A 57,671-nucleotide genomic window follows, 5' to 3' on the forward strand; every position below is an offset into this window, starting at 1 on the left:
ATAAGCAAAGCAGCGCAAGTATATGAAAATTTTGGTTTTGAGGTACAAATATTTAGAATAGATACGATTCCAAAAGAAATACAAATTCAGTTTATTAAAAGAATAATAGATCAAAACTCTTACGATGCACTCGTTATTTCGCCTCATGATGCAGATCCTTATACTGATGTGATAAACGAAGGTGTAATAAAAGGGCTTCCTATATTCACTTTGAATAATGATGTGCCTCTGAGTAAAAGAATTTCATTTGTTGGTGGAGATTATTATCGGGCAGGATTTTTAGCAGCTGAATTAGTTCATTTGTTTTCAAAAGAATTAAAAGACGTAGTAATTATTAGGGAAGATGAAGATACCTTTCAAATGACCAATAAAGAAAAAGGATTTAGAGATTATTATAATTCTAATAAAATCGATATTATGATTCATACATTACCTGTTAAGAGTGATAACATCCAGTTAGATGAGGAGTGGAAAAAAGAGGAATTAAAAAAGAGCACTGCAATATATGTTGCCAATGGTATTCTGGGGGACATAGCAGAATATGTAAATGAAGAAGAGTATGACGATGATAAAATATTAATTGGTCATGATATGAGTGAAAAGATTAATAATTTTCTACAAAAGAAAGTAATCAAGGCTGTTATTTGTCAAGATCCATCGAGTCAAGCAATGATTACTGTAAAAAACGTTTTTAACTACTTATTATTAGAAGAAAGAAGTGAAACGACAGAAACCATTATAAAACTTGAAATTGTTACACCATCGAATGCTAGGTACTATATTTTTCAATAATTATAAAAAAACAAATAAATGATTGACGTACATCGAAAAATCTATTAAGCTATAAATGTAAAACGCTTACTTTTGTTTAAGATGAAATTATCAGTATTTCTTCTTTTTTTTAAGAATAAAATGACATACGTACATCATTATTTAGAAGAGTCAGAAAGGGGACTTGTTATGATTAAATTAAAAGTAATTCAAGTAGGTACAGGAGGTTTTGGTACGTCTTGGCTAGAAATATTGGATAATTTTGAAGACGTGGAATTAGTGGGAGTTGTTGATCTGAACCCTGATAATCTCAAAAATGCGAAAGGATTGATAAAAAATAGCAAGGTAGAGTACTTTACTGATTATTTAGAAGCGTTTTCAAAAGTAAAGGCAGATATTGCTGTCATCATCACCCCTCCACAAACACATAAAAAATTAGCATTAGACGCATTAGAAAGTAATTTAAATGTATTCATGGAAAAACCGATTGCACACACCTTGGATGATGCAACAGAGTTACTAGAAAAATCAAAGCAGTATCAAAAGTTTGTGATGATAAGTCAAAATTATCGTTGGAGACCTGAAATAGAAGCAGTTAAAAAAGCTGTCCAAGAAGAAGTTGTTGGAAAAATTGAATATGTTGAATGGAATTTCAGGCGTGCTACAAAATTTGGAGGATGGCGAGATCAATACAAAGAAATTCTTATTGAGGATATGAGTATTCACCATTTTGACTTAATGCGTCACATACTAGGAGTTGAAGCATCCACAGTTTATGCGAAAAGTATGAAACCTACTTGGAGTTGGTTTAATGGGAATAGTACTGCCACTGTCATTATGAAGTTTGAGGACATACTCATTAATTACTTTGGAAGCTGGGTAACGAGAGGTAAAGAAACGCCATGGAATGGAGAGTTTAAGCTAGTAGGGGAAAAAGGTGTTATAGAATTAAATGATGATATTCCTACAATAACATTTGAAGATGGATCATCCAAAGAACTAAAGTTAGTTTCAATGGAGTATGAAGACCGTGAGTATTCATTTTATGAAATGACAAAAGCGATTAAAGAAAATAGAAAACCTATAACGGACTTAGCAGACAATATTAATAGTTTTGCTATAGTGGGTGCTGCTCTAGAGTCAATAAAACAGGAAAAAGAAATTGAACTAAAGTCTCTATTAAAGTAAAGGGGTTAGTAAAATATGAAAAAAAGACTATTATTTTTATTTAGTGTGTTTTGTTTATTTCTTTTAGCGGCGTGCAATAATTCTGATTCAAAAAAGTCAACGGACAATAAAAATGCAGATGGACAAGTTGTTATTACTGTTTGGGACTATTTAGCACCAGACTCATCTTCAGATGAAGAGCAAAGAGCGCTTATTGAGCAATATGAAAGTGAAAACCCTAACATTAAATTTGAAAGAACCTATATTCCATTTGCAGACTTAAAGACTAAACTTCTACAAGGAATTGCAGGGAACTCTTTACCAGATATTGTGGTGATTGATAACCCTGATCACCAATCCTTTATTGAGGCAGGAGTATTTGCTGATATTACTAAAGAAGTGGAAGATTGGGGGCAAGCTGATAAATACTATCAAGGTGCGATGGATTCGGCTAAGCTTGATGGGAAATACTACGGAATTCCAAATAACAGTAACGCGTTGGCGATATATTACAACAAAGAATTATTTGAACAAGCAGGCGTTACCGAAATACCTAAGACATGGGATGAATTTACCGAAACTTCTAAGAAATTAACGAATGGTGATGTGAAAGGCTTTGCAATGGCAGGGAAAAAAAGTGAAGAAGGTACGTTCCAATTTCTTCCGTATCTATGGCAGTCTGGAGCTGATTTAGATTCATTCGATAGCCCTGATGCCAAAAACGCTATGAGCCTAATTCAAAATCTCGTGAACGAAGGATCTTTGTCGAAAAACATGATTAACTGGGATCAATCAGATGTATTAGTTCAGTTTCAAACTCAAAAAGCTGCCATGATGGAAAATGGACCTTGGCAAATTCCAATTTTAGAAAAAGATTCAAAAGATATGAATTGGGGCGTGTTCCTAATGCCACAAAATAAAAACTCTGCTTCCGTTCTTGGTGGAGAAAACTGGGCAATTACAGCCGATACAAAAAATAAAAAAGAAGCTTGGGATTTTATAAAATGGACTCAGCAACCTGAAATTCTAGGACCTATGCATGAACTTGGTGGTAGATTACCGAGTAGAGAAGATGTTGGATCTGATGCACAATATATTTGGGCAAAAGATGAAAGTGTAAAAGTTTTCATGGAACAATTAAAATCGGCAAAGCCAAGAGCTTATGGTACAAAGTATCCGGAAATTTCTAGCAATGTGCAAGAAGCTATACAGCGCGCGATTACTGGTGAAGATGTTGAAAAAGTAATGGACGATGCGGCTAAAAAGATTGAACCATTATTACCGCAATAAATGAATAGGAGAGAACTTCTCTCCTATTTAGAGTAAAGGAGGTTTTATGATGTATGATTCACCAAAGAAAAGCTTACCACTCTATCTTTTTGTACTACCCGCAGTCCTTTTTGTCCTATGTTTTATGATTTATCCGATTATTTATAATATAGTTGTCAGTTTTCAAGACTTAACGATTAGTAATTTAAATAGTGGTGGGCTGTTTATTGGATTGCAGAACTATGTTGAGATTTTTCAATCTGAGAAATTTCTTGTTGCATTTAAAAATACTTTTATCTACACAATTACATGTATCTTCTTTCAAGTTGTAATTGGTTATTTATTGGCATTATTTTTTAATCAAGATTTCCCATTTAGAAACTTTTTTCGATCTATACTTTTGTTAGCGTGGATGACACCTCTTGTGATTACAGGAACATTATTTAAATGGCTATTCGACGTTGACTATGGTGTAATCAATTATTTTCTAATGAATATTCATATTATTGATAATCCAATTAATTGGCTAGGTCAGGAAAGTACAGCATTAACAGCGGTTATTATTACAAATATATGGGTGGGAATCCCATTCAATATGATTTTGATCTTATCTGCTCTTCAAGCATTGCCAGGGGAAGTATACGAAGCTGCAAAAATTGATGGGGCAAATAAGTTGCAAACCTTTACAAAGATTACAATGCCACTCATGAAACCAACACTATTGATCATCTTAGTGCTTGGGATTATTTATACATTTAAAGTATTCGATATTATTTTAATCATGACTGGTGGCGGTCCAGTTAATGCAACGCAAGTGCTTCCATTTTTCGGGTATGAACAGGCGTTTGTTAATTTTAACTTTGGAACGAGCGGTGCGGTAGCAACAATAATCCTATTAATCTTAATGTGCATCTCACTTGTATATCTATATATGATTAAGAAGGAGGAGTCAGCATGAAGAAATATACAGCAAAACAGTACATGTTGCTCCTTGTTGCAATCCTGTTTACAATTGTATTTTTGTTTCCAATATATTGGATGATTACGACATCGATCAAACCAATTCAAGATGTTTTTGCAACGCCACCAATGATCATTCCAGAGAGTATTCAATTTGATGCTTATGTAAAAAATTTAATTGAAGATCAAAGCTTACTTCCATATTTGAAAAACTCGTTTATTATTGCTGCTGGAACAGCTCTATTCACTTTAATGATTGCATTACCTTGTGCGTATGCATTAGCGAGATTTCGACTTAAAGGTGCGTCCATATTAATATTAATTTTATTGATCACACAGATGATTCCCGGAATTATGATGGCTATGCCACTGTTTATTTTGTTCAGTAAATTAGGGCTTCTTAATAGCTATTTGGCATTGATTATAGGAAATACAACAACAGCGCTCCCATTTGCGATTGTAGTCATGAGGCCATTTTTCTTATCCATTCCTAAAGGGTTGGAGGATGCTGCCGTAGTAGATGGGTGTAACGCGTTTACAGCATTCATTAGGATTATCTTGCCATTGACAAAGCCAACTGTTCTAACTGTTGGTACATTTAGTTTCTTATTTGCTTGGGGAGATTTGATCTTCGCGCTAACTTTAGCGACAGATGAGAAAATAAGGCCATTAACGATGGGATTGACGAAGTTTATTGGGCAATATGGCACGCAATGGGATAACTTAATGTCAGTTTCCACCATTGCAGCTGCGCCAATTATTATTATGTTTTTATTATTACAAAAGTATATTGTTAGCGGTATTACTGCAGGTTCAGAAAAATAATAGAATGGGAGAGATGAGGAATGCAACTAGGTGTATTCGCTGTACTTTTTTCAAAAATGTCCTTAGATGAAATGTTGGATTATGTGAAAGAAAGTGGTGTAGATACAGTTGAGATTGGTACTGGTGGCTATGTTGGGAATGCACATTGTAATCCGAAAGAGTTACTTGCAGATGAAAGCAAACTAGATACATTCAAGCAAGCGTTCGAATCTAGGGGTATGCAAATTAGTGCGTTAAGTTGCCATGGTAATGCATTGCATCCCAATGAAGAAATTGCAATTGAGCATCATGAAGCATTTGTAAATACGGTTAAACTTGCTGCAAAGTTAGGCGTCGAAAATATAGTCACCTTTTCTGGATGTCCTGGTGAATCTGAGCATTCTAAACACCCAGTTTGGATTACGTGCCCATGGCCAGATGATTTTTCGACTGTAGTAGAATGGCAATGGGAAAACAAAGTTATTCCATATTGGAAAGAGCAAGTTGCATTACTAGAAGAATATAATGTCAGAGCAGCGATTGAACCACATCCTGGATTTGTAGTTTATAACACAGAAACGATTCTCCGATTAAGAAATGAATGTGGTGAAAAAATTGGCGCCAACTTTGATCCAAGTCACTATTTTTGGCAAGGAATGGATCCGGTAAACAGCATTAAAGCTCTAGGAGATGCACTATATCATTTCCATGCTAAAGATACGCGGATTGATCCATTGAATAATTCATATAATGGGGTTCTTGACACTAAATCTTATCGTGATATTGCAAACCGCTCATGGGTTTTCAGAACTGTGGGGTATGGTCACGGGGAAGATGTATGGAGAGAAATAATTAGTGCGCTTGAAACAATTGGATATAATGGATCTGTTAGTATCGAGCATGAAGATGGTTTAATGAGTGTGGATGAAGGTTATACAAAAGCTGTTACCTTCTTAAAAGATATGATTATTAAAGAAGGAGCGAAAGATTTATGGTGGGCGTAATGCAAGAAATTAGAATAGGTATGGTGGGATATAAGTTTATGGGTAAGGCCCATTCACATGCATACCGGGATGCCCCTTTCTTTTTTGATTTAGGAGTAAAGCCGATAAGACAAGCAATATGTGGAAGGAATGAAGATGGGGTTAAAGCAGCTGTAGAAAAATTCGGTTGGAATAGTTATGAAACTGATTGGAAGGTGCTTATTGCAAGGGATGATATTGATTTAATAGATATTGTTACTCCAAATAATAATCACGCGGAAATTGCGATAGCTGCTGCTGAGGCAGGAAAGCATGTGTATTGTGAAAAGCCATTAGCCTTGACACTTGAGGAATCGAGGAGAATGTTGGAGGCGGTAAAGAAAAACAATGTCATTCATATGGTGAATTACAATTATCGTTTTGCTCCTGCGATACAATATGCTAAGAAACTAATTGATGAGGGTAAGTTAGGAAAGATTTATCATATTAGAGCAAATTACCTCCAAGATTGGATTATGGATCCAAACTTCCCACTTGTCTGGAGATTGGAAAAATCGGTGAGTGGTTCTGGGTCACATGGTGATTTAGCAGCGCATTTGATCGATTTGGCAAGATTCCTAGTTGGAGAGTTTGATGAAGTATCCGGCTTGCTTGAAACCTTTATTAAGGAGAGGCCAGCTGTTGCAGAAAGTTCAGGATTAACTGGTGTTGCTTCAACTACTGAATTTAAGAAAGTAGAAGTGGATGATGCCAGTATTTTTATTGCAAGGTTTAAAAATGGAGCAATTGGTACATTTGAAGCAACACGATTTGCTAAAGGAAATAGAAATGCTAATAAATTTGAGATTAATGGAGAAAAAGGTTCAATAAAATGGAATGCTGAAAACTTAAATGAACTTGAACTATATTTGGGGTCTGATGAAGAAGGAACACAAGGATTCAGAAAAATCAATTGTACAGAAGAGGTTCATCCATATGCGGGAGCGTATTGGCCTGCAGCCCATATTATCGGATACGAACATACATTTATTAATTTAGTTGTTGAATTAATGAAGGGGCTTGAAAAAGGAGAATCGCCATCTCCAAATTTTGAAGATGGCCATATCAATCAAGCAATTATGGAAGCAGTTGAAAAATCCTCAGAAAACAAAACATGGGAAAAAATCGAGAAATATATTTAATATCCATCGTTTCATTGTATAGATTATTTTATAAATGCAAATATTCGTATTGGAGGAATATTCACAAACCGAATTAGACCTATTAGGTTAAAAAAACGAAGAAATCTAAATGCTATTCGTAGTTGTTCTTGATTAAAGGAGAGTATTGAAACCTGTTTAGATTTGAATCTATGCAGGTTTCTTTATGGTTGGAAGAGGTTTAGAAAACTTGAAATATTTATTGCGGTCAAAATAAAATGGATAAAACTAGAAACTATTATCTAAGATAAAAGATTAAATGTAAATCCCATGTTCATACATTTTGATTGACAAAAAATACAAAATGTATATGAAAAAGCTGGCTTCCTACTGGAAGGCCAGTTTAATTGGTTTAAGGGTAAATTCCAATTGTTCATTTACAATAAAAATATTATGTGTGGAAGATACGGCAGTAATTAGGCAATTTAGTTTGCTACTAATTTATTCATAAACTCTAAAACCAACTGATTTATGCTAGGAGAATGTAAAACCCATATGCTACAATAATATAATGAAAGCACTTACAAATTTAGAATTATGATATGTGGAGGGAAAGCTATTATGAAGATTACTAGTTTTGAACTTTTTCAAGTACCACCACGTTGGCTTTTTTTAAAAGTAGAAACAGATGAGGGCATTATTGGCTGGGGAGAGCCGATAGTTGAAGGAAGAGCAGCAACAGTTAAGGCTTGTGTAGAAGAATTAATGAGTTATCTTATTGGAAAAGATCCAATGAGAATAGAAGATCATTGGAATGTCATGTACCGATCGGGCTTTTACCGTGGTGGCCCGATATTAATGAGCGCAATTGCTGGAATTGACCAAGCACTTTGGGATATAAAAGGTAAGTTTCTTCAAACACCAATCTATCAATTATTAGGTGGGGCTTGTCGGGAATCCATTCGTGTTTATTCATGGATCGGAGGAGATCGCCCGGTTGATGTTGGACTTGCTGCAAGGGAAGCCGTTAAAAGTGGATTTACAGCAATCAAGATGAACGGAATAGAGGAATTACAATATATTGACTCTTACGAAAAAATCGATAAAGCAATTGAGAGGATTGCGGCGGTCCGTGAAGCGGCAGGTAATTATATCGGTATCGGTATTGATTTTCATGGGCGAGTTCATAAGCCAATGGCGAAGATTCTTGCAAAAGAATTAGAACCCTTTCGTCCGATGTTTATTGAGGAACCAGTACTCCCAGAAAATAATGAGGCTTTACGAGAGATTGCCAACGCAACTAATATCCCTATCGCAACAGGGGAAAGAATGTTTTCCAGATGGGATTTTAAAAAATTACTACATGATGGGTATGTTGATATTATTCAACCGGATCTTTCTCATGCAGGAGGAATTACTGAGTGTAAAAAAATATTTTCCATGGCAGAAGCATATGATGTGGCGGTCGCCCCGCATTGTCCACTTGGTCCGATCGCGTTAGCAGCATGTTTGCAGGTTGATGCGACAGCACATAATGCAATTATTCAAGAACAAAGTTTGGGTATACATTACAATCAGGGAAATGATCTGCTAGATTATTTAAAAGATAAATCTGTCTTTTCTTATAAAGATGGTCAAGTTGCCATCCCACAGGGTCCAGGACTCGGGCTTGAAATGAATGAAGATTACATAAGGAAGATGGCGGAGATAGGTCATAATTGGAAAAACCCCGTGTGGCGTCATCAGGATGGAAGTGTTGCGGAATGGTAATTATAAATCAGTTGAAAGTCGGAAAAGAATAGGGAACCTGTTGATAAATATGTAATGGTGCAATAGGTCTTGAAAATATTAAGTTTTTGAATTTTGCGGGAAACTGTCAAAAGTAGTTTTGAAGAATTATATGTGTGATTGTAGAACTAATAGCCAACCTTAAAGCTTGGAGTATGTATCTTGATTTATTAATGGATGCAATAAAGGTACGCGTGAGAGATAATTCAGACCCACTAATTAAACTAAGGTTCTCACTCGACTTATCTAAGGAGGGGTGTTACTTGAGTTACAAAGACACTTTTATTACTATTTCTGAGGATTCAAATCTTGCTTCCTCGATTGTACCTGTCCCAAGAAACAAAAAACCTACTGTTGCTTCTATTGAATATGATTTAATTAAGAATAATCCTTATAAATACACACAGGAAGATGTTCAATTTGAAACTTATTTGATCAAGAATCAAAGTGAATTAAATAATATAAATGATTTACGAGAATTGTTTTTCACAAAAACGAAAGCATGTTTTAGGGCTTCTCCGTTAGTAAAAAAATATGGATGGGGCATTCACTATGATGACCAAGGAAAAATTGCCATATATGATGTTAAGAGTGAAACCTATAATCAATTTCTGAAAACGGATAACATTTCCATAATAAAAGGCATGCGTTCGAAAAGAAATAAATAATAATTCATATATTAAATTCCTTTCTCTTACTGATTGAACAAGCGTAAGAGAAAAACAATTTGACATTCTAAGACCCCTGTATTTTGTTGTCAGTGATGAAAAAAAGTTATTAATTAATATAATAGCCAAAAATGTCGAAGCAGTAAAGGATGTATGGAAAATGGTTGATGTTGTAACGATAGGTGAAAGTATGATTCTTTTTCAGCCAATGATGGATCGTTCGATACAATATGCTCCACTATTCACAAAAACAATTGCTGGTGCGGAATCTAATGTAGCGATTGGTTTAACTCGTATGGAGAAAAAAGTGAGATGGATCAGTCATGTGGGGGATGATCCCTTTGGAAGGTTTTTACTTTCTACGCTAACTGGCGAAGGGATAGACGTATCTTTATGTAAGGTTCAGTCGAAGGAAAATACTGCAGTCTACTTTAAAGATATTAAAGGGGCTTATGATCCAACTGTTTATTATTATCGAAAAAATTCAGCGGCAAGTAAAATGAAATCTACAGATATTCAATCAGAATGGCTTGAGAGTGCACGGCATTTGCATATAACTGGCATTACACCAGCATTGGGAGAAGCGACAGCAGATATGATCATGGAAGTAATGGAAAGAGCGAAGGCAAAAGGCATGACCATTTCTTTAGATCCCAATATACGCAGAAAACTATGGAGTGAAGAAAAAGCTAGAAAAACGATTATAAAAATGATTCCTTTATGTGACATTTTTATGCCGGGGTTAGACGAGTGTCAATTTTTATTTGGTGAGAAATCATTGGATGAATATGGCGAAATACTATTAAATAAGGGACCAAGCCTAATTCTTCTGAAATTGGGGGAAAAAGGTTCCATTGCAATTACGGAAGAATACACAACCAAAAAAGAAAGTATTAAAGTGAAACAGATTGTAGATACAATCGGTGCCGGAGATGCTTTTGCGAGTGGCTGTTTATCTGTTTTACTAGATGTGAACGATTTAAAGAGTGCGCTAGAAAGCCCATCTAAAATAAAAAATATAGTGAAACAAGCGATTGAACGCGGCAATCATCTTGGTGCTCTAACTGTTCAATTCAAAGGGGATTGGGAAGAGCTTCCAACATTAAAAGAGTTACAGAGTATGGAACAGGGGGAAAAAGCAATTTCTCGATAGAGTCATTCCTTTCAAGAACGGTTAGGGAGGAACATCCAACTGCGAAGATACTAATCGTTCTTTTCTATTCGGAAATTGTCTATGGCTATGAATACTAATGAGGAAAATTGTAAAAATGGGAGTTTCTTTTTTGATTATAATAGAAAAGAGGCTTCTGGTGTTCCAAATGGAATGAGGGAGATGTCACATGAAATTTTCGCTTTGTATTGGAGCGTATCCAGGAAAAGATATCATATATCATCTTGAAAAAGTGAAAGCCCATGGCTTTGACGGGATAGAGTATTATCATTGGTGGGATTTAGAATTAAATCAGATTGCCAGAGAACAAGAAAGAATTGGGGCCGGAATCATCTCAACATGCACCCGCTATTTTAATTTGGTGGACCCTAGTAAAAGAGAGGAGTACTTGTCAGGGTTAAAAGAAACGATAACAGCTTGTAAGGTGCTTGGTACAAAAGCGATCATTACCCAAACTGGAAATTTTATTGAAGGTGTTGAACGTAAAACACAATATCAAGCGATGATTAAGACATTAAAGCAATGCGCAGATCTCTGCGAGGAGGCAAATATAGTTTTGGAGGTTGAACCGCTAAATGGTCTGGTGGATCATCCTGGACATTTTTTGCAAAAATCGGATGAAGCAATTATGATGATTGACGAAGTAGGAAGTCCGAATGTGAAACTTGTTTTTGATGTATACCATCAACAAATTACTGAAGGCAATGTTATTAGAAATGCGACGAATTATATTCAAAGAATCAATCATTATCATATCGCCGATAATCCTGGCAGGAATCAACCTGGAACTGGTGAATTGAATTATGTCCATATTTTAAAGGCGATAAAGAATACAGGTTTTGATGGTTTTATTGGTCTAGAATGTGGATATACGATTGATACAGATCAAGCATTAAAAAATTTTAAAGAAAATATTATAAAAAACGTCAATGCATAAATAGATTTAGACTTTACAATAACTAACAATAAAAATGAACGAACATAATCTAATAGCTCGAAACGTGAATAGTGTAAAGGCTTGATGGATTGGAAAGCCATGATAAAAGATATTTGGATGCACTGGAAAAAAGCTTATTACGAAAAGTTCAGTAATGAAAAGTTTTTTATATTTGAAATACCAATAACTGAGAATGTGTGCTCAGTATCGTCCAAATTGAATAAATAGCTGTCGAGACTTTCCAGACAGCCCGTGAAGAGATGCTGGTCAGCATCTCTTCTATTTATGCCTAAAGAGAAATAAAGCCGTTACGGAATCAATAAGTGATGAACTTAGTTCTGTTAGCTAATTACGCAATTTATCAAATAGTCGCTTGCGGAAATCTCTAGGATTCATCCCATAAAAAGCGGTAAATTGTTTTGTAAAATAAAAAGGGCTAGAAAAGCCTACATCACCCGCAACTTCTGAAATAGACCTATTCGTAAACTCAAGTAGCCGAGCTGCCTGTCTGAGCCTTATTGATAAAAGAGTGGCCATGATGGAAACACCAATTTGTTCGCGAAATAAATGGGATAGGCGTGAGGGAGATAGGGATACTTTTCTTGAAATGGATTCTAGAGTATGGGATTCTTTTAAATTTTCGCTAAAAATCTGTAATACTTCCTGAACCCGTAAATCAACTTTTACTTTATCATTCGTTTGTGCCCATTGGTTCACTGCTAATAATATCTCTTCAAGTGCATTCATGGATAACTCTTTGGATAACGAGTGAATGCTATGATTATCTCGAATCATGCGTTGGAAACTACCTAATACACGTTCCTGCAGTTGTGGTCGTTCGATGTTTAAATGAATAAGGCCTTTGGATCGCTCCGGTAGCATCAGTAATTCAATCCATGTTTCCTTTGGTAGAAAGTGTGCCCATATAAATTCCCACTGTGTGCCATGTGTTGCGTATTGATGGATTGTCCTAGGTTTAAGAATAGCTAAATCCCCTATTTTTACAATTTGCACATGATTATCTACTGTAAATTGACCTTTCCCTGATATTGTATAAGTAATTAACCAGTCTTTCGTTCCATCTGGCCTAGAAACCTTGTATTCCTCCATTTGGTTAAAATGATCGCAAATAAGTACACCAGAAGATGGAGCAGTTGTAATAATAGCAGGATTGTTAAGGTTTTTAGTCATATCATACATTCCTTTTTTATCATTTTCCTTTATCATTTAATTATAAGCAATTTTCTAATAAAAGGGAGTGTGTTATTTGTGAAAAACAAAGCTAACGTTCATGAACAAAAAGAAATGTTTGATAAAGAAGGTTATTTGATTGTAAAGGGATTGTTTTCTAAAGAAGAAACGGAACGATTAAAGGAACATTTCATGCGAATGCATGCAGCGGGTCCTATACCGGGTCACTTTTCCCCTTTAACGGAAGAAAAAGCGAATGGGAATGTATTGAAAATGTATCCAAGAATTATGCATCCTCACAAAATCGATACGGTATCTATGAAATATATGTTAGATTTAAGGGTATTTACAGTACTAACAAATTTACTTGGAGAGGAGCCGCTTGCAGCGCAAAGTATGTTCTATTTCAAACCACCGGGTGCCAAGGGGCAAGCGCTTCACCAAGACAACTTTTATTTAAAAGTTGAGCCAGGAACATGTATTGCGGCTTGGACCGCAGTGGACCAATCAAATGAAGAGAACGGTGGTTTACACATCGTTCCAAAATCTCAATACTCTGAGGTACAATGTCCTCATGAAGCTGATCCAGAGAAATCGTTTACTCGTGAGGAAGTAAATGTACCTGAGGGACTTAAGCCTGTTCCAGCTATTCTTGAACCAGGAGACGTGTTGTTCTTTAACGGAAATGTTATTCATGGATCATACCCTAATGTATCTAAAGATAATTTCCGCCGATCATTTATATGCCATTATGCTGGCATATCTACTACAAAGGCGGGAGACTTTTACAAGCCTCTGTTACATCAAGATGGATCAGAGATAACTGTTGAAGTAAGTAAGTCAACTCCATGTGGCAATGAATTTGACCAGGTTGCGATGAACTAAAAGACCCTTTATAATTGTTGAGAAAAAGATGCACCCTAGGAGGACTGCATCTTTTTCTCGATATATCCATTCAATTTGTCACTAAATGATAATCCGGTTTATATTCCTTGAATTGTGGATTTTCTCCACAGATCATTAGTCCTTGTCCCCAGTTGACATGAACATCTTTAGTCGGCAAGTCTGCAGGGTCACGATATTGGAATAAGACATTTCGTCTTGTTCGTTCGCTTCGGTTTGGTTTAGATCCATGAACAGTTAAATAATTGAAAAACAGTACATCACCTGCTTCAGCAGGACAAGCGATTCCTGATTCAATAGGATATTCTTTATTATTTAAAAAGTAACTGCCAATATGTGGAATGGGACCGTTTTTATGAGACTCAGGTATCACATGGAGACAGCCATTTTCCTCATTTGCATTATCGAGATGAACGCTTGCTGCCATCACCGTATGCAATTGATGAGGAAAATAGGGGTGATCCTGGTGCATTGGGAATGCCGCTCCATTTTCTGGAGGTTTGACTAGCATTTTAGAATGATGTAATTGAACATTATCACCAATAAGCTGTGAAAGAATGGAAATCATATTTGGATGAGCAACTGCTTTTGTGAAAGAAGCGTCATGATAATGTACATCATGAAATCCCTTTAAAACAAGTTTCTTTCGTTCCTCTTCTGGCATATGATCTCCTTGCCAAGTGTGATTAGCGTCCATTTTTGACATTGTTGCTCTTTGAAGAATATTGTCAATAGCGTTTCTCATTTCTTCCACTTCTTGAGAGTTAAACACACCTTTTACAAGCAAATATCCATTTTCTTTGTAAAAATCTACATCCTTTGTTAGTATCAAAATAATTCACTCCTTATTTTTTTGAATTTTCATTATCTGATTTCTATTTCAAATTATAGGGATTTAATGATTTATTGTCTTTATGATAATCTGCCAAGTTTTTGCACTTTTAAGACACGGAGGGAATTAGATATGTCTTTATTGGACTACCAACATGCAGATTTTTATTTAAATCAACATGCTTTAAAACTTTCAGGAGACAGTGTTTCATTTTATATTCATTACTGGGGTGTCACACCTGCCCATTACGATAATCCTTTACATAAACACTCCTTTTTCGAAGTATGTTATGTTATTGATGGCGAGGGTTCCTACAGCGATAATGGCATTGAAACGCCACTAGTAAGTGGTTCATTATTTTTATCTAGACCAGGAATTTGGCATCAGATAAAGAGCCAGACAGGGCTATTCCTACTATTTGTTGCTTTTGAAATAATTGAATCAGAGACAAGTGAAACAGCTATTAATCAATTTCGGCAACTTGCTAACACGAAGAGCTTTGTCACTGAAGTCAATGATTTATTCCCATCAATCTTGATTTGGAAAACACTATTAATGCAATCTACTATTATTAATTATTTTCAAAAAGAAATTGTCCATACACTTGCCTATTCACTACTTATATCCTTACATCAAGTATTTACAAATGATCAGATAGAAACAGAAAAGATAATTGTAAGGAGAACATCCCCGAATCTACACAGAGCCAAATTATACATTAGAGATAATCTTTCACAGCCACTACAATTAAATGATCTTGCTTGTTATTTACATATTTCAACAAGGCATTTATCAAGGATTTTTTCTATTGAATTAGGGGAAAGCTTCACGGGCTATATTCGAAAAGAAAGAATAAAAAGAGCTTCAGAATTGTTAACAAGCACGAAGCGAACAATTAAAGATATAGCTGATGACACAGGGTTTACGTCTGTTCATTACTTTTCAAGAATTTTTAAAGCTGAAACTGGGGTACCGCCTGGGTATTTTCGTAAAAATAAATCTATTGAATAATTAAATTATTCAATAGAAAAGTTAAAATGATAGGAAACTTTTTATAGGGGAAAAGGATGCCATAACAAGATTGGGAAAAAGCCCATCTGTTTAACATACCTTTGAATAGGGGGAAAGTAGAAATAAGCAATTATATCTTGAAAGACGAAAGCGCATTCGTAAAGACAAACTTTAATCGATTTCTCCTTTTTCGAGCAATTTATGAAAGTGTAGTACAGGAAAGTTCAAACCGTTGAATGTGAATAATCAGAATATTACGTCTTACTTAATCTATAACAGCATGCTCTTCTACTTAGGATCAGGTCATTTGCCTATTTTTATGGATGAATGACTTTTTTATTAGATGGTTTTTAATGAATATTGTATAAACACAGATATATTCCAGTTTAATAGTGAGTGTAGTTGCAAAAAGTGATCATGTATTGAGCTTTCTATAAGTCGATTAACTTTTTAAATTAAATATAGAATTAAATCAAAAGCACCATGACGAGAGGGTCAAAGATTGTAAGATGCTATGTGGGCCTTTCTCTAGTTATCAACCATAGATACAAGTATGTCAATATCATGCATTGTCTTACTATCAGTAATTTATTATAGTATACCTAGTTAATATATACTGTTTGAATATTTAATTAAAGGCGAGTCTTTGTAAAATCTTCATTAATTGCGATGTTTCATTAAATTTTCTGAGGGGGGAGATGAAGATATAAAGAGATTCTAAAATCAGCTAGATATATAGGTTACTAGTAGAACCACACAACACTTTTACGGAAATAGCAAAAGGCTCAAAGGATTATCCCGACGTTCAAAGTTTAATTGATTTACTGGAATTTCAGTTAATGATAAATAATCCGCTATAAGATCTAGGGTATAGGTGCCCCGGAGTTATTCGATATCGAGTAAGGGACTAATCAATGTAGAAAAGTTTCTTTCATTCCATTGAATAGCTGCGGAGGATACAAGTCCATTGGGCCAGACTTTCCAGGGGTATAGAAAATAGGGGACACTATATTACGCATGTGTACTGATATGGCAGCTGGATTTTTAGTGTATCAATATCAATGCAAGTTGGTTTCAAGGTGATAAAACCTATCTATTATAATCAATTAACTCCCAGAATCCGTTATAAGCGCTTCTACTTTTTAGAGCCATCAATGCCCATTATCATGATTTTTTGTTGAATAACTAAATAGGGGGATGTCAGAATGAACATTAAACGATTTATGAAATTAATTCCGCTTCTCATGACATTGATGCTTATCGTTTTAGGCTGTAGCTCTGGAAGTAACAAGCCCAGTGATGGGACGAATAGTGGAAAAAAGGTAAAACTTACAATGTCTTCATGGGGAAATCCAGCTGAAATTAAAGTTATTCAACGAGCACTTGATTTGTATCATCAAGAAAATCCTAACGTGGAAGTAAAATTGATTCCAGCACCAGGAGATAACTATGAACAAAAACTTTTAACCCAGCTATCAGGCGGACAAGCAACGGATGTTTTTTATGTCGGTGCTGAATCGATCGCAAAGTTAACCGAAACTGGAAAAATTGCAGAACTATCAGGATTTCTAGATAGCACTGACAGTTACGTAAAAGCGGATGAATTTGCAGAAGGGTTATGGGGAGCGGCTAGAAGAGACGGTAAAATCTATGGAGTAACAGTGGATAACAACCCATACCTTATGTATTATAATAAAAAGGTTCTTAAAGAAGCAGGAATAGACCAAACACCTCAAGAGTATTTCGATGAAGGTGAATGGAACTGGGATACATTTGCAAAAGTAACGGGGAAATTACGTGATACAGGAAAAAAAGGATTTGTTCTAGAGAATGGTGGCAGTCATTTGTTCTCGTGGATCTGGTCTAATGGCGGCCAAATGTATGATGATGATGGCAATATGATATTAGACGAAAATGAAAAAGCACAAGAGGCATTCGATTATTTATCGAAGCTCGTTGAAGATCAAAACGTAACATATGGCGGTTCATTGCCGAAAGGACAAGGCGCAGATGCAATGTTTATGTCAAACCAAGTTGGATTTGTAGCTGCTGGGCGTTGGTTAACCCCGATGTTTAGTGAGAACAAGGCATTAGAGTTTGATTATATTCCTTGGCCGACTAACACAGGTAATAAAATAGAGCCTGCAGCAATAGCCACTGCATATATGGCTGTGAGCATTGATTCTAAGAATCCAGAAGAAGCGATGAAGTTTCTATCGTTTTATACATCTCCAGCAGGACAAAAAGCTCGTCTATCGGATAACGGAAATGCTGTACCGTCCGTAAATGGAGCAGATGAAATCATTAATGAAGCAAAAATTCCTGAACATGTAAGCTATTTACTTGATGCACGAGAAATTGGTATTGTTGATGATAAGCAAAATATAGTTCCAGGAATGGATAAAGAAATAAGTGATATATTGGATCTTATGTATCTAGGAAAACAAGATGCGGATAAAACGATAAAAGCTATTTCAGAAAAAGCTACTAAAATGATTGCGGAGTATAAAAAATAGGAGTGAATTACCAATCAGTTCTTTTCAAGCATTTTAAACTTTAATCATGAAAAAATACTTGATATCAATTTCAGACACAATAAAGTTATATGGAGACATTTCAAATCAATGTAAGCTAAGGTAAGATTTCAGTAAGAAAACAGTAGGAGGTATAAATTTTATGAATACACCGGTAAAAGAAAATCGCATGGCACCTCTATCAGGAGAACAAATAGCTCAATACGAAAAAGATGGTTTTTTGGTTGTAAAAGGCGGTTGTAGTAACGATTTAATTGATGCATATAATTCCTATATCTATACGATCCGTGCCGCGGAAGAAATACAAGAATGGGCAAAACCGCATATAGGAAAAATCTTGTCTGATAAAGATCGTTTCTCACTACGTGTGTTTAATCCACATCTACACGATGGATTTTCATTGCAAATGATGAAACTTCCTATTGTTCGTGGTGTTTTGGCACAAATGCTTGGAGATGAGGCAGTCGGCATCCAAAGTATGTATTTTTATAAATCCCCCGGTTCTCCAGGTCAGGCAGCCCATCAAGATTATTATTATATTCATAACGAACCAAATACATTAACAGCAGCTTGGATTGCTATGGAAGATGTTGACGAAGAGAATGGCTGTTTGTGGGTTCTTCCAGGTAGCCATAAAGAAGGACTGCTTTCACATGGTCGTGTGAAAGATAAAAGTGAACATGAATCATGGACAGATGAAGCAGAAGGTGCTGATTTATCCAAACAACTACCTGTTGTCATGGAAAAGGGAGATATTGTTTTCTTTCATAATTTACTCATCCATTCGTCGGGAAAAAACAGAACAGAAGATAGATGGCGTCGTTCATATGTGTGTCACTACATTCGGCATGATTCAGTAGTTGAACGAGATGACTTGAGGAAGAAAATTGTATTGGAATAATAATATCTAAAAAAGTAAGGCGGATGTTCTAGTCCGTCTTTTGTTGTTGTAAATAAATATCATAAAAGGATAAAACGGTATTATTAAATTATTTAAATGATGGAGGGAATGTATGATGAAAATAGAAATTCAGCAAGCTTGGTGGGCCATGATCGGATTAGGAGATGGTGAGATAGAGTGGACGACCGAAGAGAAATTTGAAAAAATAGCAGAGGCAGGCTTCACTGGTATTTTAGGTTCTTTGCCTGAGGACCAAGAAGCGGAAAAATGGAGACGTTTACTTGATGAATATCAATTTAGTTTTGGCATTCACTCATTCCCTTCTAAAAAAGAAGATCTGCAAATCTTATTAAAAAAAGCAAAGGAATTTGATGTGGATTATGTAAATTCACAAGTGATGGGCGACTTTATTAGTGGTAAGGATGCGATTCAATTATTAGGTGATCTGGTTGCAGAAGCTAAGAAAGTAAATATGCCCTATTATGTAGAAACTCATCGCGGTCGGATTACGCAGGACTTAATAAGAACAGTACAGTATGTGAATGAAATTCCTGATTTAAGAATGACAATCGATTTATCTCATTATGTATTGGCTGGAGAGGGGTGCTATTCAAATAAGGCAGATGAATATTTCGATATATTGTTAAAAAGAACGTCATCCATTCATGCGCGTGTTTCAAATGGACAGCAGATTCAGATTGATATTGGTCCTGACGGTGATCATCCATTGACGGAGCGATTTGTTGGGTGGTGGGAAAAGGGAATGTCATACTGGTTGGAAGAGGCAAAACCAAATGATGTACTACCACTTGTATGTGAACTTGGTCCTCCAGATTACTCCATTACGCGCTATTTCAATTCAGCTCATAAAGAAATTTCAAATCGATGGGAGCAGTCAATTGTTTTTAAAAAAATACTGGAAGAAGCTTGGGATAGAGTGAAGAACGAGGGTACCTTCGTTTCTACCTGATATTAAATTTGGACTATATCTGTTACGCTTCAACCATCTACTAAAAGAAAGCTAGATTTATAGCATTGATCATCGATGTTGTGAAATGGACCCAGAGTTTCATTATATCTCCTAGTTCTTGTTGAAAAAAGTTTAAAGGAGTTTCAAACTCTTTATTGAATATAGTATATAGAAAATTAGACATTTTAAATTGTGATGTATTCTTCAATAGAATGAACAGAAATGGAAGGGTACATAGAGGAGAGGAAGATGATACAAGAGATAAAGACGATGGATGATAACTCACTTTTTATTGTTGAACATGCGTATGCAGGATCTGTAGTATATCCACCTGGTGGAAAGTTGGGTTCAAGAATTCAGCAGGATCTTCAGTTGGTTATGCTTTATACCGGTTCAATGGACATTCATGTTGATGGTGTTCACAATAAAATACCAGTAGGTCATGTAACCTTATTAAAGCCAGGTCACACTGAAAAATTTAATTTTTCAATAAAAGAGGAAACTTGGCATCGCTGGATATCTATTTCGATAAGAGGGATTAGTAAAGAGCTGCTTTCCGATATAGAAAAACTACCATCTTACATTCCGGTATCTGAGCGAATGAATGAATTGACAAGCCTTATGTTAGCGATTAGTCGGGATCATCAAAACGATAACAACCAAGTAATCTGTTCCTTAGGACAGTCTGCCATCTTGCTATACATGATGGAATGTCAAAATCAATATCGAAGTTATATACACCCAGCAGTTTTAAAAGCGAAGGAAATGATACAAGAGAAATTTGCCGAGGATCTGAGTTTAAAAGATATATCAAAAGAAAGTAATATTAGTCCTGAACATCTCATTCGTCTTTTTCAAAAACATGTAAATATGACACCGGTTCAATACTTGTGGCTTTATCGAGTTAACTGCGGTGTGCAACTACTCCGGAGCACCGGTTTGCAAATTGGCGAAATAGCTTTTCAAACAGGATTTAAAAGCTCGTATCACTTTTCAAGGGCTGTGAAAAAACATATAGGAAGCACACCATCAGAAATAAGGAATGAATCTCGAAAACCATCCTAGCGTTTAAATAAATTTGCAGATGTTGAAACGGAGGTTTTTGCAGGGGGATTTTAAGAATAAACAAGTGGGAGAGTTTGGCAAAGATACGTTTAGCGTAATACAATGGATTTTTGGAAATTAGAGTTAGGAAGAAGCAAGTGTATTTGATGAAATTCACTCAGCAATCGATTCAACACATAAAAGCAATTGTTAAAACTACTCGTAAGAGGGTAGATGTAATCGACTAATACAGAAAATTACAAACAAGTTTAACGAAAGCGTAACCATGATAAAGGGGTGAGAAAAATAAGATTATCATATATCCAAAGGAAAGAGCTATTTGAAAAGGGATATGTTCATATCCCAGGAGTAATTCCGCAGGCAATGTTGAACGAAGTAAGGAAAGCAATCAATCATTCCCTCGGTGAAGAGGGGATGGACAAAGAGGAACTTGCAACATTCCGTTCACAGTCGTATTGTCCTGAACTACAATATACACCTGTAATTTCGGACCTATATCATAGAACACCCATACATGACCTTGTTGACTCTGTCATAGATACTACAAAGATTTTTCCGATAAATGGTGCTCAAATTGCTCTACGCTTTCCAAGGCTGGATGATCCTGCGCCAGAAGCAAGACCGCATATTGATGGCATGTATTCACCTAATAACGGGGTAACTGAAGGAACTATTCAAAATTTCACAGCACTAGTGGGTGTTTTATTAAGCGACTTGACAGAAGATGATGCAGGGAACTTTACCGTTTGGCCGGGAACACATCGAACGTTCGAAAGTTATTTCAGTGAGAACGGTCCAGAAGTTTTATTAAATGGTATGCCACCAGTTGAAATGCCTGAGCCGATTCAAATAAAAGGCAAGGCTGGTGATATTGTATTCTGTCATTATCAGTTAGCACATGGAATTGGGCCTAATATTTCACCGGATATTCGATATGCAGTCTTTTTTCGAATCAATCATGTAGAGGTAAAAAATGACTGGAAAGCCCCGATGAGTAATATTTGGATGCATTATAAAGAAAATATGCAAGTATTTGAAATAGAAGATAAAGTGACAACTGAATAAGAGTATGAAATATGTGTAGAATATGCACCGAATACATTAGAGGTAGCAGACATCCGGCCTTGATGGTTAAGAAGACAAAGCTTATCGGGTGAAATAGTGAATTTTAGAAAATAGGAAAAGTGTTATATTTAAAGGTTATCTATCGTATCTATATAGATGACTAAGAATCTATTATAAAGGGTGGATAAATATGGAGAAAATTCGAGTTGGAATGATTGGAACAGGTGGAATTTCTCATTGGCATGCAAGGCAGTTAATAGAACTAGATGATGCAGTTATTTGCGGAATCGCTGATCCAAGTTCGCAAAATAGAGATAAAATGGTCTCCGAATATAAATTGGATGGGGTCAGACAGTTTGCCGATTATAAGGAAATGTTGGTGGATGTTGAGCTTGATGCTGTTGTTATTTGTTCGCCACATACGCTTCATTTTCAGCAAGCAATGGATGTGTTGAATAGCGGATGTCATGTGTTGATTGAAAAGCCAATGGCCTGTTCGCAAAAGGAGGCTAAACAATTAATAGAGACATCAGAACGACTAGGAAAAGTGCTACAAGTATCCTATCAACGTCATTTTCAACCTGAATTCTTGTTTATTCGAGATGCGATTGCAAATGGTACGATTGGAAAGCTAACATCTGTAACTGCATCCCTTTATCAGGAATGGGGACAAGGAACAGCTGGTTCATGGCGCCAAAACCCTGCTCTATCCGGCGGGGGGATGTTAATGGACTCAGGCAGTCATATTATTGATGTTCTTCTTTGGACAACAGGATTATCTCCATTGGAAGTAACAACACAAATGCAACAGCACGATACTCCAGTTGAACTGGATTCCTTCACATCGATTCGCTTTGAAAATGATGTGATTGCAGGCTTGAATATTGTGGGTTATGCACCATGTTGGCATGAAACGTATGTATTCTGTGGCGATAATGGCGGAATTTTTTACGATAATGGAAAAATAACGATTCGTAGACTAAGAGAAGAACCTATTATACCTCAACTTCCAAAGCAAACAACGAATCAAGACAAAAGTTTTATTGATGCAATCTTAGGAAAACATGAGGTTTTAGTGCCAGGGAATTTTGCGAAAGAAGTAGTCAAGCTAACAGAAATGATTTATCGGGCAGCGGGATATAGCCCATTAGAAAGTAAAGAATCAAGTTTACTATAGCAGAATAATATGGATGATTATTAAAAAGAAATTTAAAAATATAAGAACGGGGTTAATCACCCCGGTTCTTATAGTAAAAGTCAGTTTTAACCCCAGTCTCGATAATTGAGAGAAGGAGGGATGAAAATGAGCAAACGTCTACAAGGGAAAGTTATCGTCATTACTGGTGCAACAAAAGGAATCGGAAAAGGAATTGCGCTTATTTGTGCAAAAGAAGGTGCAAAGATAGTTGTAAGTGGCAGAAATAAAGAAGCTGGTCAAAGCGTTGTCGAGGAGATAAGGCGTACTTATGGAACAGAAGTAATATTTATACAAAAGGACATTTCAAGCGAATTAGCATGTCGAGAATTAATGGAGGCATCCAATGCACATTTTGGCAGGATAGACGGACTCGTTAATAATGCAGGGATTTTTCCAAGGGGAACTATAATGGAAACATCAGAAGGCTTGTTTGATTCTATATTCGATGTGAATATAAAAGGTGCTTTTTTTTGTTCCAAATATGCTATGAAAGAAATGCTGAAAACTGGTGGAGGATCGATTGTTCAAATTGGATCCACTAATGGGTATAAAGGAGCAAAAAATTTAGTAGCTTATTCTTGTTCAAAAGGAGCAATGCTCACCTTAAATAAAAGTATTGCGGCCCATTATGCGAAAGATAAGATTAGGTCGAACTGGATTACTGTAGGATGGGTAGCGTCTGAGGGAGAAGTAGAGCTTCATGAAAGCATAGGAATGGATGAGAAAGAGCTTCATGAATGGGCGGAAAGTGTGATCCCCTCTGGAAAAATGCAGACAGCTGAGGATATGGCTTACGGAGTTGTTTATTTGTTGTCAGATGAATCCAATCAAGTCACAGGTACAGAGCTCCAGATTAACGGGGGATTAGGATTATAGTAGCTTAGTAAAAAGGAAGTTTTAATCTAAGATAATGTTTTTAAAATCAAATAACTTCGTAAATAGAACTACTGCTATGGATATGGAACGTTATTAACATTTAGAGGGAGACGATTACGATATGCAAAAAAGATTGGAAGCTACAACTGTCTTACATAATGGTATAGAAATGCCATGGTTTGGTCTTGGAGTCTGGAAAGTAGAAAATGGCATCGAAGTAGCCAATGCGGTAAAAGTAGCATTAAATAATGGATATCGTAGTATTGATACCGCGGCGGCGTACAAAAATGAAGAAGGGGTTGGAGAAGGGATTAGAGAGTCGGGTGTTTCTCGCAAAGATATTTTTGTTACATCAAAGATTGCTAATTATGATCAAGGCTATGAGTCTACTTTACGAGCATTTGACGAGAGCTTAAATAGACTTGGTTTAGATTATCTTGATCTTTATTTAGTTCATTGGCCGGTTCCAGGAACATATATCGATACGTGGAGAGCGCTAGAAAGGCTTTACAAAGATGGAAAGGTTAGAGCTATTGGTGTTAGTAATTTTCATGCTCATCATCTTAATTCATTGAAGGAATCGGAAATTAAACCAATGGTTAATCAGGTAGAATTTCATCCGTTATTATCACAAATAGAATTACGATCTTACTGTAAAGAAAATGGGATACAAATAGAATCATGGTCTCCGCTTATGCAAGGAAAAATTTTAGATAACGAATTATTAGTTGACATTGGTAAGATCTATGAAAAAACACCTGCACAAGTTATACTTCGCTGGAATATTCAATGTGGGGTTGTAACTATTCCAAAATCAGTTAAGGAACATCGTATCATCGAAAATGCTGACATTTTTGATTTTCAATTGTCCAATGAAGACATGGAACGAATTAATGGATTAAATCAGAACCAGCGTGTTGGTGCCGATCCTGATAACAGGGATTATTAAAGCGGTAGAGGTCTCTCAAGCCACATTGATCACCAATATTATTTACAGTGAAATAATGCAAAGATGGGAAGAAGGATTTTAAATAGTTATGTCGAAAAGGAAGTAATAGAAATGGATTTTATTGTTATAGGAGGCTATCTGTAAAATGATTAAAGGATTAAGTAATGCTGGTCTAGGAAAAGTAAGAAACGTAGAAGAACTGGTTCTACTTGCATCGAAAAATGGGTTTGGTGTTATTGATACTTCGGGGCAAGAATTAAGAGATTTTATTGGTGAAAAAGGGTTAGAAGAAGCTAGAATGTTTTTAGAAAAACATCAAATGGAAATTGGCTCGATTGGTCTAGGTGTAGAGTGGCGACAATCAGATGCTAAGTTTCGAGAAGGACTAGCAACACTATTGGAAGATGCAAAAATAGCCGCTGAGTTTGGATGCACAAGCTGTTGTACATACGTTCTCCCTTCGACTGATAATAATGCAGCACATTTTATGGTATTGGCAACGAAACGTCTTAAATTATGTGCGCAAATATTAAAAGAGTATGGAATTAATCTTGGACTTGAATATGTCGGTCCTCATCATTTAAGAACGGCATGGAAAAATCCATTCATTTGGGATTTACAATCGACACTGGATTGGATTGATGCTATTGGTGAGCCGAATGTAGGTTTATTACTAGATAGCTATCATTGGTATACGGCTGGTGAAACATACGAAGATTTAATCGCTCTAAAACCTTCACAAATAACACATGTTCATCTTAATGATGCAAAAGATGTACCTATTGAAGAAGTACTAGATAATGATCGTGTATATCCTGGTGAGGGTGTTATTGATTTAGCAAGCTTTTTAAAAGCATTAAATGAAATCGGTTATAAAGGACCAATTGTCCAAGAAATTCTAACAAAGGAACCATTGAACGAATCAAATGACGTATTAGCTGAAAAATCTGGGAAAGCCTTTGATATGATATTCACTACTGCAGAAATCATTTGAAAAACAGCTTAAAGACGTATGGTAACATACGTCTTTTGAAAAAACGTAGGTTTATAGTTCAGAATAGTTTGAATAATTATGAAGAGGTATATATTATAATTAAATTAAAGATCATTAATAATAGAAAAGGATGTGCATTAAATGAAATTTGGATGTTGCGCCAATTTGGATCAAGCTTATCAAATATATAATGCGGGGTTTGATTTTATCGAATGTACAGTTGTTTCCTTAATGCCAGAGAAAAATGATAGTGAATTTGCAGAGGTGTTAAATAAGTACCAAGAGAGCCCCATTCCTATCGAAGCATTTAATGTATTTCTACCGGGAGATATGAAAATTGTTGGCGAAACTGTTGATCTAAATCGAATTAAAACATATGTGGAAACAGCATTATCTAGAGTAAATCAAATTGGTGCTGACACGATTGTGTTTGGAAGCGGTGGAGCTCGAACAGTTCCTAATGGCTTTTCTTATGATAGATCGGAAGAACAAATTTTACAATTCCTGAATCTAACTGCAGACTTTGCAGAGCCGTTAGGGCTTACGATAGTAATCGAGCCACTAAATAAAAAAGAAAGTAATATAATTAACAGTGTGCGTGAGGCATATGATTTCGCAGAAATAATCAATCGTAAGTCTATTCGAATTCTAGCAGACTTTTATCATATGGATGAGGAAGATGAATCATTAGAAAACATTGTCTTATCAAAAAAGTACATGAGACATATTCACGTAGCAGATTCCGGACGTTTGGCACCTGGAACAGGTAATTATCCTTATGATCATTTTGTTGATTGCTTAAATCGAGCAAACTATAACGGGCATGTTTCAATTGAGTGTGATTGGAACGATATGAACAATGAAATAATGGATGCAAGAAAGTACCTTCAGAACTGTTTCAAAATATCAAATGATACTTGAAGAATATAAAAAAATGTTTTGATCTATAATCAGGCTGTTCTGAATGAGGTTGTCAGAAATGAATAAAAGGGTAATAAGTTAATTTGTTTTGCAAATAAATAAAGCGCTTTCACAATTAAACCAAAATAGAAAGGAGAATACAATGGACAATCGTATGCAAACACAACCTAATTCTAGTAGAGGTCTAAAAGAGAATTGGCAGGTAAGTAAAAAGTCAAATAAGTCGCAGTATATTTGGTATATCTTTCTTGCCCCAACTTTATTAGGAATACTGTTATTTATGGTTTATCCCATTTTTGAATCCTTAAGGCTAAGTTTTTATAATTCAAATGGAACTATCGAAACCTTCACTGGTCTTAGTAATTTTAAACGGGTATTAACTTCGGAGAACTTTTGGAACTCCGTCTGGAATACTTTTTATATCGGTATATTTCAAATCTCAATAACAGTCCCTTTAGGCTTTATATTTGCCTCTCTTATTAACACTGTGTCAAGGGGACAAAACTTTTTAAAGGTGATTTACTTTTTACCAAATGTTACATCTATTGTCGCTGCATCTATGATATTCGCTTTTGTTCTGCATCCTGAAATGGGTATTATGAACTTCATGCTTGCTAAGTTAGGTCTACCAACGTCTACATGGTTATCAGACCCTTCTACTGCAAAGTGGGCTGTAATTTTATTATCGATATGGCACTGGATTGGTTTTGTCATTATTATCTGTTTGGCTAATTTGCAGTCGATATCTTCTGAAATGTATGAAGCTGCAAGAATCGATGGTGCGAGTGGTATTCAACAATGGTTGTTTATTACGATACCTAACATGGCTGGAACATTTGCTTTTTTACTTATTACGGGATGGATCGGTGCTTTACAAAGATTTAATGAAGTTTACGTATTAGGAGGTCCCAATGGAAGTCCAGCTCGGTCCATACAGACGATGGGAGCATTTATATATGAACGAGGATTTACTGGTTTTGAATTTGGCATTGCATCAGCAGCAACATACGTAATGTTTATGATCATATTAGTCTTTACGTTTATTAATCTTAAAGTATCAAAAATGAAAATATAACCGAGAGAGGAAGGGTATGATGCCAAGTTCAATGACGATGAAACAATCACAGCGTTTATCAAACGCCGTTATATTTATCATACTAGTAATCTTTGGTTGTTTACTTATGGCACCATTTGCCTGGATGTTAAGTGTCGGTTTTGATAGAACAGCAAACGTTACTATGCCATTTCCACCTAGACTAATACCGGAAAATGTGTCTTCATTTAATTACGGAATTATTTTTGAAAATGGAAGGGTTTTTAAAGCTTATTTAAATTCTGGTATTGTAACCGTAAGCTCGGTTATTTTAACTGTATCTTCTGCGCTATTGGGAGGATATGCGTTTTCTAAAGGCAAGTTTAAAGGGAAGAAACTGCTTTTTCTAATCGTGTTGGCAACATTAATGATACCTATAGAACCGCGTCTAATTCCACTGTATAAGTTATTCAATAGTGTGGGTTTACTAAATACGTTTTGGCCATTAATTCTTCCTTCCTTAGTAAACGGATTTTTGTTATTTCTATGTAAACAGTTTTTTGATCAACTGCCTGATACATTACGTGAAGCAGCACAAATTGATGGCGCAGGTGAATTTAAAATATTTTTTATGGTTTATTTCCCATTAGCAGGGCCAATTGCAGCGACAATGGTAATTCTGTCTTTCATTTGGAGTTGGAACGACTTTTTGTGGCCATTAGTGGTTTTAAATAATCAGGCATTGCATACAATACCTCTTTATTTAGCAAGTTTCTCGCTTGAAAATGGTACTAATTTAGGCGGTTTAACAATGGCTCTAGCAACAGTTAGTATTGTGCCCATTGTAATTATGTATTTGTTTTTACAAAGATACATTATTCAAAGTATCGCCTTAAGTGGAGTTAAAGGAGAGTAGTTTAATAAGATTTGATGAAGAGATTGAAAGGAGGAGATGGTCTAAGCCTATAATAAATTAGAATGGTGTTTCAAGTTAAAGCGATTAAAAAGGGGGCTAATTAAAGATGATCAGATTCATTATGAAAAAAAACGCCTTTTTCACACTAGTTACTATGTTGATTTTAATGATCGGACTAGTTGGTTGCAATAAATCAGAGTCAGGTGGTAATAGTTCTGGAACTTCCGATGGCGACTGGAAAGGGCAGACGCTCAAGGTACAATTGATTGGTAACTTTAGTATGGAGACAGGAACGGATCCAGTTACTGGTGAGAAGGTACAAGGAGTAGATGTGTTAAAAAAGGAATTTGAAAAAAATTATCCAGGAGCAAAAGTTCAATTTATTATTATGCCTTGGGAAGGATATGTGGAGAAAACTCAAGCCATGCTAACTTCAGGTGAAGCTGACGTGTATCAAATGCCTGGTATAGCTGATTTTGCCGCGCAAGGCATTATGGAACCATTACAACCTTTCATAGACAGTGATAGCGAGTTTGACCTCGATATCTTTATAGATAATCAAGTAGATGGCTGGAAAGCATTGGGGCCCGATGAATCGGATCTGCAAATTTTTGCACTGCCATTTCTCGGTGACGCACGGTTCATTGCCTATGATAAACTTCTATTCGATCAATGGGGTGTAGAATATTTATCAGATAATCCTACGATGGAAGAAGTGAAGGAAAAGGCCCAAAAGATGACCGGTACTAACCCAAAAACAGGAGAAAAAAACTATGGTGTTTTCTACCGAGGGGATTGGTCTAGCGCCTTTACTCTAGTAAATACTGCTGAAGGTCAGAACGGAAATTGGGGAGAAGGCTTCGCTTGGGATGAGGTCAAGTTTAATTTTAATTCACCCGAGATGCTGAATGGACTAAATTGGTTACTTGATATGAAAGAATATGCACCAGAAGGGATAATGAGTAATCAAGGAAATGAAAAATGGTTAACGAAGGATAATAATATCGCCATTTCATTAAATATGGGACCTGGTGATCTTGTTAAACAAACGTATGCTCAAGGATTAGAGGATCGTATTGCTATTTCTCAAGAGTTTAAAAATGATGAAGGTAAAGGTGGATTGTTTGCTGGTAGCCCAATAGCAATAGCGAAGAATAGTAAAAATAAAGAGCTGGCGTGGGAATGGATGAAATTTGCTACAAGTGATTTCGTACAAAAGTTTATTTATGAAGAGCAAGGTCTAATGCCTGCAGTGAAGTCTGCATTTGAATGGGATAGTGTGAAAGAAGTGGATCATTTGATGAATCCAATATTTAAAGCAATGAGCACCCCATTGACACCCAGGTATCCATGGGGATCTTCACAACCTAGATTCATATTACAATCAGAAATTGAAGCAGCCTTAACTGGTCAACGAAGTGCTCAAGATGCGTTAGATCGAGCTCAAGCAGAAAGTACTGATTGGGTAGAAAATAGATAATTAAGGGTAAAGAAATAAGAAAAGGTGAGTATCTATCTTGTAATATGTCCTTATATGGACACATTATAAGATGTGATATTCGCCTTTTTTAGTCTATCAAATAATATTTCAAAAATATTTTATCTATAAATTCTGAAAAGAGCAAGAACTGTTAAATATACAACAAGAATTGTAAAAGTATAGATTCATATTCATGATAGTATGATTAAAAATAGCATAGATTACAGTTTTCTTGAGGTTAAAAAATGGAACAGAAGGGGTGTTTTATTCAAAAAATGAGCCATACAGGATGTCATATTGATTTAGAAACAAATCAGTTACTTGCTAGTGGCAATATAAAAATGGAGTACCGAGCAGACAGAAATAAGCAACGTTGGCCTTTACATTCCCATTCAGGATACGAGATTTACTTTTTTCATGAAGGAAATGCTACCTATCTAGTTAATAACGTAATCTACCATTTAGAGCCAGGAGATATGCTGATTTTTAATGGAGAGCATATTCATAAAGTGAATCCAGATAATGGAGTTTATATTCGAAGTTACATAAATTTTTTCTCGTACTTTGTAAAAAGTCATCTTGAAAAAGATTTATATAAAAAAGTTAAATTGCTTTTCGAGACTAATAATGGGACATTAATTCGATGGGGTATAGAAGAACGCATGGAAATTGAAAACATAATGTCAGAAATTATTGATGAGCATAGAAAAGAAAAGGTAGGATATCAATCTATCATTCTATCCTACCTATCGCAATTATTAATTAAAATCTATCGTAAATCGAATGGTGTCAATATTAATGTGGAGTACAACCCAAAGAATGAGCATGTCCAGAGAATATTGAAATTTATCAACGAAAACTATATGAATCAGCTCACGCTAGATCTAATTGCGGATACATTCCATTTAAACAAATATTACATGTGTCATTGTTTTAAAGAAGTGACTGGTTTTACGATAAATAAGTATTTAGCACAAAGAAGAATAGAGGAAGGAAGAAAACTGCTATTAACTACTGAACAGACAGTTAGTTCTATATCAACACAGATTGGACTCAATAGCGCAGTACAATTTAGTAGAGTTTTCAAACAATATGAAAGTATATCTCCGCAGGTATACAGAAAAAAGTTTATGAGTCAATGATAGAAATAATAGTTGAATCTCGAGTATTTTGAAAGCGCTTCAACGAGAGGCTGAAAAGTGCATCAGAAAGAGAAGTAAAATTACTAGGAGGCTTTAATATGAATAAAAAGGTAAATATGTTCTTGTTCTTATTATTAATAATAGGATTAATTGCAGGATGTAGTTCACCTTCCGGAAAAAAAGAGGTTGGAACAGATGGTGTTTCTTCAGACGATAAAGTTGAATTGAGAATGACTTGGTGGGGCTCTCAGGATCGCCATGATCGCACATTAAAAGTAATAAAGTTATATGAAGAAAAAAATCCAAATGTGAAAATATCATCGGAATTTACAGGATGGGATGGTTATTGGGAAAAAATAGCTACTCAAGCTGCTGGTCAAAATCTACCTGATATCATTCAAATGGATTATAAATTTTTATCCGATTATTCCGACAAGGGATTGTTAATAGATTTAAATGCTTATGTAGAATCTGGTGCTTTGAGCCTTGATGATGTGGATCCCCAATATTTAGACGGTGGTAAGATAGACGGCAAATTATTTGCTATTAATATTGGTGCAAACGCACACGCTGTTCTGATAGATCCTGCAATGTTCAAAGAGGCAGAAATTCCTATTCCAGATCCTGGGTACACATGGGATGACCTTCAAGTAATAGGTAAAAAGTTATCAAATAAATTAGGTGATGGAGTGTATGGATTACATCCAAGTGCAGGCATTATGGCGTTCAAACATTATTTAAGAGAACATAATACATGGTTATTCAATGATGATGGAACTGATCTTGGTTATGAAGATGATCAATTGTTAGTAGATTTCTTGAAGATGCAAGCAGATATGCTTAAATCTGAAGCGGCAGCACCGCCTGAAGTCTTTAAAAGTGCAGGTTCGAATATAGAGCAAATGCCGATTATTACTGGGAAAACAGCTATGCTAATGGACGTACATAGCAATCAAATAGTTGCAATGGAAGAGGCAGCGGGTCGACCGCTTCAATTAATCCTTCAACCGATGCTCGAGGGTGGGGAACTAGGACATTACATCAAACCAGGTCAATTCTTGTCAGTTTCAAGTCATTCAAAAAATGTAGAGGAAGCGGCAAAATTTATTGACTTTTTTACAAATGATATAGAGGCTAATAGACTATTGAATGCAGAGAGAGGAGTACCAATTTCAGAGAAAGTTCGCGAAGATCTAAGGGCTAACTTAACCGAGAGTGGTGAAAAGATGTTTGATTATCTCGATTTAGTTGCCGAATATGCTCGAGAAATTAATCCACCCGATCCAATAGGTGCTACGGAAATAGAAGATTATTTTTCTACGGAAATAGAAGATCCTATTTATTATAAGAAATCGACTCCTGAAGACTTAGCAAAAGCGTTTAGGGATAAAGCAACTGAAATATTATCTAAAAATAAAAAGTGACGTGAAGAGTATAAAATAACATACCATCCATCTATATGGATGGTATGACTAGCTGGAGGTGTACCATGGGAAGAACTGAAGAAGTAATTGATAATAGGCTATCCAAGAAAAAAGTAAATATAACTAATCTTAAAATTGCTAAAGCGAAAAGGCAAAGGAAAACTGATATTGTAGGCTTCGCTTTCATTTCACCATGGCTAATAGGTTTTTTATGTTTTATTTTAGGTCCAATGATTGCTTCCTTATATTTGTCATTTACTGATTATAACTTACTATCTACTCCAAATTGGATTGGAGTAGAAAATTATTCAAATATGTTTACAAATGATCCTCTATTTATAAAAGCGCTCCAAGTGACATTTATTTTTGTTTTTATTTCTGTCCCCATGAAACTAGCTTTTGCATTACTAGTAGCAATGCTTTTTAATAATAATCGCAAAGGCGTCAGTTTGTATAGAACGATTTTTTATGTGCCCTCCATTTTAGGAGGTAGCGTAGCAGTTGCTGTTGTCTGGAAGCAGTTATTCAGTACAGATGGAGCTATCAATGACATACTTTCTATTTTTGGAACTGAAGGAACAAATTGGATTGCGAGTCCAGATTACGCTTTATCCACATTGATTTTATTAGTTGTATGGCAGTTTGGATCTCCAATGTTGATTTTCTTAGCGGGATTAAAAGCAATTCCAGCAGAATTATATGAATCAGCTTCAGTAGATGGTGCTAATGCATTAGTAAAATTTATTAAAATCACCATACCGATGCTCTCGCCCGTTATTTTTTTCAACTTAGTTATGCAAACAATTCAAGGCTTTATGGCATTTACACAAAGCTTTTTAATTACCCAAGGTGGACCTTTAAATAATACTTTATTCTATGCTGTTTACTTGTACAATAAAGCATTTGGTCACTTCAATATGGGGTATGCTTCAGCTTTAGCTTGGATATTATTAATTATTTGTGCCATATTTACAATGTTTATTTTTAAGACCGCAAAAAGTTGGGTTTACTATGAGTCTGAAGGGGGGAACTAAAATGCCAATATCTAAAAAGTATAAACCATTTATCTATCACATTAGCATTGTTATTTTAGGTTTTTTTATGATTTATCCGATCCTATGGACAATAGCAAGTTCTTTGAAACCTGAAGATGAGATTTTCCGTAACGCTTCATCATTAATCCCATCTTTTCTGAAATGGGAGAACTATATGCAAGGTTGGCAGGGATTTGGGGATATAACCTTTACCACCTTTTTCATGAACTCAACATTTGTTACGATCATGGTGGTTATTGGAACCATATTTTCATCAACTTTAGTTGCATTTGGTTTTGCACGCGTTAACTTTCGTTTCCGTACACCACTTTTTATTTGTTTATTAGCAACCTTGATGTTACCTCAACAAGTAACATTAATACCTCAATATATTCTTTTTCATAAATTAGATTGGGTGAATACGTACTTACCACTTATTGTACCTGCATTTATTGGAGGTATTCCATTTTTCATCTTCTTAATGGTTCAATTTATCCGTGGAATACCGAGAGAGCTGGATGAAGCTGCTTATATTGATGGTTGTAGCACATTTGGGATTTTCTGGCGTGTTATTCTACCTTTAACAACGCCAGCAATAGCAACAGTTGCCATATTTTCGTTTTATTGGACCTGGGATGACTTTATGGCACCGTTAATATACTTGAATGATACAAAATTATATACCGTAGCCCTAGGTTTAAAGATGTTTTCTGATCCATCATCATTAACCGCTTGGGGACCGATGCTGGCAATGTCAGTAGTATCAATATTACCCCAACTATTGATGTTTTTATTTTTTCAGAAGTACTTAGTTGAAGGGATAACAGCTGGAGGAGTGAAAGGGTGAATGGGGACTATGTATCCATTGTAAAAGATGTAACCAGGTTTTTTTGACCCTACATCGAAACAGTTTAGTTACTAACTTATTCAAATTGAGTGATAGAATTCAAAGAAATGAGAAAAAAGTATTATATATATATCGTAACTCATGTAAGTTGGTGCCTGTTAACCCGTTTGCGAATATGTAATTGCTAACGAGATAGCAATATGAGTCATAAAAATAGCAAAAACGAGCATGTTGGGTCAGTGTGAATGTAAGGAAATTCAATTAAAATATAATGATAGATCAAACTAATTGAAAAAGGTAGGTGAATAATTGTAAGCACTTTCAGTATTTAATTGAATATATTAAAAATGAATCTGAAAAGCTCTGTGTAATTAGCGGTAGAGACAGATTTTTAAAGGATTGTTCATGCTAGACAGCTTTTTAGCCTATGAAAAGATTATTCTTGATTATTAAATCTTGGCTCAATCGAGAGGGGTATTGGTTTGAAAGCTATGCTAAAATGTTATCCTTTATTCAATCATTTCATGGAGGTAAAGTAAAATGCTTTAAAAATAAACACGTTGTATAACATCGATTTAATAGAAATTGGTATGATTCTCAGGATATCGCTAAAGAAAAAATGTTAGAGGAGAGATAAGAATGCAAGAAAAGTTTGCTGCACAATTATATACGGTTCGAGAAGAGCTTTCTAAAGGAATTGCACCTGTTTTTCAAGAATTGAAGAAAATGGGCTGGGCTGGTGTTCAAATTTCTGCTCTTCCGGCCGATCATAATCCCAAAGAAGTGGCCGATGCATTAAGGGAGACTGGACTACGTACGGCTGGAATGCACATCTCTTTAAATCGCCTTGAAAATGACCTTCAAAATGTGATGGAGGAAGCAGACCTATATGGTACGAGAGATATTATTTGTCCTTCTCTTCCTTCAGAATACAAGAATGTTGAGGGGTATCAGAAACTTAGACGAAGCTTAAATGAAATTGCAAATAAAGCTCCCAACTATCGGATTAGCTACCATAATCATGCATTTGAGTTTGAGACAGAAATTGATGGTGTGTCAGCATTGGAATATCTTTTGACTCCATCGGAGGAGAACTTGCTTCTTGCAGAAATAGATGTGTATTGGGTAAAAAAAGGCGGACAAGATCCACTTTCATTTATTCAACCATATAAAAATAGAATGCCAATCATTCATTTAAAAGATATGTCTAATGATGATAAAGAAGTTTTTGCTGAAGTGGGAACGGGTAAGATTGATTTCATACCTATTCTACAATGGGGTGAAAAGTCAGGTGTTGAATGGTATGCAGTGGAACAGGATATTTGTCCAGGGAACCCAATGGATAGTCTGCAAATCAGCCTTGATAATCTGATGAAACTAAAAGATCAAGTTTAATATAATTGAACTGGGGGGATTGAATATGTCCGAGCTGAGAATTGGAATTATCGGTATAGGAAACATGGGGACGAGCCATGCTAAAGCAATTTTTGATGGTAATGTAAAAGGAGCGGTATTAACCGCAATTTGTGATGAACGCCCTGATCGATTAACATGGTCAAAAGAGATGTTTGGCGATAAAGTCCAAACATTTTCTTCTATCGATGATTTTTTTGTCAACGCAAACATTGATGGAGTTATTATCGCTACGCCACATTATGATCATCCTACACTCGCTATTAAGGCGTTTGAGAGTGACTTTCATGTGCTTTGTGAGAAGCCAGCAGGGGTGTATACGAAAAATGTTCGCCAAATGAATGAGGCTGCGGATAAAAGCGGAAAAGTATTCAGTATGATGTTTAATCAACGAACGAACCCATTATATCAAAAGGTACGAGAGTTAATCTTAGACGGTGAGCTTGGTGAGATTAAGCGAACAAATTGGATTATTACGGATTGGTATCGCTCTCAAAGCTATTATGATTCTGGTGGTTGGCGTGCGACATGGGCAGGAGAAGGCGGCGGGGTAATGCTTAACCAATGTCCACATCAACTAGATTTATGGCAGTGGACAACAGGTCTGATGCCAAAACGAGTAAGAGCATTTAGTGGTTTTGGTAAATATCATGATATTGAAGTGGAAGACGATGTGACAGCATATGTAGAATATGAGAACGGAGCAACTGGACTATTTGTAACATCTACAGGTGAAGCACCAGGTACGAATCGTTTTGAAGTGACAGGAGACTGTGGGAAGCTTGTTGTAGAAAATAATCAACTAACATTTTGGAGACTAAGACAGTCTGAACGTGAATTCAATCGAGAATTCCGAGGTGGTTTTGGTCAGCCTGAGTGTTGGAAAATTGATATTCCTGTACGTGGTAAATCGACTGGTCATTTAGGGATATTGAATAATTGGGTAGATGCCATTCTGAACGGGGCTGAATTACTTGCACCAGGCCAAGAAGGAATCAAGGGTTTAGCAATTACAAATGCCGTTTATTTATCGAGCTGGATGGATAACTGGGTGGATATGCCTATTGATGAAGATCTTTACTATGCTAAATTGCAGGAAAAAATGAAGGAATCTAGCTATGAAAAGCCTACTAAAGAGGACCTAACGTTGAATGTAAGTGGGACACATTGAGGTATAAATAAGACAAATGCCGAAATGATTATTAAAAGCATAAAGTTGAATGGATTATGAGTCACTAGGTTATGGAAAATGATAAGGGATACTTCTCTATTTTATTATAAACCGACTATTTATATGAGTAGTTGGTTTCTTTTTAACAGTCAATTTTTGTGGAAAGTGGACTTATAGCACGTTATGTCATAAGAACCTAAATAAATTAATAAAAATTTCTAAAAAGATGTTAAATCAATTTTGATACCTGTCTCGATGGAGGAAAAGCTCAATTAACTGTATAACAGTAGATTGAGCTTTTTTATAATTTCATAGATGACTGAATCACATAGCAGAACAAAATATTAATAATTCATAAGTCCTGTGATAATGGTACTTGTATTTGTAATAATTTACTAGTAATATAGATTTTGAGTAATAGATAATCACTTTATTAGTTGTAGGAGTGAAAATGAAAGATTAGAGGAATACCGGGCTAAAAACTAATTAATAGAAATAAAATATTGCTTGTTCATTACAGTATGCTAGTTAGCAGGTTGTGTTAGTTCTGAATACATATAGTAATTGAAAACGCTGTAATGGAAACAAGAGAGAATATAACTATCATGTAACATATTTTATAAAGAGGGATGATAATATGAAAAGCAAAATAAACATTAGTAATGTATTCATGCGTTCATCGATAGGTAAGCGGTTACTTATCAATCTGCTATTATTTTCTATGATACCAGTTATTTTCATTGGCTTTTTTTCTTACAAGGTTTCTTCATCTCTCATTCGTGATAAGGTTAGTGATGTAACGCAGGAGTTGATAACTCAGGTAGCTAGAAATTATGAACAAAAAGTCGCTGAAATGGAAAGGATAACCTTAAATATAGCTACTTCTAAAAACGTTAGTGATGGTTTAGAGAAATTTAGAAATGAAGAAGGCACCTATGGGTATATTTCACAAAAAAAAGTCTTAGAAGATTATTTACAACACCAGTCAATAACAAGTAATGATATAAAAAGTTTAATACTATTTACTGAAAACGAAACATACGGTGAGACGAGTGACACCAATATTAATACAGAATCCCCTGAGATGAAGGTAGTATTTGAGGAGATACGTAACGCCAAAGGTACAGCCATTTGGTATTCCATACCAAGTGAAGAAAAATCCCTGGAACTAAATATGTTTATTGGAAGAGAGGTTTCTAATAATCAAGGGATACTTTTGGTCGAAATCGACAAAAGTGTATTTAATGAGAGTATCCAAGAAATAAAGCTTGGAGAAACCGGCTATCTGTCAATTTTAAACAATAATTGGGAAATTATTTTGAATAGTATGGAAAAAGAAAATAGGGATAGTAGCTTATTAGTGAAAGAAATAGAAAAGCTAAACTTTAAGGAAACTGATACAATAACATTTTTTTCGAAGCGTAATGAGCTAGTAACAACTAAAAAAATGGAAAAAACGGATTGGACATTATTTTCTAGCGTACCGATTAAAGAATTAACAACAGAAACAAAAGAAATTGCAAAAATAACGATTATTGTTGGTGCTATCACCTTCATATTATCACTTATCGTTGCGCTAATAATTGCGAACAGAATGACTAAGCCTATTAAAAAAGTTACGGATATGATGAAAGAAGTAGAGGTTGGTAATTTACAAATTGCTAGCCAAATAGAAAAAAGTCATACTAATCAAGATGAAATTGGCCAGCTAACTGATTCACTCAAAAACATGGTCGAAGGTATTAGGAAAATGATAATAAATACTTCAAATACGGCTGAAATATTGTCAAGTTCTTCTCAACGACTCTCAGAAAATGCGGTATATAATCGGAATTTATCTAATCAAACAAATGAAAGTATTCAACATGTAGCACATCTATCTCTTGAAACCGTTGCAAGTACAGAAGAAAGTGCAGTTGCATTTGAATCCATTGCCATTGATATTCAAAAGATAGCAGAGGCTTCATCAAAAGTTTCAAGCAACTCGATACTAATGTCCACAGAGGCTGAAAAAGGGCAAGGTTTTATAACCAATGCTGTTAACGAGATAGAAAAGGTAAATAAAACGGTTGGTGAATCTGTACAATTAATAGAAGAGTTAGACGAACGATCGAATCAAGTTGCACAAATAACAGGGATTATTAGTTCAATAGCAGAACAAACTAATTTACTTGCACTGAATGCTTCCATTGAAGCGGCAAGGGCAGGAGAGCATGGATTAGGATTTACAGTCGTCGCAGAAGAAGTTAGGAAATTAGCACAACAGTCTCAAAATGCTACGAAAGAAATTGGGACGTTAATATCGGAAATTCAAAGTTCAACCAAATCAACGGTCTTAAAGGTAACAAAAGGAAAAGAAGAAGTAATAAAAAGCAATCAGGCAATAGAAGAAGCAGGGCTGCAATTCAATATAATTATGACTTCGATACAGGATATTTCAGATCAAATAAAGGAAGTGAATGCGATTATACATGAAATATCAGCAAATTCTGAAGAGGTGTCGGCAACCGTACATGTGATGAATGAGCATACAAATCATAGCAATCACATGGCAACCAAGATTCAAGAAGATATAGCTAAACAACTTGAATCCATTGATCAAGCATCAATTGATTCAAAGGAGTTGGAGCATATTTCGCAAAAATTACTTAAAGCAATTCAAGTATTTAAAGTGTAATTCTACTTGCTCAGGATGTGAATATCGTTCCACGCTCTTGGGATGACCATGCATTAGAGCAGCAGCAGCTAAAAAAGCGAGTCAAGAGATGTTTTGTAACCCGTTAAGGTTAACTGTTCGTTTATGTTTTATATAATTCAGATCGAATCACAATATATTATAGACTCTTTCTTATTTAAGGATGAGTCTTTTTGAATTTTGCAATATAAAATGTTAGAACCTTTTCATATTACATGAATAAATAATATTAAAACTAAAAGTTGCCCTTGGCAAACTTATTTGAGTGTGGTAAAGTAAACGCAACAAGAAATTGTGAAGGAGTGAAATAATCTGTGAGTAATTTTATAAAAGTAGATAATCTTCAAGTTTCCTATTTTGGAACGGAAGCGGTGAAAAATGTGAGCTTTGAAATCGAGAGCGGAAAGCTTGTAGGAATTATCGGGCCAAACGGTGCAGGAAAATCTACTTTAATTAAAGCTTTATTAGGATTAATACCTATTGATAAAGGGAAAATTCGTATACTGAAGAAAGAAGTAAAAGATGTCCGCAGGCAAATAGCCTATGTTCCTCAAAGGAGTAATATTGATTGGGATTTTCCAATTAGTGTGCTTGAAACGGTTATACTCGGCACGTATCCGAATTTAAGACCTTTCCGTAAACCAAAGAAAATGGAAAAGGAGCTTGCATATGAAAGTTTAAAAAAAGTGGGAATGGAATCCTTTAAAGATCGTCAAATTGGTGAGCTCTCGGGAGGCCAGCAACAAAGAGTATTTTTAGCTAGGGCATTGGCGCAACAAACGGAAGTTTTTTTCTTAGATGAACCATTTGTTGGGATTGACATTACAAGTGAAGAAACAATCATTCATATTTTAAAAGAGTTGCGAAATGAAGGGAAAATTGTGTTGGTTGTACATCATGATTTAAGTAAATCAAATGAATACTTTGATGAATTAATTTTATTAAATAAAGAATTGATAGGCTGTGGGCCCGTTGATAAAGTGTTGAATCCAGAAGTGATCTCACGGGCATATGGCGGAGAATTATCATTTTTGAGAGATATGGTGGTGGCTACGCCGTGAGTTTTATTGAAGCAGTTGTACAATATGGATTTTTACAAAAAGCGCTTGTTACTTCAGTGATGGTTGGTATCATCTGCGGTGTGATTGGATGTTTTATTGTTCTAAGAGGTATGGCATTGATGGGAGATGCTATTTCACATGCAGTACTACCAGGAGTTGCCATATCTTACGCACTAGGAATCAACTTTTTCATAGGTGCGGTTCTTACCGGGGTTTTGACTGCGGTCGGAATTGGTTATATTAGTCAAAATAGTCGAATTAAAAATGATTCATCGATAGGTATTATGTTTACAGCAGCATTTGCTTTAGGGATTATTTTAATTACTTTGTTAAAAAGCAGTACAGACTTATATCACATTTTATTTGGCAATGTACTAGCGGTGAAACCGTCAGATATGTGGATGACGCTAGTAATCGGGTTGATTATTCTTGCATCTGTATATCTCTTCTATAAAGAACTACTTGTTAGTTCTTTTGATCCTACGATGTCCCAAGCATATGGTTTACCTAATAAGCTGATTCATTACTTTTTAATGACATTATTAACAATGGTGACTGTTGCTTCATTACAAACCGTAGGAATTGTTTTAGTCGTCGCCATGTTAATTACACCTGCATCAACTGCGTATTTATTAACTGATCGCCTTTGGAAAATGCTTTATCTTTCTGCAGGATGCGGTGCATTATCTTCCATCATTGGCTTATATATCAGTTTTAAATATAATTTAGCTTCAGGTGCAACGATTGTACTTGTTGCGACATTATTATTTATCATCGCGTTTGTATTTTCACCGAAACAAGGAGTACTATGGCGCTCATTAAGATCACGAAACAATCGGCCATCTTTGGATGTCTAGAAAATTTAACTATAAAACACTAAAGTTAAGGAGAAGATTATGAAGAAATTAAGTTTTTCTGTCTTGATTATGGCTGTATCTATATTTTTATTAACTGCTTGCAGTGGAGAAAAAAATAGTTCCATTAAGCATGAGGATGGGAAAATAAATATCATTACTACGTATTCTGTTATTTATGATATCGTTAAAAACGTGGGCGGTGATGCCGTTGAAGTTCACAGTCTAGCTCCGATTGGATCTGATCCACATCAATATGACCCATTACCAGCAGATGTACAAAAAGCAACGGACGCTGATATTATTTTTTATAATGGGTTAAATCTAGAAACTGGTGGTGCATGGTTCACAGACATGATTGAAACAGCTGGTAAAGGTGGAAAAGATGCGCCAGTTTTTAATATAAGTGAGGATGTCAAGCCAATGTATTTAAAAAGTGATGGTAATAAAGGAGAGGAAGATCCTCATGCTTGGCTTGATGTGTCTAATGGAATCAAGTATACGGAAAATGTGAAAAAAGCATTAGTAAAAGTTGACCCTGACAATAAAGAATTGTATGAAAAAAATACTGCGGATTATATCGTACAGTTAGAAAAACTCGATGAAGAAATATCAGAGAAACTGAAGGGAATACCAGACGAAAAAAGACTTCTTATTTCGAGTGAAGGTGCGTTTAAGTACTTCTCAGCGGCCTATGGATTCGAAGCTCATTATATATGGGAAATCAATTCACATAGTGAAGGTACACCTGAACAGCTGAAAGCAATAGTTGATATTATTAGAGAGAAAAATGTAAAAGCTTTATTTGTTGAATCAAGCGTGGATCCAAGGAGTATGGAAACTGTCTCAAAAGAAACGGGAGTCCCGATCGCAGGTAAAATCTTTACAGATTCCCTTGGTAAACCTGGCGCTGATGGAGATACGTATATCAAAATGGTTGAATGGAATGCAGATACTATTTATAAAGGGTTAAAGGAATAAGAAAATAATCCCGGAGCCTAATCGCTTCGGTATTATTTTTAATAAAACGATAAGCTTGCGGTTGCCATGATACATATATGCACCCCTGAATTCGAATAGACAAAGGTCACTTCTGTTAGCAACCTAAAGACTAAGATTTGAAAACACAAAACTTAGAGAGTGTGGGCTAACAATTACCACATAATGATTAGTATGGATATATTATTCCTCTAATCCTTGAATCGATCGCTTCCTTTAAGAGAGTGACAACATTAAAAGTAAAAGAAGGAGAGACAACATGAGTCTAGATTTTAAACTTTTTGAAATGATCAACCAGTTTGCAGGGAAAAGCGATCTTCTAGATCATATAGTGATCTTATTTTCTAAATATGGTCCAATTATGTTTGGATTAGTCTTTGTATGGATCTGGTTTTCAAAGTCTGGGAATAAATATGATAATCGACAAATCGTATTGTTTGCATTAACAATTACAATCATCGCCCTTGGAGCTAACAAAATGATCGAATTGATATACTATAGACCACGACCATTTGTCTCCCATGCTGTCCATTTGTTAAGTGACAAATCAAGCCTAGATCCTTCCTTTCCGAGTAATCATGCTACAGGATCATTTGCATTGGCGTTCGCACTTTTCTGGAGGCGCAGAAAGATTGGCAGTGTCCTATTGGTTTTTGCCGTTTTCATGGGGATTTCTAGAATTTTTATAGGGGTTCATTATCCGCTGGACGTAACAGTAGGTGCGATCATAGCATTCATCATTTCATTCGTTGTTATATCGCAAAGTCGTTTTCTCGAACCGCTAAATAATAAGATTATTGATATTTTTAGTAAAACAGATTCGAAGACAATCGGACAGTAATACTTTATGGTCAAATATATAAAAGCCGATTTCCTCATCATAGGGAAATCGACTTTTATTATTTTTATATGAGGTTCACAATTGGATTATCTTAACTCGAGTTATTCTTAGTGTGTAATATTTTTATTGTCCTGTGATGATAAGAACTCTTTTAAAGCTTGTTTGTTTTTCTCAAAATCAATACTTAGGACTGCCCCCACGTCCACGCGTTCATCTGTAAAAGAATCTTGTAAAGGTATTCTTAAAGTCTCCATCTTTTTAGATTTTCCAACAAGTAAACCTTTCCCGATTGAAAGAATTGTTGCTGTGTCTACGTTTGTATCAATGTATGGGTCAGCAATCCCAAGCATCTTTGGAAGCTTTACAAAACTATGAATACTGATAGCTTGATCCTTTAGCTTTGACATTACTTCTTGTTGCCGTTCCACTCGCCCAAAGTCGCTTAATCGGTCTTGGCGGAAGCGAACATATCCTAACAATTGCTTCCCATCCAAAATTTGTTTACCTGGATGTAATGTCATACCAATTCCATAAGACATTTCATATGGGATATCAACCTCTATCCCGTTAGGTGCTACAATATCGGCAATTTTTGAAAATCCGTTAAAATCAACAACAGCATAGTAATTAATATCAATATCAAAATTTTGTTTAATCGTTTTCCTTATAAGTTCCGGACCTCCAAAAGCAAAAGCCGAATTTACTTTTTGTTTTCCGTGATCGGGAACATCAACATAGGTATCTCGCATAATTGAAGCAATTTTTATATCATGAGTGTTCTGATTATAGTGAGCAATCATTAATGTATCAGATAGTCCAGGCTCTTTACCTCTAGTGTCACTGCCTATTAATAAAATATTAATCTCCCCAAATTGTGGTTCTGGTCCATGGAACGGATCAAACGTTGTTTCGTCATCTCTATACATACCATCGCTCGCCTCAGATAGTCCTTGATAGTATTGATAAACAGAATATATGACTGCGATTAATAATAATAAAACCAATAATAAGGAGAGATTTCTTAGCCTTTTGCGTTTTGTTGTCTTTCGTTCTCTTTTATTCATAAAAAGTTCCACCTACCACTCTATTTATAGATTTCGATAAAACTTGTTGCCTCAAAAATATTATATTTGATAACATTAGATAATATTTTCATATGAAAGGTCGCATTATTTGTGTGTAGAGTTATTCCGATAATAAATTTAATACAATTTGTACGGCAATGGCATCATCAATATAGCCTATAGGAAATATATAATCCGGAATAACATCTACTGGTATAATAAAAAATAATAGTGCACTCCCAATTATTACAAGTTCATGCGGAGTACCCTTCCTCAGTCGAAATTTCTCATATAATTCCTTCAATTGACTAATAAATGGACCTATGGCGCCCACTTTCACAAGCTTCTCATTAAAACTCTTAAGAATAATATTTTTTCCTTTCTCCGTTTGTGAATATTGCCCATAATTATTTAATTGCTGGTCCACACTTACTATAGTAAATTCTTTATCATATAAATCATAAGATTCAAGAAAATTTTGAATAATCTCTATAGACTTGTGAATATCTGTATGGGACTTTTCCTGCTTCTGTTCTAAAGGATAACCAGCAGCCTCAAATAGCGTTGTCAAAGGAACCCCAAGACATTCAGAAAATCTTTTCAGGTGTTGTAGATTTGCTTTCCGTTTACCGTTTATTATCCGAGAGATCGTAGCTGTATCGATTTCAGTAAGTTCACTTAGTTTCCGCATGGACATTGAATGTTTATTTAATAATTCTTTTAACAACAAACCAAGATTATTATATTCTCTTACTTTAGACATATTATATATTCCTTTCTAACGTAATCTGTATGGATAGCTACAGTTCTCAAGTTAAATATTAGATGTTAGTATGAAATATACATTTTAATTGACATTTTGTCAACGGCTCCGTTTTTTTTAAAAAGTTGAGTGGAACCCTAATTATTTACGTTTGGTTATATAACAAATATTAGGACATAACATGGTCACCATTCCGCATTTGAATAAAATATCTAGAAAAGCGAAAGTATTAAAAAATGTGTGATCTTGTAACAGCATATATCTTTTAGGAATATAAACAATGAATAATATTCCCACACTTGAGTGATATAGATTTAGTTTTGTAAGGCGTTTAAAAGAAAAGGAGCGAATATGATTAGAAAAGTAAATGAAAAAAGAGCATGCTATCGTTTTTTCCTCATTTTAGCTCTAACCCATGAAAAATCGAGAAAAGTGGATTCTTTTGAAGGTAATACTGTTTAATATAGCATTACTCCCGCATCCTGGCTTTATCGCCACTTAGGACTAATTGATATTCTGTTAACATCTAATATATATGTAACCTGAAATAATTCATCGGTTCAAGGACTTTGTGTGTGGAATTCATTTGTAAAATAAAGCAAAAGCTTTTTGACATTCGACAAAAACTCCGATTAAGCAAAAATGCCAATAATTACAGACTTCCCCTTTTTCATTTATCTTCTTATGTTTAATAAAAAATAAACAACTCTGCTTGTAAACTTCATCATATAAGTTGATAATAAACAAAGAAGTATCATAATGGGTTATCTACAAATAAGTAGATACTTACTAAGGGGAAATGGTCTAAATGGACGGGATAGCTGAAGTCTTTCAAAAAAAGGGAATAAAACGCCTTATTATTTTTGGTTTACTAGTATTAATTTTATTTGCTATGCGAAGTATGATTAACTTAATTTTGCTTACATTTATTTTTTCGTTTTTAATGGATCGACTCGTAGAATTTACAGCAAAGCGTATTCGATTAAACCGTAGGCTGCTTGTATTAATAATGTATACACTAATTGTGGGTTTGTTAGCATTCGGATTAGTAAAATATCTACCCATTATTACATTGGAAATTAGTGAGCTAATCAAACGGATAACGGCATTTTATACACAGCCACATGAAAATGTTGTTATAAACTATATAGAAACGATTATTTCTAACAACCAAATTGCCGCTTATTTAGAGAATGGTTTTTCTTTTCTACTGAAGTCTTTTACAGATATTAGTAAAACTAGTGTCGAAATTCTGATAGCTTTGATTTTAAGTTTATTTTTTCTTCTAGAAAAACCACGTTTACAAGCATTTACTAGTAAGTTTAAGAGTAGTAAGATAGCACCTTTTTATAATGAAATTGAATTCTTTGGAAAAAAGTTTACTCGTACTTTTGGTAAAGTGATTGAAGCTCAATTTATTATTGCTATTATCAACTGTGTTTTATCGGTTATAGCTTTGATGATTATGGGATTCCCGCAAATTATCGGATTGGCGATCATGATTTTTTTCCTGGGGCTCATTCCTGTAGCAGGTGTGTTCATATCGCTTATTCCTCTTTGTTTAATCGCCTATACGATTGGAGGATTCATAAAGGTAGTTTATGTGTTAATAGCGATTGCGGTTATTCATGGGATTGAAGCATATATATTGAATCCAAAGCTAATGTCTTCTAAAACAGATTTACCTGTTTTTTACACTTTTATTGTCCTGATTTTTTCACAAAATTTCTTTGGTGTTTGGGGCCTAATTATCGGAATTCCAGTTTTTGTTTTCCTACTTGATGTACTAGAAGTGACAAATAAAGATACGCCACAATCACTGAGGTAGTCAACGAGAAATGATTAGATCGACCATATACCGCCTAAAGAATTTAGCACTTTTACTCTGCTACACAGTAAAGTACAGATGAATAAATGTCGACAAAAACCCAGAAGAGATTTTCTGGTTTTTTGTCGTTTATAGGGTGGAATAACTCTCAATTGTAAAAATTGGCTGAATGAACCAATAACATGTCCTTATCGACCATGACTAATCATTATCTGGAAAGTAAAATAGTAAAAAGAGCACATCTTACATCAATAAATAAAAGATATACGTAAAAGGATGAGGGCATATGAAAATAATTTTTATTTCTTTAGATACTTTAAGGGCGAAAAGACTTGGTAGTTATGGTTATAATCTTCCTACTAGTCCATATATAGACCAAATTGCAAGTCAGGGGGCATTGTTTGAAAGCGCTTACGCATCAGATATCCCTACAGAAGTGGCTCACACTAGTATTTTTACTGGGAATGTAGGATTAACAACAGGTGTTGTTTCTCATGGCTCACCTTCTACTTATTTATCAAAACAGTATGACTGGTTGACGAGTATGCTTCGAAAGGCGGGATATACAACAGCTGCAGTCGATAATTTGTATAATCTAAAAGAATGGTTTGCTAGAGGATATCAATATTATATAAATACAATCGGTAAAACTAGATGGATTGATGGTCAGACAATCAATGACATGGCAAAACCTTGGATTAAAGAACATAAAGAGGAAGATTTCTTTTTGTTTTTGCATTACTGGGACCCACATACGCCATATTTACCACCAAAAGAGTATATTCCCGCATTTTATGATCCTAATAGCAATCCTTATAACCCAGATAATACAAGTATGAAGGCAGCTTTCAATCATACTGCATATCCATTTTTTAAGTATCATCATTATGATTTGCTTGGAAATATTACCGACGTAAATTATGTAAATGCTTTATATGATGCGGAAATTAGATATTTAGATGATCTCTTAAAAGATTTAGACCAATTTCTTTGTAATGAAGGAATTCAAGATGATACGATGCTCGTCTTGTTTGGAGACCACGGTGAAAGTTTAACAGAACATGATATCTATTGGGATCATTGCGGCCTATATGAAGCAACTGTTCATATACCGATAATCATTCGATGGCCCGGCCATATTCCAGCAGGGGTTAGAATTTCTAATCTTGTACAGCATGCTGATTTAATGCCGACAATTTTAGATGCACTCGGTATTGACAAGCCAAATGATATTGATGGGAAAAGTTTATGGCCGCTTATCCAAGGAAAGAAAGTTGAGCATCACAAGGAAATATATTTGAGCGAATGTGCCTGGCAAGCTGCAAGAGGAATCCGGACCGACCAGTTTAAGTATATTGAAACGTATGATTCCGGTCCTTTTACAAGGCCCCCAGTTGAACTATACGACATTAATGCAGATCCGAATGAGGAAAAAAACCTTGCTGAAGATCTTCCAAAACAAGTAGAAAAATATCAAAAGCAATTACATGATTGGGTACAAGATAAACTTGGCGCTCGCGAAGATCCGATGAAAGTAGTTATGCAAACAGAGGGGTTACCTTTTAAAAAAAGAATTAAAAAAATCCTAAGTGAATATGGTCTGACCTGGGATGAATGGAGGGAAGATCCTAAAAGAGAAAGAATCGACTACGCGGATAAAAACAAATTCACATGATAAAGTATGTTTATGTATGAAGGTAATGTTCACTCGGTTTTACCAATTTATTATGATAAAACCGATTGGACTTCCATATATAACTTTTACTAATTATTAAATTAAGAGGAAGGAGAAGGTTTGTTGAATGTTATCGAAACATTGTAAATAATGCATTAATTGGTTGGAAGCTAATTATAAGGGGGGAAATATCGATGAGAAATTCTGCTAAAGTAGGTTTCACTTTTCTAATTCTATTTTCGATGATCATTGTTGGGTGTTCTCCAAAAAGCGATTCAGCGACAAAGGAACATGATAAAACCGAAGAAATTGGACAGAATGAAAAGCCGGCTGTAGTGGATGCTTCAGAAATAAATGAGTTTCATCAAGCGCCAATGCTTGATGGTATGGATCTACCGGATGTAAAAGATAGGATTCCAAAGGAACCAAAAATACCAAATGAAATGCCTGCTGAATTCCTATCATTCGAAATTGGTAAGTATGGTGGGACACTTAATACCGTTGCTCAATCTGTAAACTGGGATCCAGATTTATTCGTCATGAGCAATGAACCATTGTTAAATACGCCAGGCATACTTGGAGAAGAAGTTACAGGGAATGTTTTAAAAGATTATGAAGTATCAGATGACCAAAAAGTCTTTACTTTCTATATGAGGGAAGGGATGAAGTGGTCTGATGGAGAACCGGTAACAACTGAAGATGTAAGATTTGCGATTGAAGATGTCCAGTTCAATAAAGAAATTGTGCCAATTTTGCCTGCATGGCTACACTCAGGTAGTAATACGGCAGGATCTCCAATGCAGTTGGAAATTGTGGACGAATTTACTTTTAAAATATCTTTTGATGAGCCAAATGGTGGTTTTCCAATTAGCTTGTCAATTCAAAACTGGCGTGGATATGGTGATCTCTTAAAACCAGCCCATTACCTAAAACAATTTCATAAAAAATATGCTGATGAAGCGGAATTGAAAAAACAAATTGCTGAACATAAGTTCGAGGAAGATCAAGAAACTGATTGGGTGAATTTCTTTAACTATATGGATATTACTGAAAGGGAAATGAGTCATTCAAATGCAGTAGATTTCCCTGTTTTATATCCATGGAAGCTTAAAGAAATGACGAAAACTCACGGAATTTATGAAAGGAATCCATATTACTTCAAAGTCGATGCAAAGGGGAATCAATTGCCGTATATTGACTCTATCAAAAGCGCAATTGTACAAGATACGGAAGTTACAGGGTTAAAAACGATTGCAGGAGAAGTTGATTTCAATCGTGAAGCGACTGCACTTGCCAAAATGCCTGTTTATCGGGAAAACGCAGAAAAAGGTGGATACGAAGCATTGTTAGCAAATATGCACTTAACACCAACCGATATCTTCTTGAATTTAACCCATAAAGATAAAGTATGGCGAAAAGTGGTAAATGATAAACGTTTTCGACAAGCATTGAATTATGCCATTGACCGTGATGAAATAATTGACACACTATACTATGGTTTCGCTGAACCGTCAAAAATTATAGATAGTACGTTGGATTTAGATAAGGCGAATGAATTATTAGATGAAATGGGTATGGAGAAAGGATCGGATGGCTTTAGAATCGGTCCTGACGGTAAGCGATTCTCTATTCCATTTGAAGTGCAGGCAGCAGCTCCAGACATTGTTCCGCTTGCAGAGTTGCTTACTGAGATGTGGAAAGAAATTGGTATTCATGTAACAGTAAAAACAATTGATGGAACATTATGGAGCACACGTAACACTGCCAACGAGTTAAAAGCATCAATCATGTGGACACATACACCGCTTTATTATATGCAAGATTGGGGACAGGGATTTTGGGGTCCACAGTGGGATTCATGGTGGAAATCTGGTGGTAAAAACGGTGAGGAACCACCTGAAGAAGTAAAAGAGTTCTATACATTAATGGATAAGATGAATGTGAGTCCTCCCGAAGAAGCGGTGGCAATTATGGACACATTGAGAGAAAAAATGGGAGAGAATATATTTTACTTTGTTCATATTGAAGATGTAAAACAGCCGTTAATTGTTAATGCTAAATTAGGAAATATCACAGATAAAGGAACAGCAATTAGTATAAACTTTGCTGGAGAACAGATGTATTTTAAAGAATAATAATTGTTGATAATCTTAAAACTCAGGTAGTAATTTCGTTATACTACCTGGGTTTTTCTTTAAATAATTATTAAATGAAAGGAGATTAAATGATGTTATCATTTATTGGGCATCGACTATTACAATTAATTCCATTATTGATTGCAATCAGTATCATTTCTTTTGCATTAATTCAATTACCACCTGGTGATTATTTGACAACTTATATCGCACAACTAGAATTATCTGGAAATGAAGTATCTGAAGGTACAGTTCAAGCGCTTAAAAACCAATATGGATTGGATAAACCAATTTATGTACAGTACTTTATTTGGATTAAAAACATTATATTTCATGGGGACTTTGGCCGCTCCTTTACTTGGAATGAGCCAGTGGGAGATGTGATCGGAGAACGGCTAGGTTTGACGATCCTCATATCTATTTTCACCTTAATTTTCACCTGGATCGTCGCCATACCAATTGGTATATACTCAGCTGTTAGACAATATTCTTTTTTGGATTATGTGTTCACTTTCATCGGATTTATCGGTCTTGCATTACCAAATTTTTTAATTGCACTCGTCGTTATTTATACCGTTTTTGTCAACACTGGTGTAGCGATAACAGGATTATTTTCACCGGAATTTGCTTCTGCACCGTGGAGTATAGCTAAGCTATTGGACATGCTTCAAAGAGTCTGGGTACCTGTTCTCATAATTGGAACCGCGGGAACAGCCGGTTTGATTCGAGTGATGCGCGGAATGTTATTAGATGAATTGCAAAAGCAGTATGTGATTACTGCACGTGCCAAAGGTTTAACAGAAGGGAAATTATTATTTAAATACCCGGTGCGCATGGCCATTAATCCATTGATTAGTACAATTGGCTGGACACTTCCCGCTATTATTTCTGGTGAGGCGATTGTTTCGATTGTGTTGAATTTACCGACTACTGGACCAATGCTATTAGACGCCTTAATGACTCAAGATATGTATCTTGCAGGAAGTTTTATATTAATCTTGAGTGTTTTGACAGTTATAGGCACATTGGTATCTGATATATTACTAGCCTGGATAGACCCTCGAATTAGATTTGGAGGTGTAGAAGAATGAAGTTGGTTTTTAATAAAGGCAATAAACCCGTAAAGGTAAATCATAAATTAAATGAAGAAGCTGAATATGAAGTTGCTTCCCAATGGAAATTAATGTGGTGGAAGTTTAAAAAACATAAACTTGCAATCATATCAGCACCGATACTTACTCTTTTAATTATTATCTCGGCATTTTCAGAATTTTTAAGCCCACATCTCCCTATGGAAAGATTTTCAGATTACAAATATGCACCACCACAATCAATACATTTTGTCCATCCAGAAACGGGATTTAGTTTGCGCCCATTTGTTTACGGAATGACAGAAGAGATGGATAAGGATACATTTCGCCGTACTTTTAAAAATGATTCTACAAAAACATATCCACTTCATTTTTTTGTAAAAGGAAAGGAGTATAAATTTTGGGGACTATTTAAAACAAAGACCCATTTAGTTGGGCTGAAGGATCCAGAAGCTCCATTCTTTATTATGGGGACTGATTCATTAGGTAGAGATTTATTTACGAGAACGCTTCATGGTTCAAGAATTTCTTTATCCTTCGCTTTTTTAGGCATTATCCTTACGGTAATACTTGGCATCGTACTTGGGGGTATATCGGGTTATTTTGGCGGAATCGTTGATACGATTATACAACGTTTAATCGATTTATTACTATGCATTCCGGCTATTCCATTATGGATGGCTCTTGCAGCTGCTCTGCCATCCGACTGGTCGCCAGCAAAAGTATACTTGGGAATGGTGATGATTTTCTCTATCATTGGTTGGACAGGATTGGCGCGTGTTGTAAGAGGAAAGGTCCTTTCCCTTCGCGAAGAAGATTTCACGATGGCAGCAAGATTAGCTGGGGCAAGTAATATGAGAATTATTTCTAAGCATCTTATACCTTCCTTTGCTAGTTACATCATTATAAATGTGTCCATTTCGATTCCAACAACAATTCTTGGTGAAACATCATTAAGCTTTCTTGGCCTGGGGCTTCAAGCTCCTGTAGTGAGCTGGGGTGTGCTCTTAGGTGAATCGCAAAAGTTAGAAAATCTGGCGCATCATCCATGGCTCCTTTGGCCAGCTGCCTTTATTATAGTAGCGGTACTTGTGTTTAATTTTCTTGGCGACGGTCTGCGGGATGCTGCTGATCCTTATAAATAAAGGAGGGAATGCAAATTGAAGAGTTATTCATCAATAGCAGAAAATAAGCAAAAGGATTTAAATATTTATGATAGTGAAGAAATAATACTAGAGGTAAAAGATTTAAAAGTGAATTTTAAAATGGATGAAGGAATATTAGAAGCAGTGAGCGGCGTTGATTTTATAATAAAAAAAAGTAGAACACTTGGCATTGTTGGTGAGAGTGGTAGTGGAAAAAGCGTAACAGCTAAGGCAATTATGCAAATTGTGGATACACCTGGGAAAGTGGATGGACAAATTTATTTTCGTAGTAGGGAAACTAAGCAGATTATCGATATTGGAGAACTTCATCCAAAAGGAAAAGAAGTAAGAGGCATTCGTGGTGGTGAAATATCAATGATTTTCCAAGAGCCAATGAAGGCTTTTTCTCCTATCCATACAATTGGGAATCAGCTAACGGAAGGAATTATGTTACATATTACGAACAATGAAAAGAAAGCCAGAAATATTGCGATAGATATGTTGAAAAAAGTGGGAATGTCGAATCCAGAACAAAGAATTGATCAATATCCACACGAATTATCAGGTGGGATGAGACAAAGGGCGATGATTGCGATGGCTTTATGTTGCAGCCCATCCATCCTTATTGCGGATGAGCCTACTACAGCACTTGATGTTACAGTTCAAGCCCAAGTATTAGACTTGATTAATAGTCTAAAAGATAAATCGGGATCAGCCGTTATTTTTATTACTCATGATTTAGGTGTCATTGCAGAAATGTCTGATGATGTTGCAGTCATGTATCTTGGTAAAGTAGTAGAATATACTGATGTTGATACATTATTTTTTGGAGCTGTTCACCCGTATACTTTAGGATTATTACGATCTATTCCTAGCATTGGAATGAAAGACCAGCGACTTGAATCTATTGAAGGTACAGTGCCTATCCCTATGAATCTTCCAAAGGGTTGCGGATTTTATACAAGATGTAAACACGCAAAAGATGGCGTATGTAATATAGAAGATATCCCTCTAATAAAGGTGAAGGATGGACATTATGTAAGATGTGTGAGAATTGAAGAGATATAATGGGGAGGTATTTATGGCATGGATAATAAAATACTTGAAGTACAATCAATGAAAAAATACTTTCCAATCAAAAAGGGGTTTTTAAAAAGAACAATTGGACAAGTAAAAGCAGTGGATGATGTGTCATTTTATGTAAATGCAGGGGAGACATTTGGTCTTGTTGGAGAATCTGGTTGCGGAAAATCAACACTAGGGAAAAGCTTATTAAGAGCGATAGAACCGTCAGATGGATCTGTGAAATTTAAAAATCGTCATAATGAAATCGTGGATGTTATGGAACTAGATCAACAAGATTTACGAGATACTAGAAGGGATATGCAATTAATCTTTCAAGACCCTTATTCATCTTTAAATCCCCGTATGACAGTATTAAATATTATTGGAGAACCATTAATTTGTAATAAATTAGCAAAGGGTGATGAATTAAAGGAAAAAGTCAAACATTTAATGGAAATTGTTGGTTTGAATAGTCGACACCTTGAACGATATCCCCATGCATTTAGTGGTGGGCAAAGGCAAAGAATAGGAATTGCTCGTGCGTTGGCAACGAATCCAAAGTTTTTAGTATGTGATGAAGCCGTTTCAGCATTAGATGTATCTATACAAGCACAAATCATTAATCTTTTAAAGGACTTACAAAAAACATTCGATTTAAGTTATTTATTTATTTCTCATGATTTGGGGGTCATCCAACACATCTCTGATCGTGTAGGTGTTATGTATGTAGGGAAACTAGTAGAAATGACAACTACCGAAAAGTTGTTCTCTAATCCAAAGCATCCTTATACAGAAGCATTGTTATCGGCGAAACCAATGCCAAACCCGAGATTAAAAAAGGAGAGAATTATTCTTAAAGGAGAGGTAGCAAATCCAGCTAATCCACCAACAGGATGTTATTTCCATCCTCGATGTCCATATGCTCAAGAAATTTGCAAAATAGAAGCTCCCGCTTTAACCGAAATTAACGAAGGTCATCATGTCGCTTGCCATTTTGCAAGCGAGTTAGCTCTTAAAGGAACCCTTGCGATATGAACCATATTCTCATACTTATCATCATTTTCGTTATAGCTCTTTTCTTATGTATGTTAGGAGCAATCTGGTTTATAAACTTTTTTACAAGAAAGTATATAGGTGATAAACATATGGTGCTTGATGAATTAACAAGAGGAGAAGTCCCCGAAAGTTGGTCCCGAAATTTTCAAATGAAATATATGAAATTCAAAGAGAATGGCCAACAAGAAGAAATAATAAAGCTACAAAAAGTCGCGAAAAAAACCTATATTAAAAAGTTAAATCAATTGATGGAGTATGTAAAAAAAACTAATTTAGTAGAAAGTGAAGAAACTCGTTCCGTGATTTTGGCTGATTTGGAAAAAACATATCTCCAATGGAAGGAAAATAAAATACATGAAGTTTCTTGTTAAAAAAAATGTAGTGTTAGCTAACGGCCTTGTGTTATTTATGTCTGCTATATCTGCCTGTGTTGGCTTGGTACTATGGTTTATGATAAGGGACACACTCATGGTTATTCTACTTTACAACTCTTTTAATAAATGGAAGCTTCCCGCAGTAGATAATTTTACTTTCTTAATATTAGGAATGACTTGGCTAGTTTTTGTTTTGATGGCTCATTATTTTTACAATAAAGGGATGAAGCATGGTAGTTTTTTAGCTCACTTTTTTTTCATAAGTGGTATCCAAGCTTTCCTATTATTAATTTGCGAAGTCATTATGTTTTCCGTGGATTCCAGTAAAGGAATAAATAGTATTTTGTTAATAAGCGGTGAATGCTTGATTGGATTGATCCTCGTTTTTTTCGCATTACGAAGAAATTTGAATCAGCCGAAGGACAAAAAAATTATATCTAAATGATAATAAAATGATGGAAAGAAGGGATAGAGATGGATGTAGGTGTTGTATCGAGAAGTTTCCCGCATTTAAGTAATAAAGAAACAGCGGAGCTATTATCCAGTGAAGGTTTCAAATGGACAGAATTATGTTTTTCTCAAACCGATTCAAATTACTGGGTTTATAATGGACGATCAGATTTGAATGCGCTCACGAACGAACAAAGTAGGAATATAGTAGAAACGTATCGAAAGAATGGAATAGAAGTAACTGCAATTGGCGTGTTTACAAATTTACTGGAAACTGATGAAGAAGAATTGAAAAAAAACCTAGACTATTTTGAAAGATTACTGGAAATTGCGTCGCTGAATCATATTCCGTTTGTATCGAGTGAATGTGGATTTAATTTAGGAAATAGGGGGATTAATGCAGATACGTATGAAGCTGATTTTCAAAGACTTATTGAAAGTTTAAAATGGCTAACGAAGAAAGCAGAAAAATATAGTGTTTCGATCGCGCTTGAGCCATGTGTATTGGATGTTGTCCCGAGTGCAAAGCGTACAGTCGATTTAATTAATCAAGTTGGTTCTGATCGACTTAAAGTCCTATTGGACCCAGCCAATTTAATTGCCAATAATTCGGAAGAAGAGATGTTTTCTTATTTATCTCCACATATCGCCTATTTTCATGGAAAAGACCGTAAAGTAAATGACACATATGGTCGAGTAATAGGGGACGGGGATATTGATTGGCAAGTATTTTTGCAACTGTATCATAAATATACGGAGGGTAAACCTTTTATTATGGAATACGTTAATATAAACAACTTTTGTGACGTACGTGATCGTATTATTCGAATTGATGAAAGTGCCATTTCTATTAAATAAAGGTGGTGTAAAAAAGGGATGTCCGGTTATGCCATGACATCCCTTTTGACCTATTAAGCAATGGATTATGAACTGATTGCGGGTTTCTTATTGTAGACAACTGGAAAATCATCACCCGTAAGAAATTCACCCGGCTTTACTGTTACGAAAGGTTCCATTGGATGTGAACCTGTTGGCTCGTAGCGAACAT

At 35.4% G+C, this 57,671-nt stretch carries 52 protein-coding genes (2 of these 52 only partly in view); 47 read left to right on the forward strand and 5 right to left on the reverse strand.

Features of this window, described 5'->3' with window-relative positions; genetic code table 11:
- The 11 genes from MHB53_RS24415 to MHB53_RS24465 form a co-directional block, all read left to right on the forward strand.
- On the forward strand, window positions 1-792 hold the 3' portion of the coding sequence (locus MHB53_RS24415) for a LacI family DNA-binding transcriptional regulator (RefSeq protein ID WP_340923568.1). Its footprint begins 243 nt before the window's first position; only the last 792 of its 1,035 coding nucleotides appear in the window; its start codon lies off the left edge, out of view; its stop codon occupies window positions 790-792.
- Window positions 793-960: 168 nt separating this feature from the next.
- Window positions 961-1,959: a Gfo/Idh/MocA family protein gene (locus MHB53_RS24420; protein ID WP_340923572.1), complete on the forward strand. Its 999-nt coding sequence runs from the start codon at window positions 961-963 to the stop codon at window positions 1,957-1,959.
- 15 nt (window positions 1,960-1,974) lie between these two features.
- Window positions 1,975-3,228: a sugar ABC transporter substrate-binding protein gene (locus MHB53_RS24425; protein WP_340923575.1), complete on the forward strand. Its 1,254-nt coding sequence runs from the start codon at window positions 1,975-1,977 to the stop codon at window positions 3,226-3,228.
- A gap of 49 nt (window positions 3,229-3,277) precedes the next feature.
- Window positions 3,278-4,165: a carbohydrate ABC transporter permease gene (locus tag MHB53_RS24430; protein ID WP_340923578.1), complete on the forward strand. Its 888-nt coding sequence runs from the start codon at window positions 3,278-3,280 to the stop codon at window positions 4,163-4,165.
- Window positions 4,162-4,992 carry a carbohydrate ABC transporter permease gene (locus MHB53_RS24435; RefSeq protein ID WP_340923580.1) on the forward strand — a complete coding sequence of 277 codons (831 nt, stop codon included), beginning with the start codon at window positions 4,162-4,164 and terminating at the stop codon, window positions 4,990-4,992. The genes MHB53_RS24430 and MHB53_RS24435 overlap by 4 nt, the downstream gene beginning before the upstream one ends.
- 20 nt (window positions 4,993-5,012) lie before the next feature.
- Complete coding sequence (locus tag MHB53_RS24440) at window positions 5,013-5,975, forward strand: sugar phosphate isomerase/epimerase family protein (RefSeq protein WP_340923582.1); 963 nt, start codon at window positions 5,013-5,015, stop codon at window positions 5,973-5,975.
- A complete protein-coding gene (locus tag MHB53_RS24445; RefSeq protein ID WP_445661481.1) occupies window positions 5,975-7,135 on the forward strand; it encodes a Gfo/Idh/MocA family protein in 1,161 nt (386 codons plus the stop codon). The genes MHB53_RS24440 and MHB53_RS24445 overlap by 1 nt, the downstream gene beginning before the upstream one ends.
- Before the next feature lie 579 nt (window positions 7,136-7,714).
- Entirely contained in the window at window positions 7,715-8,863 is a 1,149-nt protein-coding gene (gene dgoD / locus MHB53_RS24450; protein WP_340923585.1) for a galactonate dehydratase, read from the forward strand.
- A gap of 281 nt (window positions 8,864-9,144) precedes the next feature.
- Complete coding sequence (locus MHB53_RS24455; RefSeq protein WP_340923588.1) at window positions 9,145-9,549, forward strand: DUF6157 family protein; 405 nt, start codon at window positions 9,145-9,147, stop codon at window positions 9,547-9,549.
- Between the two features lie 160 nt (window positions 9,550-9,709).
- Window positions 9,710-10,702 carry a sugar kinase gene (locus MHB53_RS24460; RefSeq protein WP_340923591.1) on the forward strand — a complete coding sequence of 331 codons (993 nt, stop codon included), beginning with the start codon at window positions 9,710-9,712 and terminating at the stop codon, window positions 10,700-10,702.
- Window positions 10,703-10,889: 187 nt separating this feature from the next.
- Window positions 10,890-11,657, forward strand: a complete 768-nt coding sequence (locus MHB53_RS24465) for a hydroxypyruvate isomerase family protein (RefSeq protein WP_340923594.1) — start codon at window positions 10,890-10,892, stop codon at window positions 11,655-11,657.
- 345 nt (window positions 11,658-12,002) lie between these two features.
- Here MHB53_RS24465 and MHB53_RS24470 read toward each other — a convergent pair whose 3' ends face one another.
- On the reverse strand, window positions 12,003-12,848 hold the full coding sequence (locus tag MHB53_RS24470; RefSeq protein WP_340923597.1) for a helix-turn-helix domain-containing protein: 846 nt from the start codon (window positions 12,846-12,848) through the stop codon (window positions 12,003-12,005).
- A 78-nt stretch (window positions 12,849-12,926) separates the two neighbouring features.
- Here MHB53_RS24470 and MHB53_RS24475 point away from each other — a divergent pair, with 78 nt between their 5' ends.
- Window positions 12,927-13,733 carry a phytanoyl-CoA dioxygenase family protein gene (locus tag MHB53_RS24475; RefSeq protein WP_340923600.1) on the forward strand — a complete coding sequence of 269 codons (807 nt, stop codon included), beginning with the start codon at window positions 12,927-12,929 and terminating at the stop codon, window positions 13,731-13,733.
- A gap of 70 nt (window positions 13,734-13,803) precedes the next feature.
- Here the strand turns inward: MHB53_RS24475 and MHB53_RS24480 are convergent, their stop codons facing one another.
- Entirely contained in the window at window positions 13,804-14,583 is a 780-nt protein-coding gene (locus tag MHB53_RS24480; RefSeq protein ID WP_340923603.1) for a phytanoyl-CoA dioxygenase family protein, read from the reverse strand.
- 132 nt (window positions 14,584-14,715) lie between these two features.
- On the opposite strand from MHB53_RS24480, the gene MHB53_RS24485 reads away from it, so the two are divergent.
- The 25 genes from MHB53_RS24485 (at window position 14,716) to MHB53_RS24605 (ending at window position 43,977) form a co-directional block, all read left to right on the forward strand.
- Window positions 14,716-15,594, forward strand: a complete 879-nt coding sequence (locus tag MHB53_RS24485) for an AraC family transcriptional regulator (RefSeq protein ID WP_340923605.1) — start codon at window positions 14,716-14,718, stop codon at window positions 15,592-15,594.
- 1,205 nt (window positions 15,595-16,799) lie between these two features.
- The gene (locus tag MHB53_RS24490; protein WP_340923608.1) at window positions 16,800-18,110 is read left to right on the forward strand and encodes an ABC transporter substrate-binding protein; all 1,311 of its coding nucleotides are present in this window, start codon (window positions 16,800-16,802) and stop codon (window positions 18,108-18,110) included.
- Window positions 18,111-18,270: 160 nt separating this feature from the next.
- Complete coding sequence (locus MHB53_RS24495) at window positions 18,271-19,029, forward strand: phytanoyl-CoA dioxygenase family protein (RefSeq protein WP_340923611.1); 759 nt, start codon at window positions 18,271-18,273, stop codon at window positions 19,027-19,029.
- Window positions 19,030-19,141: 112 nt separating this feature from the next.
- Entirely contained in the window at window positions 19,142-19,999 is an 858-nt protein-coding gene (locus tag MHB53_RS24500) for a sugar phosphate isomerase/epimerase family protein (RefSeq protein ID WP_340923614.1), read from the forward strand.
- Between the two features lie 249 nt (window positions 20,000-20,248).
- The gene (locus MHB53_RS24505) at window positions 20,249-21,064 is read left to right on the forward strand and encodes an AraC family transcriptional regulator (protein ID WP_340923619.1); all 816 of its coding nucleotides are present in this window, start codon (window positions 20,249-20,251) and stop codon (window positions 21,062-21,064) included.
- 276 nt (window positions 21,065-21,340) lie between these two features.
- Window positions 21,341-22,129, forward strand: a complete 789-nt coding sequence (locus tag MHB53_RS24510; protein WP_340923623.1) for a phytanoyl-CoA dioxygenase family protein — start codon at window positions 21,341-21,343, stop codon at window positions 22,127-22,129.
- A 190-nt stretch (window positions 22,130-22,319) separates the two neighbouring features.
- Complete coding sequence (locus MHB53_RS24515; RefSeq protein ID WP_340923626.1) at window positions 22,320-23,306, forward strand: Gfo/Idh/MocA family protein; 987 nt, start codon at window positions 22,320-22,322, stop codon at window positions 23,304-23,306.
- Between the two features lie 126 nt (window positions 23,307-23,432).
- Window positions 23,433-24,203: an SDR family NAD(P)-dependent oxidoreductase gene (locus tag MHB53_RS24520; RefSeq protein WP_340923629.1), complete on the forward strand. Its 771-nt coding sequence runs from the start codon at window positions 23,433-23,435 to the stop codon at window positions 24,201-24,203.
- Between the two features lie 121 nt (window positions 24,204-24,324).
- Window positions 24,325-25,152 carry an aldo/keto reductase gene (locus MHB53_RS24525; RefSeq protein ID WP_340923632.1) on the forward strand — a complete coding sequence of 276 codons (828 nt, stop codon included), beginning with the start codon at window positions 24,325-24,327 and terminating at the stop codon, window positions 25,150-25,152.
- 145 nt (window positions 25,153-25,297) lie between these two features.
- Window positions 25,298-26,146, forward strand: coding sequence for a sugar phosphate isomerase/epimerase family protein (locus tag MHB53_RS24530; protein ID WP_340923635.1), 849 nt, complete (start codon window positions 25,298-25,300; stop codon window positions 26,144-26,146).
- A 141-nt stretch (window positions 26,147-26,287) separates the two neighbouring features.
- A complete protein-coding gene (locus MHB53_RS24535; RefSeq protein WP_340923638.1) occupies window positions 26,288-27,067 on the forward strand; it encodes a sugar phosphate isomerase/epimerase family protein in 780 nt (259 codons plus the stop codon).
- Window positions 27,068-27,209: 142 nt separating this feature from the next.
- Entirely contained in the window at window positions 27,210-28,142 is a 933-nt protein-coding gene (locus MHB53_RS24540; RefSeq protein ID WP_340923641.1) for a carbohydrate ABC transporter permease, read from the forward strand.
- 19 nt (window positions 28,143-28,161) lie between these two features.
- Window positions 28,162-29,016: a carbohydrate ABC transporter permease gene (locus MHB53_RS24545; protein WP_340923644.1), complete on the forward strand. Its 855-nt coding sequence runs from the start codon at window positions 28,162-28,164 to the stop codon at window positions 29,014-29,016.
- 106 nt (window positions 29,017-29,122) lie between these two features.
- Complete coding sequence (locus MHB53_RS24550; RefSeq protein ID WP_340923647.1) at window positions 29,123-30,496, forward strand: extracellular solute-binding protein; 1,374 nt, start codon at window positions 29,123-29,125, stop codon at window positions 30,494-30,496.
- A 245-nt stretch (window positions 30,497-30,741) separates the two neighbouring features.
- Entirely contained in the window at window positions 30,742-31,638 is an 897-nt protein-coding gene (locus tag MHB53_RS24555) for an AraC family transcriptional regulator (protein ID WP_340923649.1), read from the forward strand.
- A gap of 98 nt (window positions 31,639-31,736) precedes the next feature.
- Entirely contained in the window at window positions 31,737-33,062 is a 1,326-nt protein-coding gene (locus MHB53_RS24560) for an ABC transporter substrate-binding protein (protein ID WP_340923651.1), read from the forward strand.
- Between the two features lie 65 nt (window positions 33,063-33,127).
- Window positions 33,128-34,096 carry a carbohydrate ABC transporter permease gene (locus tag MHB53_RS24565; RefSeq protein WP_340923653.1) on the forward strand — a complete coding sequence of 323 codons (969 nt, stop codon included), beginning with the start codon at window positions 33,128-33,130 and terminating at the stop codon, window positions 34,094-34,096.
- Window position 34,097: 1 nt separating this feature from the next.
- Window positions 34,098-34,943, forward strand: coding sequence for a carbohydrate ABC transporter permease (locus tag MHB53_RS24570; protein WP_340923656.1), 846 nt, complete (start codon window positions 34,098-34,100; stop codon window positions 34,941-34,943).
- A 639-nt stretch (window positions 34,944-35,582) separates the two neighbouring features.
- On the forward strand, window positions 35,583-36,338 hold the full coding sequence (locus tag MHB53_RS24575) for a sugar phosphate isomerase/epimerase family protein (protein ID WP_340923658.1): 756 nt from the start codon (window positions 35,583-35,585) through the stop codon (window positions 36,336-36,338).
- A 25-nt stretch (window positions 36,339-36,363) separates the two neighbouring features.
- Window positions 36,364-37,527, forward strand: a complete 1,164-nt coding sequence (locus MHB53_RS24580) for a Gfo/Idh/MocA family protein (protein WP_340923661.1) — start codon at window positions 36,364-36,366, stop codon at window positions 37,525-37,527.
- A gap of 1,594 nt (window positions 37,528-39,121) precedes the next feature.
- On the forward strand, window positions 39,122-40,204 hold the full coding sequence (locus MHB53_RS26515; protein WP_445661544.1) for a methyl-accepting chemotaxis protein: 1,083 nt from the start codon (window positions 39,122-39,124) through the stop codon (window positions 40,202-40,204).
- 332 nt (window positions 40,205-40,536) lie between these two features.
- Window positions 40,537-41,283 carry a metal ABC transporter ATP-binding protein gene (locus tag MHB53_RS24590; RefSeq protein ID WP_340923665.1) on the forward strand — a complete coding sequence of 249 codons (747 nt, stop codon included), beginning with the start codon at window positions 40,537-40,539 and terminating at the stop codon, window positions 41,281-41,283.
- On the forward strand, window positions 41,280-42,140 hold the full coding sequence (locus MHB53_RS24595) for a metal ABC transporter permease (RefSeq protein ID WP_340923667.1): 861 nt from the start codon (window positions 41,280-41,282) through the stop codon (window positions 42,138-42,140). The genes MHB53_RS24590 and MHB53_RS24595 overlap by 4 nt, the downstream gene beginning before the upstream one ends.
- A 39-nt stretch (window positions 42,141-42,179) precedes the next feature.
- A complete protein-coding gene (locus MHB53_RS24600) occupies window positions 42,180-43,118 on the forward strand; it encodes a metal ABC transporter substrate-binding protein (protein ID WP_340923668.1) in 939 nt (312 codons plus the stop codon).
- 277 nt (window positions 43,119-43,395) lie between these two features.
- The gene (locus tag MHB53_RS24605; RefSeq protein ID WP_340923670.1) at window positions 43,396-43,977 is read left to right on the forward strand and encodes an undecaprenyl-diphosphatase; all 582 of its coding nucleotides are present in this window, start codon (window positions 43,396-43,398) and stop codon (window positions 43,975-43,977) included.
- A 107-nt stretch (window positions 43,978-44,084) separates the two neighbouring features.
- Here the strand turns inward: MHB53_RS24605 and MHB53_RS24610 are convergent, their stop codons facing one another.
- Both MHB53_RS24610 and MHB53_RS24615 read right to left on the reverse strand, forming a co-directional pair.
- A complete protein-coding gene (locus tag MHB53_RS24610) occupies window positions 44,085-45,041 on the reverse strand; it encodes an LCP family protein (RefSeq protein WP_340923671.1) in 957 nt (318 codons plus the stop codon).
- A gap of 121 nt (window positions 45,042-45,162) precedes the next feature.
- The gene (locus MHB53_RS24615) at window positions 45,163-45,804 is read right to left on the reverse strand and encodes a helix-turn-helix domain-containing protein (RefSeq protein WP_340923674.1); all 642 of its coding nucleotides are present in this window, start codon (window positions 45,802-45,804) and stop codon (window positions 45,163-45,165) included.
- An 808-nt stretch (window positions 45,805-46,612) separates the two neighbouring features.
- On the opposite strand from MHB53_RS24615, the gene MHB53_RS24620 reads away from it, so the two are divergent.
- The 10 genes from MHB53_RS24620 (at window position 46,613) to MHB53_RS24665 (ending at window position 57,481) form a co-directional block, all read left to right on the forward strand.
- Entirely contained in the window at window positions 46,613-47,632 is a 1,020-nt protein-coding gene (locus MHB53_RS24620) for an AI-2E family transporter (protein ID WP_340923677.1), read from the forward strand.
- Between the two features lie 286 nt (window positions 47,633-47,918).
- Window positions 47,919-49,307 (forward strand): sulfatase family protein, encoded by a 1,389-nt coding sequence (locus MHB53_RS24625; RefSeq protein WP_340923678.1) that lies wholly within the window; start codon window positions 47,919-47,921, stop codon window positions 49,305-49,307.
- Between the two features lie 194 nt (window positions 49,308-49,501).
- Window positions 49,502-51,442: an ABC transporter substrate-binding protein gene (locus MHB53_RS24630; RefSeq protein ID WP_340923681.1), complete on the forward strand. Its 1,941-nt coding sequence runs from the start codon at window positions 49,502-49,504 to the stop codon at window positions 51,440-51,442.
- Between the two features lie 89 nt (window positions 51,443-51,531).
- A complete protein-coding gene (locus MHB53_RS24635) occupies window positions 51,532-52,533 on the forward strand; it encodes an ABC transporter permease (RefSeq protein ID WP_340923684.1) in 1,002 nt (333 codons plus the stop codon).
- A complete protein-coding gene (locus MHB53_RS24640; protein WP_340923686.1) occupies window positions 52,530-53,678 on the forward strand; it encodes an ABC transporter permease in 1,149 nt (382 codons plus the stop codon). The genes MHB53_RS24635 and MHB53_RS24640 overlap by 4 nt, the downstream gene beginning before the upstream one ends.
- A gap of 15 nt (window positions 53,679-53,693) precedes the next feature.
- Window positions 53,694-54,746, forward strand: coding sequence for an ABC transporter ATP-binding protein (locus MHB53_RS24645; protein ID WP_340923688.1), 1,053 nt, complete (start codon window positions 53,694-53,696; stop codon window positions 54,744-54,746).
- Between the two features lie 18 nt (window positions 54,747-54,764).
- Window positions 54,765-55,778 (forward strand): ABC transporter ATP-binding protein, encoded by a 1,014-nt coding sequence (locus MHB53_RS24650; RefSeq protein ID WP_340923691.1) that lies wholly within the window; start codon window positions 54,765-54,767, stop codon window positions 55,776-55,778.
- Entirely contained in the window at window positions 55,775-56,170 is a 396-nt protein-coding gene (locus MHB53_RS24655; RefSeq protein ID WP_340923692.1) for a hypothetical protein, read from the forward strand. Before MHB53_RS24650 ends, MHB53_RS24655 begins: the two co-directional genes overlap by 4 nt.
- On the forward strand, window positions 56,154-56,618 hold the full coding sequence (locus tag MHB53_RS24660; RefSeq protein ID WP_340923695.1) for a hypothetical protein: 465 nt from the start codon (window positions 56,154-56,156) through the stop codon (window positions 56,616-56,618). Before MHB53_RS24655 ends, MHB53_RS24660 begins: the two co-directional genes overlap by 17 nt.
- A gap of 29 nt (window positions 56,619-56,647) precedes the next feature.
- Window positions 56,648-57,481 carry a sugar phosphate isomerase/epimerase family protein gene (locus MHB53_RS24665; RefSeq protein ID WP_340923697.1) on the forward strand — a complete coding sequence of 278 codons (834 nt, stop codon included), beginning with the start codon at window positions 56,648-56,650 and terminating at the stop codon, window positions 57,479-57,481.
- A 65-nt stretch (window positions 57,482-57,546) separates the two neighbouring features.
- On the opposite strand, the gene MHB53_RS24670 is transcribed toward MHB53_RS24665, so the two are convergent.
- On the reverse strand, window positions 57,547-57,671 hold the 3' end of the coding sequence (locus MHB53_RS24670; RefSeq protein ID WP_340923700.1) for a phytanoyl-CoA dioxygenase family protein. It continues 709 nt past the right edge of the window; 125 of the gene's 834 nt are visible here — the last part of the coding sequence; the start codon falls outside the window, past its right edge — the gene reads right to left on this strand; its stop codon occupies window positions 57,547-57,549.

The organism is Bacillus sp. FSL K6-3431 (assembly GCF_038002605.1).
GTDB lineage: Bacteria > Bacillota > Bacilli > Bacillales > Bacillaceae_C > Lederbergia.

Excerpts from the sequence above, each read along its gene's own strand:
- MHB53_RS24635 (WP_340923684.1), top strand. The coding sequence starts at position 51,532 with ATGATGTTATCATTTATTGGGCATCGACTATTACAATTAATTCCATTA.
- MHB53_RS24425 (WP_340923575.1), top strand. The coding sequence starts at position 1,975 with ATGAAAAAAAGACTATTATTTTTATTTAGTGTGTTTTGTTTATTTCTT.
- MHB53_RS24445 (WP_445661481.1), top strand. The coding sequence starts at position 5,975 with ATGCAAGAAATTAGAATAGGTATGGTGGGATATAAGTTTATGGGTAAG.
- MHB53_RS24530 (WP_340923635.1), top strand. The coding sequence starts at position 25,298 with ATGATTAAAGGATTAAGTAATGCTGGTCTAGGAAAAGTAAGAAACGTA.
- MHB53_RS24575 (WP_340923658.1), top strand. The coding sequence starts at position 35,583 with ATGCAAGAAAAGTTTGCTGCACAATTATATACGGTTCGAGAAGAGCTT.
- MHB53_RS24660 (WP_340923695.1), top strand. The coding sequence starts at position 56,154 with ATGAAGTTTCTTGTTAAAAAAAATGTAGTGTTAGCTAACGGCCTTGTG.
- MHB53_RS24490 (WP_340923608.1), top strand. The coding sequence starts at position 16,800 with ATGAACATTAAACGATTTATGAAATTAATTCCGCTTCTCATGACATTG.
- MHB53_RS24615 (WP_340923674.1), bottom strand. The coding sequence starts at position 45,804 with ATGTCTAAAGTAAGAGAATATAATAATCTTGGTTTGTTGTTAAAAGAA.
- MHB53_RS24640 (WP_340923686.1), top strand. The coding sequence starts at position 52,530 with ATGAAGTTGGTTTTTAATAAAGGCAATAAACCCGTAAAGGTAAATCAT.
- MHB53_RS26515 (WP_445661544.1), top strand. The coding sequence starts at position 39,122 with ATGACTAAGCCTATTAAAAAAGTTACGGATATGATGAAAGAAGTAGAG.
- MHB53_RS24610 (WP_340923671.1), bottom strand. The coding sequence starts at position 45,041 with ATGAATAAAAGAGAACGAAAGACAACAAAACGCAAAAGGCTAAGAAAT.
- MHB53_RS24650 (WP_340923691.1), top strand. The coding sequence starts at position 54,765 with ATGGATAATAAAATACTTGAAGTACAATCAATGAAAAAATACTTTCCA.
- MHB53_RS24515 (WP_340923626.1), top strand. The coding sequence starts at position 22,320 with ATGGAGAAAATTCGAGTTGGAATGATTGGAACAGGTGGAATTTCTCAT.
- MHB53_RS24430 (WP_340923578.1), top strand. The coding sequence starts at position 3,278 with ATGTATGATTCACCAAAGAAAAGCTTACCACTCTATCTTTTTGTACTA.
- MHB53_RS24560 (WP_340923651.1), top strand. The coding sequence starts at position 31,737 with ATGAATAAAAAGGTAAATATGTTCTTGTTCTTATTATTAATAATAGGA.
- MHB53_RS24420 (WP_340923572.1), top strand. The coding sequence starts at position 961 with ATGATTAAATTAAAAGTAATTCAAGTAGGTACAGGAGGTTTTGGTACG.
- MHB53_RS24535 (WP_340923638.1), top strand. The coding sequence starts at position 26,288 with ATGAAATTTGGATGTTGCGCCAATTTGGATCAAGCTTATCAAATATAT.
- MHB53_RS24460 (WP_340923591.1), top strand. The coding sequence starts at position 9,710 with ATGGTTGATGTTGTAACGATAGGTGAAAGTATGATTCTTTTTCAGCCA.
- MHB53_RS24665 (WP_340923697.1), top strand. The coding sequence starts at position 56,648 with ATGGATGTAGGTGTTGTATCGAGAAGTTTCCCGCATTTAAGTAATAAA.
- MHB53_RS24555 (WP_340923649.1), top strand. The coding sequence starts at position 30,742 with ATGGAACAGAAGGGGTGTTTTATTCAAAAAATGAGCCATACAGGATGT.
- MHB53_RS24525 (WP_340923632.1), top strand. The coding sequence starts at position 24,325 with ATGCAAAAAAGATTGGAAGCTACAACTGTCTTACATAATGGTATAGAA.
- MHB53_RS24625 (WP_340923678.1), top strand. The coding sequence starts at position 47,919 with ATGAAAATAATTTTTATTTCTTTAGATACTTTAAGGGCGAAAAGACTT.
- MHB53_RS24435 (WP_340923580.1), top strand. The coding sequence starts at position 4,162 with ATGAAGAAATATACAGCAAAACAGTACATGTTGCTCCTTGTTGCAATC.
- MHB53_RS24500 (WP_340923614.1), top strand. The coding sequence starts at position 19,142 with ATGATGAAAATAGAAATTCAGCAAGCTTGGTGGGCCATGATCGGATTA.
- MHB53_RS24630 (WP_340923681.1), top strand. The coding sequence starts at position 49,502 with ATGAGAAATTCTGCTAAAGTAGGTTTCACTTTTCTAATTCTATTTTCG.
- MHB53_RS24545 (WP_340923644.1), top strand. The coding sequence starts at position 28,162 with ATGCCAAGTTCAATGACGATGAAACAATCACAGCGTTTATCAAACGCC.
- MHB53_RS24485 (WP_340923605.1), top strand. The coding sequence starts at position 14,716 with ATGTCTTTATTGGACTACCAACATGCAGATTTTTATTTAAATCAACAT.
- MHB53_RS24540 (WP_340923641.1), top strand. The coding sequence starts at position 27,210 with ATGGACAATCGTATGCAAACACAACCTAATTCTAGTAGAGGTCTAAAA.
- MHB53_RS24620 (WP_340923677.1), top strand. The coding sequence starts at position 46,613 with ATGGACGGGATAGCTGAAGTCTTTCAAAAAAAGGGAATAAAACGCCTT.
- MHB53_RS24580 (WP_340923661.1), top strand. The coding sequence starts at position 36,364 with ATGTCCGAGCTGAGAATTGGAATTATCGGTATAGGAAACATGGGGACG.
- MHB53_RS24505 (WP_340923619.1), top strand. The coding sequence starts at position 20,249 with ATGATACAAGAGATAAAGACGATGGATGATAACTCACTTTTTATTGTT.
- MHB53_RS24440 (WP_340923582.1), top strand. The coding sequence starts at position 5,013 with ATGCAACTAGGTGTATTCGCTGTACTTTTTTCAAAAATGTCCTTAGAT.
- MHB53_RS24465 (WP_340923594.1), top strand. The coding sequence starts at position 10,890 with ATGAAATTTTCGCTTTGTATTGGAGCGTATCCAGGAAAAGATATCATA.
- MHB53_RS24565 (WP_340923653.1), top strand. The coding sequence starts at position 33,128 with ATGGGAAGAACTGAAGAAGTAATTGATAATAGGCTATCCAAGAAAAAA.
- MHB53_RS24600 (WP_340923668.1), top strand. The coding sequence starts at position 42,180 with ATGAAGAAATTAAGTTTTTCTGTCTTGATTATGGCTGTATCTATATTT.
- MHB53_RS24655 (WP_340923692.1), top strand. The coding sequence starts at position 55,775 with ATGAACCATATTCTCATACTTATCATCATTTTCGTTATAGCTCTTTTC.
- MHB53_RS24495 (WP_340923611.1), top strand. The coding sequence starts at position 18,271 with ATGAATACACCGGTAAAAGAAAATCGCATGGCACCTCTATCAGGAGAA.
- MHB53_RS24550 (WP_340923647.1), top strand. The coding sequence starts at position 29,123 with ATGATCAGATTCATTATGAAAAAAAACGCCTTTTTCACACTAGTTACT.
- MHB53_RS24470 (WP_340923597.1), bottom strand. The coding sequence starts at position 12,848 with ATGACTAAAAACCTTAACAATCCTGCTATTATTACAACTGCTCCATCT.
- MHB53_RS24570 (WP_340923656.1), top strand. The coding sequence starts at position 34,098 with ATGCCAATATCTAAAAAGTATAAACCATTTATCTATCACATTAGCATT.
- MHB53_RS24520 (WP_340923629.1), top strand. The coding sequence starts at position 23,433 with ATGAGCAAACGTCTACAAGGGAAAGTTATCGTCATTACTGGTGCAACA.
- MHB53_RS24605 (WP_340923670.1), top strand. The coding sequence starts at position 43,396 with ATGAGTCTAGATTTTAAACTTTTTGAAATGATCAACCAGTTTGCAGGG.
- dgoD (WP_340923585.1), top strand. The coding sequence starts at position 7,715 with ATGAAGATTACTAGTTTTGAACTTTTTCAAGTACCACCACGTTGGCTT.